Genomic DNA, 57,153 nt, shown 5'->3' with positions numbered 1-57,153 from the left:
GCCGCCCGGCGGCAACTACAAGTCGGGCAAGGGCAAGACGATCGGGTTGATCGTCGGCGGCGTCGTCGCCGTCGGCCTGCTCGGTGGCCTCGGCGCGGTGGTGTTCTCCGGCGGGGACGACGACAAGGTGCCCGAGGTGAAGCCGGGCGAGAACAACTCCGGCGTGCTCGACCCGAGCCCCGTCGGCAACACCACCGGTCCCGAGCCGACCGAGGAGCCCACCGACGAGCCGACCGACGGGCCGACCGACGGGCCGACCGAGCCGACCGAGGAGCCGACGCCCACCGAGGAGCCGACGCCGACCGACGCTCCGGACCCGGGTGGCAAGACCGTCACGATCGGCTCCGGGGTGCAGATCCCGGTGCCCGACGGCTGGGAGGTGCAGGGCGACCCGTCCGACACCGCGGTGCTGCTGCGCCACGACGGCGGCACCTACGTGTTCGCGCTCACCGGCCAGGAGGACCCCTCCACCGACGCCGGCACGCTGCTCTCGCAGAACATCGAGAGCCTGCTGCCCTCCGACAGCTACAGCCAGGTGCGGGTCAGCGACCCGGAGGACTTCCCGGCGTTCGGCTCGCTGGTCTCGATCGCGTTCGTCACCTACCAGGCGACCTGGGTCGACTCGCAGGGCTCGATGCCGGTGCTCGGCCAGATCTTCCTGGGCATCCGGCAGGACGGCACCGTGCTGGTCGTCAACCCCGAGCACTCGCCGCCGAAGGGCTACGAGGGGTCCGCCGACGCGTGGGGGCCGCTGCTGGACTCCGCGTTCGCGCTGTTCGCCGGCTGATCGATCCCCGCGCCCCGCGGCATGTAACGCGGTGTCCGGGTAGCTACCGCGGTGTCCGGACACCGCACCAGCTACCTGGACACCGCGTTACAGCTTCCAGGCCGGGCCGAGGCAGGAGGGTCAGCGGGGCACGACCAGCGCCGTCGCGATCGCCGCGACCCCCTCGCCGCGTCCGGTCAGGCCCAGCGAGTCGGTCGTCGTGGCCGACACCGACACCGGGGCACCGACCGCCGCGGACAGCGCGGCCTCGGCCTCCGCCCGGCGGGGGCCGAGCCGCGGCCGGTTGCCGACGACCTGCACCGCCACGTTGCCGACGCCGAAGCCGGCGGCGCGCACCCGGCGTACCGTCTCGGCGAGCAGGGCCGCCCCCGAGGCGCCGGCCCACGCCGGGTCGGACGTGCCGAAGTTCGACCCGAGGTCGCCCAGCCCGGCCGCCGACAACAACGCGTCGCACGCGGCGTGGGCGGCCACGTCGGCGTCGGAGTGCCCCGCCAACCCGACCGGCTCGTCGGGCCACGACAGGCCCGCCAGGTGCATCGGCACCCCCTCGACGAGGCGGTGCACGTCGGTGCCGACCCCGACCCGCGGGAGCGGCGGCGAGGCGCTCGCCTGGGCGGTCGGTGGGGAGTCCGGTTCGGGGGCTGGGTGCACACCGCGATGATGCCTTGCCAGAATCGGCGCGTGAGGACGACCCGCGGCACCTGGTCGCTGGCCGGCATCGTCGCCGGTGCGGCGGGTGTCGCGACCAGCTATGCGGTCGCGATGGCGATGACCATCCGCGAGTCGCCGGTCGTCGCCGTCGGCGAGCTCGTGGTCAAGGTGACGCCCGGAGCGGTCGTCGACCGGCTGGTGCGCTACCTCGGCGCGCTCGACAAGCCGCTGCTGGTGCTCGGCATTCTGCTGCTCCTGACCGCGCTCTTCGCCTGGACCGGACGCCTCGCGCGCCGCGCCTGGTGGGCGCCGATCCCGGTGTACGCCGCGCTGGCCGCGCTGGGCGCGGTCGCGGTGCTGCTGCCCCGCTCCACCGGCACCATCGACCTGGTGCCGGTGCTGGTCGGCCTGGCCACCTGGCTGGTCGGCATCCTCCTGCTCACCGACCCGCTGCGCCGCAGCGAACGGGCCGAGCAGCGCGCTGCGCTGCCCGCCGACGACCCCCGCCACATCGACGCCGACCAGGTCGAGCACCGCCAGCGGCGCAGCCGGCGGGCGTTCGTGGTGCTCACGGCACTCGTGGCCGGCGGCTCCGCGGTGGTGGCCCTGGTCGGCCGCACCATCGGATCCGGCCGCCGCCACGTCGAGGAGACCCGGCGGCTGCTCCGGCTGCCCGGGGTCACCGAACCGCAGGTGCCGGCCCGGGCCCGGCTGCCCGAGCCCGTGGAGGGGCTGACCCCGTGGGTCACCCCCGCCGAGGACTTCTACCGCGTCGACACCGCGCTGGTGGTGCCGACCATCGAGCCGGACGCCTGGCGGCTGCGCATCCACGGCATGGTCGAGCGCGAGCTGCTGCTCACCTACGACGACCTGCTCGCCCGCGACCTCACCGAGGCGTGGGTGACGCTGACCTGCGTGTCGAACCCGGTCGGCGGCGACCTCGCCGGCAACGCCTGGTGGAGCGGCGTACGCGTGGCCGAGCTGCTGGCCGAGGCCGGGGTGCACCCCGACGCCGACGCGGTGCTGCAGACCTCCGAGGACGGCTGGACCTGCGGCACCCCCCTGGTCGCGCTCACCGACAACCGCGACGCGCTGCTCGCCGTCGCCATGAACGGGCAGGCGCTGCCGATCGAGCACGGCTTCCCGGTGCGCACGGTCGTCCCCGGCCTCTACGGCTACGTCTCGGCAACCAAGTGGGTGGTGGACATGGAAGTGACCCGGTTCTCCGACATCGAGGCCTACTGGACCTCCCAGGGCTGGGCGGAGCAGGCGCCGATCAAGCTCGCCTCGCGCATCGACGTCCCGAGTCAGGGCGCCGAGGTGCCCGCCGCCGACCTGGTCCTCGCCGGCGTCGCCTGGGCCCAGCCCACCGGCATCCGCGCCGTCGAGATCGCCCTCGACGGCGGCCCCTGGCAGCCCGCCGAGGTCGCGGTCCCGCCGACCAACGACACCTGGGTGCAGTGGAGCGCCCGGGTCGACGTCGAGCCCGGCGACCACCTGGTCCGGGTGCGCGCCACCGACAAGTTCGGTCTCGTGCAGACCGGGGTGGAGCGCGACGTGCGGCCCGACGGCGCCACCGGCTGGCACACGGTCGAGTTCTCGGTGACCTCGTGAGGGGCGCCGAGCTCGCAGACGACTTCCGCGGCCGCACCGGTGCCGCGCTGGTAGTCGGCGGCAGCGGCGGGATCGGCCTGGCCGTCACCCGGATGCTCGCCAGCCGCGGCTGCGACGTCGCCGTCACCTACCGCTCCCACCCCGACGCCGGCGAGGCAGCCGCGGCCGCGGCCCGGGAGTGGGGCGTCCGCGCGGCGGCGTACCAGCTCGACCTGGCCTCGGCGGACGACGCCGCCCGGGTCGTCGAGGCGGTGGCCGCCGACCTCGGCGGCCTGCACACGCTCGTGCACGCCGCCGGCCCGCACGTGCCGATGGTGCACCTGTCCACCGTCGAGCCCGCCGCGATGGCCGCGCAGCTCGCGCAGGACACCGCCGGGTTCTTCGCGGTGGTGCGACCCGCGCTGCCGCACCTGCGGGAGAGTCAGGGCTCGGTGGTCGCGGTGACCACGGCCGCGACCGCCCGGTTCCCCACCCGCGACGGGCTGTCGTCGGCGCCGAAGGCCGCGGTCGAGGCGCTGGTGCGGGCGCTGGCGGCCGAGGAGGGCCGCTTCGGCGTGCGCGTCAACGCGGTCGGCCCCGGCATGCTCACCGATGGCATGGCCGCCCGGTTGATCGACTCCGGTGAGCTGTCGGAGGAGGCGCTCGCCGTCACCCGCCGCAACATCCCCCTGCGCCGGTTCGGCACCGCCCACGACGTCGCCGAGGCGGTCTGCTTCCTCGCCTCGGACCGTGCCGGGTTCGTCTCGGGCCAGAAGCTCGACGTCGACGGCGGCTACGGGGTGTAGTCGCAGGCGCGTCAGCGGATTCGCTGAGGGTGGTCGAGCCGTCGATCGTTCCCCGACACGCCGCAGAAACGCGGGAATCATTGACGGGTCGGCGACGAACGGGTCACCACGCGGCCGCGAGTGACGTGAACGGCATGATCAGGGGGCCGCAAGGGGTGCCGTTCACGTCACTCGGCGCGCGAGCTGTCGGCGGACGCGATGGACGTTCGTGCGTCAGTACGCCGCGGGGCGGGCGGCGTACCCCGCCTTGGCGACCGCCGCGACGAGCGCGTCCACGCCCACGACGGCCGGGTCGTGGACGACCTCGATGCGCGACGAGGCGAAGTGCACCCGCACCGACTCCACGCCGGCGAGCCGCCCGACCTGCTTCTCGATCTTCGCCACGCACGACGGGCAGGAGAACCCCTCGGCTCGCAGCGTCGTGGTGGTCGTCGTGGTGGACGTGGTCCCGGTGGTCATGGCTTGCTCTCCCTCTGCCGGCCCGGTGGCCGGCGATCCGTGGTCGTGTCCTCACCGTAGGAACCGGCGAGCCGGGGTTCCTTGACGTGGATCAAGCCGAGCTCGCCGGCTTGGGGGCGGGGTGCGAGGCTGAGGGCGTGGCCGACCAGGACTTGTGCGTGACCAGGGTCCCGATCTTCCGCGGCCTGCCTCACGAGCAGCAGGTCGAGATCGCGGGGTTCGCCCGACCCGTCGTGGTCGCGAAGGGCGAGGTGGTCTACGCCGCCGGCGAGCCGCAGTCGCGGCTGCTGGTGATGCACGCGGGAAGGCTCAAGATCAGCCATCTCACCCCCAGCGGGCAGGAGCAGGTCGTCCGCACCGCCACCGACGGCGACGTGGTGGGGGAGCGGGCCTTCCTCACCGGTGAGCGCCCCGACCACTTCGCGGTGGCGCTCGAGGACAGCCGGATGTGCGTGTTCGACCACGCCGACCTGGCCGACCTGCTCAGGAGCTACCCCGAGATCGGCCGCCAGATGCTGCGCACCCTCTCCGACCGGCTCGCCAGCGCCGAGCGGCTGCTCGCCGCGGTGACCTCCAGCGACGTGACAGCGCGCGTGGCGGCGTACCTGCTCGACCTGCCGTCCTCCGTGCGGGACGGCGTGCTGACGGTGCGGTTGCCGATGGCCAAGAAGGAGGTCGCCTCTCACCTCGGCACCACGCCGGAGACCCTGAGCCGCCGGTTGGCCGCCCTGGCCCGCGACGGCGTGATCGGTCTCGAGGGAGGGCGCGACCTGGCCATCCTCGACCCGGTGGCCCTGGAGCGAGCGGCCGTCCCTGGCTGACCTCAGCCCGCTGGCCGCGCGGTTGACCTGCGTCAAGGAACGGCGTCGCCGACGCGCCTAGCGTCCCGAGCGAGACCCCGCAGAGGGGCTGGGACGAGAGGAGCGGACGGACATGGACGAGGTACGGACCCGGTGGCAGTGGCGACAGTGGCGGTGGAGCGTGCCGCTGGTCAGCGGGCTGCTGATCGCGGCGTCGCTCGCGTCAGCGCGGGTGCCGGGCGCCGGCCTCGCGAGCGACCTGCTCATGGTCGCGGCCGCGGTGGTCGCGGGGGCGGGCATCGTCAGGCAGGCCGCCCGCGCACTCACCGCCCGGGTGGTCGGCATCGACCTGCTGGTGTCGGTGGCGGCGATCGGCGCGGTCATCATCGGTGAGCACTGGGAGGCCGCCGCGGTGACCTTCCTGTTCGCGGTCGGCCACGCGCTCGAGAGCGCCACGCTGACCCGCACCCGCTCGGCACTCGCCGAGCTCGTGGCCGTGGCGCCCGACGTCGCGGTCGTGCTCCGCGACGGCGAGCAGGTCGAGGTCCACGCCGCGGCGGTGGCGGCCGGTGAGACGGTCCTGGTCAAGAACGGCGCCCAGGTGCCGGTCGACGGGGTCGTGCTGTCCGGCAACGGCGCCCTCGACGAGGCGGCGATCACCGGAGAGTCGATGCCGGTCGAGAAGGCCGAGGGCGACCGGGTCTTCGCCGGGACCGTCTCGCACGGCGGCTTCCTGCAGGTGCGTGCCACCGGCGTGGGTGCCGACACCACACTGGCCCGGATCATCCACCGGGTGGAGGAGGCGCAGGACGCCAAGGCCCGCACCGCGGCGTTCATGGACCGGTTCTCCGCCTGGTACACCCCCGGCATCATCGCCTCGGCGTTGGTCCTCGGCCTCGCCACCGGCGACGTCGTGCTGGCGCTCACGCTGCTGGTCATCGGCTGCCCGGGCGCTCTGGTCATCTCGATCCCGGTCGCGGTGGTCGCCGGCATCGGCCGCGGCGCCCGCGACGGCATCCTGATCAAGGGCGGGGAGTTCCTCGAGACCTCCGCCCGGATCGACGCGGTCGCGCTCGACAAGACCGGCACGCTCACCGAGGGCCGCCCCCACCTCACCGATGTCGTCGTGCTCGACCCTGCCCGCGACCGGGACGACGTGCTCGGCTGGGCCGCCCGCGCCGAGGCCGGCTCCGAGCACCCGCTCGCCCGGCCGATCATCGAGGCGGCCCGCGCGGCCGGCCTCGACGTCACCGGCCTTCCCGACTCCACCGAACCCGTGCCAGGCCGCGGCATCGTCGCCACCGTCGACGGTCACCGGGTCGTCGTCGGCAACCTCGCGCTGCTGCGGGCCCAGGACGTGGCCGTTGCCGACGTCGAGACCACTCTGGACTCGCTGGCCGCCGCCGGCCGGACGCCGATGGCGGTCGCCGTCGACGGAGTCCTGGCCGGCGTGGTCGCCGTCGCCGACCGGGTGCGACCCGACGCCGAGCAGATGGTGCGCGACCTGCACGCCGTCGGAGTACGCCGGGTGGTCATGCTCACCGGCGACACCAGGCAGGTCGCCGAGGCGGTCGCCGCCCAGGTCGGCGTCGACGAGGTCCGCGCCGGGCTGCTGCCCGAGGACAAGCTCGCCGCGGTCCGCGACCTGCAGTCCCGCGGACACGTGGTCGCCATGGTCGGTGACGGCGTCAACGACGCACCCGCGCTCGCCACCGCCGACATCGGCGTCGCGATGGGGGTGGCCGGCACCGGCGTGGCCATCGAGACCGCCGACATCGCCCTGATGGCCGACGACCTCGCCAAGCTGCCGCAATCCGTGCGGTTGGCCCGCCGCACCGTCGCGGTCATGCGTCAGAACATCGCGATCGCCCTGGCCACGGTCGCCGCGCTCCTGGCCGGGGTGCTCTTCGGCGGCGTCACGATGGCGGTCGGCATGCTCGTGCACGAGGTGTCGGTGCTGGTCGTCATCGCGAACGCGATGCGGCTGCTGCGCCGGCCCGCCGCCACCCGGTCGACGGGCGCCGGCGGTGACGCTGCGGCGTACGAGATGGAGCGGACGGTCGGTGCGAGGGCGTGAGGCGACCGACGGGCGGGCCGAGTCGGCGCAAGTGCCGTGGCTCAGAGGGTCGAGTCGGCGTTAGTGCCGGTGGGCGGGGTCTGCAGTGGCGCCGACTCGGCGGGCCTGGGTCTGCATTCGCGCCGACTCGGCGGTCAGGTGTCTGCAGTAGCGCCGACTCGGCGGGCGACTGGGACGTGGAGACCGCGAGTGACGCGAACGGCATGCTCCGGGGGCCCCGGAAGGTGCCGATCGCGTCACTCGGCGTCAGCCGGACGCCGAGGGCGGCCGAGTCGTCGATCGTTCCCCGACACGCCGCAGAAACGCGGGAATCAGTGACGGGTCGGCGACGAACGGGTCACCACGCGCCGCGGCCGCCCTCGGGGAGGGGGTGGTCGGCGTCGGTGATCACGTAGGTCACGCCGCCGGAGGCGGGCAGCCAGACGTCCTCGAGCTGGCCGCGGTCATAGGTGCGCCGCACGCCGGCGTTGGTCGCCGCGGCCGGGTCGTTGACCACCACGTCGCCGTCGTCGGTGAACCCGACGACCACCATCAGGTGCCCGTTGGTCGACGAGATCGGCGCCCCCGACAGCTCGCCGCGGCCGAACGCCACCGAGATCACCAGCGGGATGCCCGCCGCGATGAACCGCTCGGCCTCCTTCATCGACCGCAGCCGGGTCACGAACGCCCGGCCGGTGCGGGTCGCCGCGAACGCGGTGTTGAACGGCCAGTTGCCGGTGCCGCGGTAGGCGTGGTCGTAGGTCGCGCGCGCGGCCGCGTCGACCCAGGGCTGCGGGTGCCCCTTCGGCACGAACGACCACGCCCGCTTCGGGGGCAGCGCGTCGTAGTAGCCGAGCACCATCGACGTCGACGTGGGCGAGCACCACGCCTCACCGCCGCCGCCGTACGCCGGGTAGTGGCCGTCGTGGACCATCTGCGAGTAGCGCGGCACGTCGAGCACCACGCCCCGGGCGACCCCCGGCCGTGAGGTGGGCACGGAGTCGACGTCGGGCAGCCGGGTGGCGACCGCGCCGATCGTGTCCACCCGCGGTGAGGGCGAGTCGGCACCGGCGCCGCGCATCAGGCCGACCCGCAGCTGCCACCGGGTGAGCCCTTCGGCGCTGTTCGCCCGCCAGGTGTCGACCGCGACGTCGGCCAGGTCGTCGCCCTGGCCGCTGACGCTGGTGCGCCGGAACGCCTTGTCGCCGGCGGCCCAGCGCCCGAGGACGTCCCAGCTGGAGGTGCGGCCCTGGCCGTCCTGGCCGCGCACCGAGATCTCGACCCAGCTGTCGCCGGGGGTGCGGGCGTCCCACGAGGCGATCAGCTCGGTGAGCGCGAACGCGGGTGCGGTCCACGGCGAGGTCCAGCTGCCGGCGTCGAACCGGCGACCGGCGTGCCGGCGCGACCGGGCCGGGTCGGCGGCGAGCACCAGGGCGCCGCGCTTCACCGCGACGCCGCGCCGGACGCCCGTGCGCAGCTCCGCGGGGGTGTCCCACTCGACGTACGAGACGTTCCGCGCCGGCGCCGCTGCGGCCGGCGCGGAGATGGCAGCGGCCGCCGCGCCCGCTCCCGCATCGAGTCCGGGGCCGACGGCCAGCAGGGAGGCGACCATCGGCAGGACGGCGGACAGCAGGGCGAGGGAGCGACGCACCCGGCCACGATAAGCGTCAACCGTCCCGTGCGTCACAGGAGAAACAGGATCGATACCTGGCGGTGCCCCTCTGCGCCCCGGTCGTGTGCCTGGGGACGCGCCATGTCGCGTCCCCAGGCACACGACCCACGCGGAAGCGGGGCCGAACCGCCCCGACAACTAGACTCGCCCGTGTGACCATCCGGCTCTACGACACCGCGACCCGCGAAGTCCGCGACTTCGTCCCCCTCGAGGAGGGGAAGGCCCGCGTCTACGTGTGTGGCCTGACGGTCCAGTCCGAGCCGCACGTCGGACACGTCCGCTCCGGGGTCAACTTCGACGTCCTCCAGCGCTGGCTGCGGCACCGCGGCTACGACGTGACGTTCATCCGCAACGTCACCGACATCGACGACAAGATCCTGGCCAAGTCCGCCGCGCAGGGCCGGGCCTGGTTCAACCTCGCCTACGCGATGCAGCGCGAGCTCACCGCCGCCTACGCCGCGCTCAACGTCGAGCCGCCGACCTACGAGCCGGCGGCCACCGGCCACGTGCCCGAGATGGTCGAGCTGATCGGCGACCTGATCGAGAAGGGCCACGCCTACGCCGCCGACGACGGCAGCGGCGACGTCTACTTCGACGTGCGCTCCTGGCCGGCGTACGGCGAGCTGACCCGTCAGGGCGTCGACGACATGGAGGCGGCCGAGGACGCCGACCCCCGGGGCAAGCGCGACCCGCGCGACTTCGCGCTCTGGAAGGGCTGGAAGGCCGACTCCGAGCCGGCCACCGCCGCGTGGCCCAGCCCGTGGGGCCGCGGCCGTCCGGGCTGGCACATCGAGTGCTCCGCGATGGCGCTGAAGTACCTCGGCTCCGCCTTCGACATCCACGGCGGCGGGGTCGACCTGCGCTTCCCCCACCACGAGAACGAGCAGGCCCAGTCGCGCGCCGCCGGCCACCCGTTCGCGTCGTACTGGATGCACAACGCCTGGATCACCACTGCCGGCGAGAAGATGAGCAAGTCGCTCGGCAACTCGCTGACGATCCCCGCGGTGCTCCAGCGCTTCCGCGGCATCGAGCTGCGGTTCTACCTCGTCTCCGCGCACTACCGCAGCCACGTCGAGTTCAGCTTCGAGGCGCTCGAGGAGGCCGCGGCCGGCTTCCGCCGCATCGAGAACTTCCTGCACCGCGCCCTCGAGGTCGCCGCCGACGGCCCGGTCGACGGCACCGAGCGCGAGGCCGACTTCCTGCCCGAGCTGGAGCGCCGCTTCGACGAGGCGATGGACGACGACCTCGGCACCCCGGCAGCGATCGCGGTGGTCTTCGACGCGATCCGCCACGGCAACAAGCTGCTCGGCGAGGGCGACTCGGTGGCGCTGCGCGACGTACGCCGCCAGGTCGAGGCCTGGCTCGACGTGCTGGGCCTGCACCCCGACGACCCCGCCTGGGGCACCCGCGGCGCCGGCGACACCGACGAGCGGCTCACCCACGTGGTCGACGCCCTGGTCGGCACGCTGCTCGAGCAGCGCGCCGAGGCCCGGGCCGGCAAGGACTTCGCCACCGCCGACGCGATCCGCGACCGGCTCAAGACCGCCGGTGTCGAGATCGAGGACACTCCCGCCGGGCCGAAGTGGAGCCTGGCCTGATGGCCGGCCGCCCCCCGGTCGACCCGGCCCATCCGTGGCTCGCGCCGCGGCTCTCCCACCCGAACGGACACTGACGTGGCAGGCAACTCACAGCGCAAGGGCGCGATCCGCAAGTCCAGCAAGGGCCCCACCGCGGGCTCCGGCGGTCGGGTCAAGCGCGGGCTCGAGGGCAAGGGGCCCACCCCCAAGGCCGACGAGCGGCCCTACCACAAGGCCTACAAGGCCAAGCAGCGCGGCGAGAAGGCCGGCGCGGCCCGGCCGCGGCGCCGCACCGGCGGCGACGTCGAGTGGATCGCCGGGCGCAACTCGGTGGTCGAGGCGCTCCGCGAGGGGGTGCCGGTCACCGGCGTCTACGTCGCCGAGGGCGCCGAGCGCGACGGCCGGCTGCGCGAGGCGTTCCGGCTGGCCGCCGAGCAGGGGGTCTCGCTGCTCGAGGTCGGCCGGGGTGAGCTCGACCGGCTCACGGGCGGTGCCGTGCACCAGGGCCTGGCCGCGAAGATCCCGGCCTACGAGTACGCCCACCCCGACGACCTGCTGGCCCGGGCCGAGGAGCTCGGCGAGCCGCCGCTGGTCGTCGTCCTGGACTCGGTCACCGACCCGCGCAACCTGGGGGCGGTGGTCCGCAGCGCGGCCGCGTTCGGCGCCCACGGCGTCGTCGTCCCCGAGCGGCGCGCGGCCGGCATGACCGCCTCGGCCTGGAAGACCAGCGCCGGCGCGGCGGCCCGGATCCCCGTCGCCCAGACGGTCAACCTGACCCGCACGCTCAAGGCCTACCAGGACGCCGGCTGCATGGTCGTCGGGCTGGCCGCCGACGGCGACGCGACGCTGCCCGACCTCGACCTCGCCGACGGCCCGCTGGTCGTGGTCGTCGGCTCCGAGGGCAAGGGGCTCTCGCGGCTGGTCGCCGAGACCTGCGACCAGCTGGTCTCGATCCCGATGGCCAACAACGTCGAGTCCCTCAACGCGGGGGTCGCCGCGTCGGTGACCCTGTACGCCATCGCGCGGGCCCGCGGCTGAGCCCGAGACCCCGCCTGGTGCGGCCGATGTCGGGACGAGTGCGATGAGCGAGCAGCAGCCGAGCCGACCGGCCGAACCGACCGAGCCGACCGCGGCAGACCGGCCGCGGCGGTCGCGGGGCGGGCTGCGGCGCGGGGCGCTCCGGCTCTCGGCCGGCACGGCGTACCTGCTCGCCTGGCTGGCCTGTGCGACGGTCGCCGCGGTCGGCCTGTTCCTCGGCAGCAGCCGCACTACCACCCTGGCCAGCCACGACGTCGTGCTGCGCCCCGAGCTCTCGGACTACGTCGTGGTCCACACCGGCCCGGTGCTGCCCGACGTCCGGCTCGACTCGGGTGTCCCGTTCGGTGTCGACATCCAGCTGGGCAAGACCGACGTGCCCTCCACCGAGGCGCTGGTGGACCGCTACGCGTTCCTGGCCAGCCAGCCGGAGGGCGTCGAGGCCAAGGTGCGCGACGCGCTGGTCGACATGGCCGTCGACGCGGCGCTGCGCGGTGCCGCCCTCGGCCTGCTGCCGATCCTGATCTGGACGCTCGTCGGGAGCGAGCGGCGCCGCCAGCTGCTGCGCCGGCTGCCGACCCCGGAGGGGGTGCTGGCGCTGCTGCTGGTCGCGCTGGTGCTGGTCGGGCTGTGGCGGCCGTGGGGCTCCGACGACGACACCGTCGACGCCGGTCGTGACTGGATGCCGCTGCAGGAGTTCCTCGGCGCCGGGATCCCGGTGCCCGAGGAGGCCCGCGGGCTCGAGGTCCGCGGCGATGCCACCACGAGCGGCACCCGGCGGCTGATCGAGAGCGCGGTGAGCACCTACGAGAAGAGCAAGGGCTTCTACGCCGACGCCGCCGAGCGGGCCGCCGAGCTGCCGCTGCGCACCCCCGAGGAGGGGGAGACCACCGTCGTGCTGGTCAGCGACCGGCACGACAACGTCGGCATGGACAAGGTGGCCCGCGCGATCGGCGACCGGGCCGGCGCCACGGGCGTCTTCGACGCCGGGGACGACACCTCGACCGGCAGCACCTGGGAGGCGTTCTCACTGGACTCGGTGACCGCGGCGTTCGACGACGTCGACCGCTGGGCGGTGACCGGCAACCACGACCAGGGCGACTTCGTCGGCGACTACCTCGCCGAGCTGGGGTGGAGCGTGCTCGATGGCGACGTGGTCGACGGCCCCGGCGGGTCGACGCTGCTGGGCGTCCCGGACCCGCGTTCGAGCGGACTGGGCAACTGGCGCGACGAGACCGGGCTGAGCTTCGACGAGGTCGAGACCAGGCTCGCCGACGAGGCCTGCGCCGCGCAGGAGGACGGCGAGCGGGTCTCCACCCTGCTCGTCCACGACGCGAACCTGGGCCGCGAGTCGCTGGCCCGCGGCTGCGTCGACCTCGTGGTCGGCGGGCACCTGCACGAGCAGGTCGGCCCGACCCGCGTGGTCGGACACGGCGGCCTGGTCGGCTACAGCTACACCAACGGCACCACCGGGGGAGCGGCCTACGCGATCGCGGTCGGCTCCAAGCCCCGCCGTCCGGCCATGGTCACCGTGCTGACCTACCGCGACGGCCGCCCGGCCGGGGTGCAGGCGGTCACGCTGCGCACCACGGGTGGGTACGTCGTACAGCCCTACCAGGCGCTCGACCTCGGCTCGGGTGTGCTCGAGGTGGACACCACCGACCCGGATCCGGAGCCCGGCCTCGGCGAGGACTCCGAGCAGCCCGACAGAGACTCCGGCACCGACCCCGACCCCGACACCGGCTCGGACGGCGACACCGGCACGGAGGCACGCCCGGCCCGGTAGCCCCCGGCCGGGCGGCGCGGGCGGGGCCCGGATCGGTCTCCGGAACCGGCCGAAAGCAGTCCTGTGTCTCGCGTCACCTTTGCCGGACCGCCTCGTTGAACTGGTACCTATTCTAGTTCGGGAGGTTCCGTGCTCCGTCCTCGTCGTGCCCTTCGGTTGCCTGCGGTGGCTGGGGGGTCCCCCCTCGCCCCGGCGGCCGCGGGCCTCCTGGCGCTCTGCCTGGTCCTCGCCGGCTGCGGGTCCCAGCTCGACCCCGCCACCGTCGCCCAGACCGGCGCCGGCGGGCTCTCCGGCGGCACCGTCACCGGGGCCGAGGGGGTCGCCGCCGACGGCTCGATCCCCGGCACCACCGGCGGCACCGGCTCCACCGGAACGACAGGGAGCACCGGGACGACCGGCGGCACCGGTGGCACCACCGGCGGCGCCGGCGGCGACACCCCCGGCGGCACTGAGGGCAGCGGCGGCAACGCCGCCGACGGCGGGGTCGACGCGGGCAGCTGCGACGGGTTCAAGAACAGCACCGGCATCACCGACAAGACGATCGTGATCGGCAACGCCGCCGACATCTCCGGACCGGTGCCGGGGCTCTTCGAGTCCAGCCAGGACGCCGTCAAGGCCTACGTCGCCTACTTCAACGCCAACAGCGACATCTGCGGCCGCAAGCTCGAGCTGCGCACCTACGACAGCCGGGCCGACGCCGCCGCCGACCAGCAGAACTACACCAAGGGCTGCGACGAGACCTTCGCGATGGTCGGCTCGATGTCGGCGTTCGACTCCGGCGGCGCCGGGGTCGCCGAGGGCTGCGGACTCCCCGACATCCGCTCCGCCGCGGTCACCGCCGACCGCTACGCCTGCGACACCTGCTTCGGCGCCCAGTCCACCAAGGCCACCGAGTTCCAGAACGCCGTCGCCGACTTCGTGAAGAAGAACCACCCCTCCGCGGCCGGCAAGGGCGCGATGACCTACGTCAAGGCGGGCGCGGCCAGCGAGAACGCGGCGTACCAGTCCGACGCGCTCACCAAGCGCGGGCTGAAGATCATCTACGACGGCGGCATCGACGTCACCGAGTTCAACTACTCGCCCTACGTGCAGCAGATGAAGGACAAGGGCGTCGAGTACGTCCAGATGATCGCCTCCACCGCGCAGTTCGTGCGGCTGGCGCAGGCGATGAAGCAGCAGGGCTTCGACCCCGAGGTCTTCATGCTCGACCCCACGGCCTACAACGCCGAGTTCCTCTCCTCCGGTGGCTCCGACGTCGAGGGCACCACGGTGTTCATCAACTTCACCCCGTTCGAGGAGGCCGCCTCCAACGAGGAGGTGCAGCTCTACCTGAACTGGCTGCAGCAGGTGAAGCCCGGCGCCACCCCGACGTTCTTCGGGCTGTTCTCCTGGTCGGCGGCCCGGCTGTTCGTCCAGCAGTCCATCGCGCTGGGCGGCAAGCTGACCCGCGCGTCGCTGGTCGACTCGCTGAAGAAGGTCGACGACTGGACCGCGAACGGCATGCACGCACCCCAGCACGTCGGCGCCAAGCGCACCGGCGACTGCTGGCGGTTCCTGGAGGTCAAGGGCGGCAAGTTCGTGCCGGTCGGCGGCACCAAGTACACCTGCAGCGGCACCACCACGGTGGGCTGAGTCATGGGCTCGCTGCTCTCGTTCACGATCCTGGGGCTGTTCACCGGGGCGGCCTACGCCATCGCCGCGAGCGGCCTGGTGCTCACCTACACCACGACCCGGGTGTTCAACATCGCCCACGGCGCGTTCGGCATGGTGCTGGCGTTCACCTTCTGGGACTTCTCCCAGCGGCAGGGCCTGCCGCTGTGGCTCTCGCTGGTGCTGGTCCTCGGCGTGGTCGCGCCGGCCATCGGCTGGTTCATCCAGCGGTTCGTCACCCGCGGCCTCGGCGAGGGCCCGGTGAGCGTGTCGCTGGTGGTGACCGTCGGCCTGTTCGTCGGCCTGATCGGTCTGGCGCAGTTCGTCTGGCCGCCCGAGCCGCGCGTGGTGCCGCCGTTCATGGCCGCCAGCGGCATCCAGCTCGGCAGCACCTACGTCACCGCCCACCAGATCATCACGATCGTGCTCTCCGGCGTGGTCGCGATCGCGCTCTACGCCCTGCTCAACCGCACCCGGGTGGGCACCGCGATGCGGGCCAGCGTCGACAACCCCGAGCTGCTCAAGCTCTTCGGCGGCCGCCCCGACACCGTGGCCGCGCTGTCGTGGGCGATCGGGATCTCGCTGGCCGCCCTGGCCGGCATCCTGCTCTCACCGGTGATCGGGCTTGCCTACTACGACCTGACGCTGCTGGTGATCAACGCCTACGCCGCCGCGATGCTGGGCCGGCTCAAGAGCCTGCCGCTGACCTTCGTCGGGGCGATGGGGCTGGGCATCCTGCAGTCGTTCGCCGTGGCCTACCTGCCCAGCGACGGGTTCATGTCGGGCATCCGCGCGGTGGTGCCGGCGCTGTTCCTGTTCGTCGTGATCGTGGCGATGCCCCAGGCCCAGCTGCGGATCGGGCAGGTCAAGGGCATCGTGTCCGCGCCGCTGCCCTCCACGCCGAAGGCCCTGGGCTGGGGCGCCGGGCTGCTGCTGCTCGTGGCGCTGCTCGCCGGCGCGATGGGCGACGCCGACCTGCTGCTGGTCGGCACCGCCGCCACGTACGCGATGGTGATGCTCTCGCTGGTGCTGCTCACCGGCTACGGCGGCCACGTGTCGCTGGCGCAGTTCACCTTCGCCGGCGTCGGCGCCCTGGCCTACGCCAAGCTCGACGAGCCGAACCTCTACGGCCTGCTGCTCTCGGCGCTGATCGCCGCCGGGGTCGGCGCCCTGGTGGCGCTGCCGGTGCTGCGGCTGACCGGCCTCTACCTCGCGCTCTCCACGCTCGCGTTCGGCGTGCTCATGGACAAGATGATCTTCCAGGCCGAGTTCGCCTTCGGCTTCAACGGCACGCTGCAGGCCGAGCGGATGTCGATCCTCGGGCTGCAGGTGGCCTCGACCGCCGGCTACGTGCTGCTGATGGCCGGGTTCCTGGTCGCGATGGCGCTGGCGCTGCTGTGGATGCGCCGCGGGGTGCTGGGCCGGGTGCTGATCGCGATGCGCGACAGCCCCGCCGCCTGCGGCACCCTCGGGCTCGACATGCGCTGGTTCCGGGTCGGCCTGTTCGGCCTCTCGGCCGGCATGGCCGGGCTCGCCGGTGGCCTCTTCGCCGGGCTGCGCGGCACCATCGGCGCGGCCGACTTCCAGTTCTTCAACAGCCTCCCGCTGTTGCTGCTCGCGGTGGTCTGCGGGGTCACCTCGGTCACCGGCGCCACGCTCGGCGGCATCGGGTTGATGCTGCTGCCGGTGCTGCAGAGCTCGCGGCCCGAGCTCGCCGGCCTGGTCTTCGCGGTGCTCGGCTTCGGCGCGGTGGCGCTGGGCCGCGACCCCAACGGCCTGGCCAACCTGCTGTTCAAGCTGGGCCGTTGGCTCGACGCCGAGATCGGGCCACGGGTGCGGTCCCGGTTGCCGGTCCTGCCCGGCCGGGCCCAGCCCGCCGAGCTCCCGGCCAGCGGCTCCGTCGACGAGCCGCTCGACCTCGATCGGGCCGCCGCCCACGAGCTCTACCCCCCGGCGCCCGCCGCGACGTCCCCCGTCTCGCCGCCGCACCAGGAGGTCCCCGCCCATGCTCGGTAGGTCCAGCTCCAGGCCCGAGGGCGGCGGACGCCGGGCCTCCCGGCACGCCGCCGTCGGCGGCCGGCCGCTGCTCGAGGTCGAGGACGTCGTGGTCCAGTTCGGCGGCGTCACCGCCGTCAACGAGGCGGCGTTCAGCGTCGACGCCGGCCGGATCACCGGGCTGATCGGGCCCAACGGCGCCGGCAAGACCACCTGCTTCAACGTGATCACCGGGCTGCAGAAGCCCACCCGCGGGCGGGTCTGGCTCGACGGCCGCAACGTCACCTCGATGCCGGTGCACCGCCGGGCACACCGCGGCATCGCCCGCACCTTCCAGCGCCTGGAGGCCTTCGGCTCGCTGACCGTGCGGGAGAACGTGCGGGTCGCCTTCGACATCCACCGCGGCATCACCGGGCTGGTCCGGCCGGTCGCCGCCGACATCGACGCGCTGCTCGAGCGGGTCGGCATCGCGGCGTACGCCGCCGAGCGGGCCGACTCGATCCCCACCGGCACCGCCCGGCTGCTCGAGCTGGCCCGGGCGCTGGCCGGCGACCCGAAGCTGCTGCTGCTCGACGAGCCCTCCTCGGGCCTCGACGAGACCGAGACCGACGCGTTCGGCGACCTGTTGATCGAGCTCGCCGGCGAGGGCCGCGCGATCCTGATGGTCGAGCACGACATGGACCTGGTGATGCGGGTCTGCGACGACATCCACGTGCTCGACTTCGGATCGGTGATCGCCTCCGGCAGCCCCGCCGACATCCGCAACGACCCCGCGGTCCAGCAGGCCTACCTCGGCTATGCCGACGAGGCAGACGAGGCCGACCAGGCCGGCGAGGCGGACCGGGGGGCTGGCGCCGGGGTGGCCTACGCCGAGTCGGCGGTCGAGACGACCCGCACCGACCTCCAGCCGGTCGGTGCCGCACTGGGGGCGGCACCGGTGGGCGCCGCCGACGAGACCACCGTGCTGCCCGCCGTACCCCCCGCCCCTCGAGAGGTCAACCAATGAACCACCCCACGGACTCGCTCGGCTCCTCCGCTGCGCTCCTCCGCCTCACGACTCCGCGGGGACCCCGATGAGCATCCCGATCCTCGAGATCTGCGACCTGCACGCCGCCTACGGCCGGATCGAGGTGCTGCGCGGCGTCGACCTCAAGGTCCCCAAGGGCGCGGTGATGGCGCTGCTGGGCCCCAACGGAGCCGGCAAGTCGACGCTGGTCAAGGTGGTCTCCGGGCAGAAGAAGGCCACCTCCGGAGACATCCACCTCGGCGGCGTGCACGTGCAGAACGCCGGCTCCGAGGAGCTGGCCCGGCTCGGCCTGTGCACCGTGCCCGAGGGGCGCTCGGTCTTCCCGAACCTCACCGTCGAGGAGAACCTCACGCTGATGTCCTACGCCGGGGTCCCCACCGACGCGGTGCTCGAGACCGCCTACTCCTACTTCCCCCGGCTCGCCGAGCGGCGCAACCAGCTGGCCGGCACGATGTCGGGCGGTGAGCAGCAGATGCTCGCGATGTCGCGGGCGCTCTCCTCCGACCCGGCGCTGCTGCTGCTCGACGAGCTCTCCATGGGCCTGGCGCCGCTGATCGTCGACGAGCTCTACGACACCGTCGCCCAGATCGCCGAGAGCGGCGTCTCGATCCTGTGCATCGAGCAGTTCGCCCGCACCGCGCTGCGGGTCGCCGACTACGCCGCGGTGATGACCGGCGGCCGCATCGTCGCCACCGGCGAACCCGCCGAAGTCCTCGAAACCATGTCCGACGTCATCCTCGGAGGTGCCGCATGAGCGGCCAGCATCCCCTCGCCCGCCGCGGCCCCCGCCGGGCCGCCGCCCGGGTCGCCCTGCCGCTGCTCGCCGCAGGCCTGGTGGCCGGTGGGCTCCCGACCACCGTGGCCGGCCCCGCCGGCGCCGCGGAGGACGGCAGCGACGCGCCCGCGTTCAGCGGCTACAGCACCAGCGCTTGGGCGGCACCGGTGCACCTGCAGATCTACGAGCCGACGATCCCGATCCCCGCGACCCCGCAGCTGGAGCTGATGCTCGGCTACTCCAAGGTCGAGGCCGACTCCGGCAGCTCCCTGGGCCGCGCCAGCTGGCTGTGGCCCGGCGACCCGGTCGGCGAAGGGCTCAAGACCTTCGTCGAGCAGCTCGGGCTGCCGCCCCAGCTGGGCGAGAACGGCTACCCGATCCAGGTGAACTCCAGCTCGCCCACCGGCGAGCCGTCCCAGGCCGACGAGCCGATCCCGGGCATGGTCATGCGCACCAGCGCCAGCCCCGAGCACACCATCGCCGAGACCGGGTTCTCCCTCGACGGGCAGCTCCAGGACCCCGCCCCCGGCGGCGCCGGTTCGGGTGACAGCGGCGACGAGGACGGCGGCGACGGCGTCCCCAGCATTCCCGGGCTCCCCGAGATCCCCGGCCTCGAGGGCCTCCCCGGGTTGCCCGGCCTCGGCGGCCTGGCGGCGCTCGGCGGCGGCCAGGAGGGCCGGGAGGGCGATGGCCAGGCGACCGACCTGCTGACCCAGTTCGGGCAGGCCATCACCGGCGGCAGCACCGCGGCCGCCGGCGAGGGCGAGGACGAGGGCGAGGAGCCCGAGGAGGCGCCCGGCGGCGGGTCCGTGCCCGGGCTGCCCCCGGAGCTTGCCGGCCTGATCGACTTCGCCGGCTACGTCTCGACCACCGAGTCGAAGCTCAGCCCCGGCGAGGTCCGCACCGTCTCCCGCTCGGCGCTCGGCGAGGTGAGCCTGCTCGGCGGGCTGGTCACGCTCCAGGGCATCGCCGCCAAGGCCGTCGCCAGCAGCGACGGCGCGAAGGGCAAGCCCGCGGGGCGGGCGGTCTACGGTTCGCTGTCGATCGCCGGGCAGGAGTTCGCGATCGGCTCCGACGGCCTGGTCGCGGCCGGCTCGCCGGCGCCCATCCCCGGCCTGCCCGACGACCCCGCCGCCGCGCTGGGCCAGCTCGGCATCTCCATCTCGACGCCCGCACCCACCCTCAAGCGCGACGGTGACAAGGCCGTGAGCCGGGTCGGCGGCATCGTCGTCGACCTCGACCTGGCCGTGCTCAAGGGGCACCTCAAGGCGCTGCCCCTGCAGCAGATCCTCGACCAGATCCCCGCCGAGGCCGGCGAGCTCAAGACCCTCCTGCAGACGGTCGTCGGGCTGGCGCCGCGCGTCGTGGTCACCCTCGGCGCCGCGACCAGCACCGTCGACACCGTCCAGGGGCTCGACATGCCCGACGATGTGCCCGACAACGACCCCAACGGTGAGCCCGTGGACGACGCCGACGGCTCCGCCGCCGGTGACGGTGGCGCCGTCGGCGGCACCGGCGGGGTCGCCTCGGGCGACGTCCCGCCCGCCGACGCCGGCGCCGGCGCGGCCGGTGACGGCGCCGACGGCGACCTCACCGACGCCGCCCCGATGGGCGCCGGTCTGCCGCCGCTGTTCTCGATCCCCGGCTTCCTGCTCTTCGCCGGCATCGCCGCCGCGACCGTCGCCGGAAGCTGGCTGCGCCGGATCGGGGCGCTCGCGCTCGGTGGCGGCGCCGCCTGCCCGCACGGCCTCGACTGTGGCCTGCCCGACCTCCGCAAAGCCTGACCCCCGCCCGCCCAGGAAGGCCTGATCCAGATGACCGCGATGACCACTCCCGCCGGCGGCCCCGCCGGCACCACCCGGGCCAGCGGCAGCCGGCTGGGCGCCGGCACCGCGCTGCCTCGCGCCGGCGCCGGCCGCACCTCCAGCGGTGCCGCGCCGCTGAAGAACAACCACTACGCGCTGCTGCAGGTCGTGCTGTTCTGGGCCGGGGCGGTCCTGCTGCCGCTCGGCCTGGTCGTGATCGTGCTGGGCTGGTACGGCGCCGCCAACACGCCGTACCAGTACGACCAGCTCTCCTACCTCGTCTCCGGCGGCCTGCTCGGGCTCGGCCTGACCTTCGTCGGCGGGTTCCTCTACTTCGGCGCCTGGCTGGCCCGGATCGCCGACGACGGCCGCGAGTCGTCGAAGCGGCTGGCCGACACCCTGCTGGTGCTCGCCGACGTGACCTCGCGCTCGGCGGCCATCAACGACCAGGGCGTCGACACCGCCGCGATCCCGGTCACCGCCGGTGAGGGCACCACGATCCACCGCCGCGACTGCGCGCTGATCGCCCACCGCGACGACCTGCACCCCGTCGGCGAGAACAACGCCCACCTCACCCCCTGCCGGGTCTGCCGGCCCTGAGCCGGGGCGTCGGCAACGCGTGGGGAGGCGGCGCTCACTGCGGCTCGGTGACCGCCTCGTCGGGCCGCTTCAGCAGCACCGTGTCGATGTAGCTGCGGACGGCGTCGAGGGTGCTGACCTCGCGGCCGGCGCTCTCGGAGAGGTACCACCGGTGCACCAGCATCTCGTGGAAGATCTGCGCGGGCTCCAGCTTGCCGCGCGCCTGGGGAGGCACCATCGCCATCACCGGCTCGAACACCTCGTTCAGCCACCGGGCGGCGACCAGCTGGCGGTCCTCGCGGCCCAGGTCGTACTTGGCGGTGAACCGGGCGATGTCGTTGAGCAGGCGCCGGGCCTGCGCCTCCTCGACGTGCAGGCCGGTGAGTCCCTGCAGCTCGCGGCGGTGGTGGCCCAGCTCGACCACCTTGGGCCGGATGCGGATGCGGTCGCCGTCGAAGTCGGTCACGATGTCGAGCTCGTCGACGTCGAAGCCGAGGTCGTTGAGCCGCTCGACGCGGCGGTCGATGCGCCAGACCTCGTGGCCGGCGAACTCCTCCTCGGCCGTGAGCTCGCGCCACAGCGCGTGGTAGCGCTCGGCGAGCATGTCGACGATGTCGTGTGCCCGCACCTCCGCGGTCAGCGACTCGCTCGCCTGCAGGTCGAGCAGCTCGGCGAAGACGTTCTCGGTGGCGATCGTCAGGTCGTACTCACGCATCGAGGCCGACAGGCTGGGCTTGAGCTCCCCGGTCTCGGCGTCGACGAGGTACGCCGCGAAGTCGCCGGCGCTGCGCCGGAACAGCACGTTCGACAGCGACACGTCGCCCCAGAAGAAGTCGGCCAGGTGCAGCCGCACCAGCAGCACCACGAGCGCGTCGACCAGCGAGGGCAGGTTGTCGGCGGTCAGCCCGTGGGTGAACAGGCTGCGGTAGGGCAGTGAGAACTGCAGGTGCTCGGTGAGCAGCGCGGCGGGCAGCTCCTCGCCGGTCCGGGCGTCGACCCGGCCGGTGACCACGCCCTGGGGGCTGACCGCGGGGAGCCCGAGCCGCTGCAGGTCGCGCAGCATGCGGTACTCGCGGAACGCGATCGGCTCGACGGTCTCCTTCACGGCGTAGGTCGACCCCCGCAGCCGCACGATCCGCACGATGTGCCGGGACAGGCCGCGGGGGAGAGGGACCACGTGCTCGCTGGTCCACTCCTCGAGCGGGACCCCCCAGGGCAGGGTGAGGATCGCCGGGTCTGGCCGGTTGGCGACGATGTGGAGTGCCACCCTGCGAGGCTAGCCCCCCGCTGTGCCGCGCGGCTCCAGGAACACCGCGCCGGGTCCCCGCGGCGCGACCCGGTCGCCGGGGTTGCTGAGCGCGCAGGTCTTCAGGCTGAGGCAGCCGCACCCGATGCAGCCGTCGAGGCTGTCGCGCAGCCGCTGGAGTCGTTCGATCTGTTCGTCGAGGCGGGGTCGCCAGGCGCGGCTGAGTCGGCTCCAGTCGGCCTTGGTGGGGGTGCGCTCGTCAGGCAGCGTGGACAGGGCGCTCGCGACCTCCTCGAGCGAGAGCCCGACGCGTTGGGCGGTGCGGATGAACGCCAGCCGCCGCAGGGTCGCCTGCTCGTAGCGCCGCTGGTTGCCGGCGGTGCGGGTGGCGCGCAGCAAGCCGCGCTCCTCGTAGAAGCGGATGGCGGACGGGGCGACGCCCGATCGCTCTGCCAGCTGCCCGATCGTCAGCAGGGTCACCGTGGCATCCTGGCGGGAACCTCAGGCGAGGTTCAAGTCTGGTCACGGGTCGCGGATGCCGGTCCCGACCAGTCGCAGCAACACTAGAACGCGTTCTAGTCTGCTGCTACCGTCCGCCCATGCAGAGCAGCCAGCCCGGGGCCGAGCCCCGCGTCGTCGTCGTCACCGGTGCCGCCTCCGGCATCGGCCACGCCACCGCCCGCCAGTTCGCCGACCAGGGCGACACCGTCCTCGGCCTCGACCTCGGTGACAGCGTCCCCGACGGCGTGGAGTTCGTGCACTGCGACGTCGCCTCCCGGGCCTCCGTCGAGGCCGCGATCGCGCGGGCCGCCGAGCATGGGCGGATCGACGTGCTGGCCAACGTGGCCGGCGTGGTGCAGTTCGGCCGGGTCGAGACGATCACCGAGGCCGAGTGGGACCGCGTGCTCGCGGTCGACCTCAAGGGCCCGTTCCTGATGATCCAGGCGGCGCTCGCCCACCTGCGCGCCAGCCGCGGCTGCATCGTCAACGTCGCCTCGGTGGCCGGCCGGATCCCGCAGCCGTACGCCGCGGCGTACGGCGCCGCGAAGGGCGGGCTGGTGCAGCTCACCCGCTCGCTGGCCCTCGAGCTGGCGCCCGACGGCGTCCGGGTCAACGCGATCTGCCCCGGGGGAGTGATGACCCCGATGATCGACCAGGTCGCCGCGCGCTATCCGACCGATCTGGACCCCAAGGTGCAGGACCGGCTGCACGGGCTGCTGCCGCACGGCTTCCTCGGACCCGACGAGGTCGCGGCCGCCATCGTGTTCCTCTCCTCGCCGCAGACCCGGTCGATCACCGGCGATGTGATGGCCGTCGACGCCGGCATGTTCTGACCTGACACGTTCCGGCCTGGCGGGTCGGGGTCGTGTGCCTGAGCACGCGCAGGAGCGCGTCGTGGGGCACACGACCCGGCTGTGCCGGCAGCCCACTACGATGAGCCGCGCGCCGGTGTAGCTCAGTTGGTAGAGCGCTTCTCTTGTAAAGAAGATGTCGCGGGTTCGATTCCTGTCACCGGCTCCACGCCGCATCGCGGCCCCCGCCCGCGCGGGTGGCGCGCGGCGGTCAGTCGGCGAGCAGCTGCTCCATCTGGTCGACCTCCGCCTGCTGGCCCTCCTCGATGGCCTCGGCCAGCTCCACCACGCCCGGGAACTCGCCGTCCTCCTGGGCCGCCTGGGCCATCTCGATCGCGCCCTCGTGGTGACCGATCATCAGCTCCAGCCAGCGCTCCTCGAACGCCTCGCCCTTCAGTGACTCGAGCTCGTCGAGGTCCTCGCTGCCGACCATGCCCGGCATGTCGCCGTGCATCTGGTCCATCTCGTCGCCCGCCTCGCCCTCGTCCTCGGAGCCGTGCGCGTGCACGTGGTCGCGTCCGGTGGCGGGGATCTCCTCGCCCCACTCCTGCAGCCAGTCGCTCATCTGCTCGATCTCGGGCGCCTGGGCACTGCGGATCTGCTCGGCGAGCCCGGTCAGCTCGGGCGAGAGTCGCCGCCCGACGGTGAGGTCGACCAGGGTGAGGGCCTGGGCGTGGTGCGGGATCATGTCGGTCGCGAACGCGACGTCGGCGTCATTCCACGCCCGGCCGTCGTCGGCCGGTGCGGCCTCGTCGTCGCCGCAGGCGGAGACCGACGCAGCCAGGGCCGCGGCGACCACCGTGGCCGCGAGTCGTTGGGAGAGTCGAGGGAGCATGTCGGCCACCGTAGCCAGTGGCCCGAGGTCGGCGAGGGGTCGATCGTTCCGCGACACGCCGCGAAACGGCGGGAATCTGTGACCCCTCGGCGTCAACGCAGGCGACGGGCGGTGAACCTCGTCGGCGGGTCGGCGATCGCGTCCTGGGCGGCGACCAGCCGGATCTCGCGGGTGCCGGCCGCCAGCGTCTGCTCCAGCACCGCGAACACCGTGCCGGTGGTGCGCTCCAGTGCCGCCGCCGGCGAGCCCGTGCTGCGCAGGTGGGCCAGGTAGAGCGCCGCCGTCACGTCGCCGCAGCCGTTCGGGGCGATCGGCAGCAACGGCGTGGTCACCGCCCACGCGCCCTCGTCGGAGACCGCCACCATCTCCAGGGTCTCGGCGGGGATGTCGTCGTGCAGCACGCTGGTCACCAGGACGTCGCGCGGCCCACGCTCGCGCACCACGTCGACCGCCTCCAGCACCTCGGCCATCGTCGAGGTCGTGCGGCCGGACAAGAAGTCGAGCTCGAACTGGTTCGGCGTGATGATGTCGGCCTGCGGCACCACCGTGTCGCGGAGGAACTCCGGGATGCCCGGCCGCACGAACATGCCGCGCCCCACGTCGCCCATCACCGGGTCGCAGCAGTAGACCGCGTCCGGGTTCTGCTCCTTGACCCGCGCCACCGCGTCCAGGATCACCCCGCCCACCGCCGGGTCGCCCTGGTAGCCCGACAGTACCGCGTCGGCCTCCCCGAGCACGCCCCGGTCACCGATGCCCGCGATCACCTCCGCCACGTCGGTCGGGTCGAGCAGCGGCCCGCGCCACGCGCCGTACCCGGTGTGGTTGGAGAAGTGCACCGTCAGCACCGGCCACACCTCGTGGCCCAGCCGCTGCAGCGGGAACACCGCCGCCGAGTTGCCGACATGGCCGTAGGCCACCGAGGACTGGATCGACAGGATCTTCACGGGCCGCAGACTACGGCCCCGCTCCGCGGCCCGGCTTCGCCGGGAACGGCTCGGAGCCCGCTTCGCTCGCCGCCATGGTGCGGGCCACAGGTTGGCGCCGAGGCGTCAGAGATTCCCGCCGTTCCGCGGCGTGTCGGGGAACGGGTGACGTCTCGAGAGGCCGCGGCCATCGTCGCCGGAACGGGCGAGTTCCGCTCCGTGGTGCCCCTTCCCGGCAGAACTAGAACGCGTTACAGTGTGCCGGCGGACACATTCCGAGGGTATGTGAAACCGCCTGTCCCACCTGTCGCCGCGGCGGCACCACACGAGCAGGAGCGGGCCCATGGCCAAGAAGCAGCCGTTGAACGAAGCCGAGTACGTCGTCGTCGGGTCCGGCAGCTCCGGCGCCGCCCTGGCCGGCCGGCTGGCGCTGGCCGGCAAGAGCGTGATCCTGCTCGAGGCGGGCAAGCACGACAACCGGTTCCTCACCAAGAAGCCCGGCATGATCGGCCCGATGCACGCCGAGCCCAAGATCAAGCGGATGGTCGACTGGGGCTACTACTCGGTGCCGCAGAAGCACATCCTCAACCGCCGGATGCCGGTGCCCCGCGGCAAGGTCCTCGGCGGCTCCAGCTCGATCAACGGCATGGTCTACGTGCGGGGCAACCGCGCCAACTACGACTCCTGGGCCGCCGAGGGCAACGTCGGCTGGGACGCCGACAGCGTCAACGCGGCGTACAAGCGGATGGAGGACTTCGAGGACGGCGCCAACGACTTCCGCGGCGCGGGCGGGCCGATCAAGATCACCCGCAACAAGACCCCGCAGGAGGGCACCCTCCACTTCATCCAGGCCACCGCCGACACCCTCGGCGTGAAGATCCTCGACGACTACAACGCGGAGTCGCAGGAGGGCATCGCCCGGATGCAGCAGAACGCCGCCGACGGGCTGCGCTACTCCGCCTCCCGCGGCTACATCCACCACCAGCACGTGCCCACGCTCGACGTGCAGACCCGGGTGCTCGCCCGGCGCGTCGTGATCGAGAACGGACGCGCCGTCGGCGTCGAGGTGCAGGACAAGGACGGCCGGGTCCGCGTGGTGCGCGCCTCGCAGGAGGTCGTCCTCTCGGCCGGGTTCGTCGGCTCCCCGCAGCTGCTGATGCTCTCCGGCGTCGGCCACGGCGACCACCTGCGTCAGCTGGGCCTGCCCGTGGTCGCCGACCTGCCGGTCGGCGACAACCTGCACGACCACCTCTTCCACGCGCTCACCTTCCACGCCACCTCCTCGACCATGAAGGGCAACGCGTCGTTCTTCGCCAAGGGGCTGGTCAAGGAGGTGTTGCGCGGTGACTCGTTCCTGGCCAACTCGGTCTTCGAGTCGGTCGGCTTCGTGCGCACCTCGCAGGCCACCGACGTGCCCGACCTGCAGCTGCACCTGCTGCCCTGGGCCTACGTCTCGCCCAACCAGGACGAGCCGATCCGGCACGACGTCGACCTGCGCCCCTCGATCACGCTGATGTCGACGCTGATCTACCCCAAGTCCCGCGGCACCCTGCGGCTGGCCTCCTCCGACCCCACCCAGGCCCCGCTGATCGACTTCAACTTCCTCGCCGAGCCCGCCGACCTCGAGGTGCTCGCGGAGGGCTCGGAGATGATCCGCGAGATCATGAACAGCGCCGCGATGGGCGGCCACGTCAAGGAGGAGATCCACCCCGGGGTGCACCTGCAGGGCAAGGAGCTGCGGCAGGCGATCCTCAACCGGGCCACCTCGGTCTACCACGGCGTCGGCACCTGCCGGATGGGCGTCGACGAGCGCGCGGTCGTCGACCCCGAGCTCAAGGTCCGCGGCGTCGAGGGCCTGCGCGTCGCGGACGCCTCGATCATGCCGTCGATCACCGGCGGCAACACCAACGCGCCGGCGATCATGATCGGCGAGAAGGCAGCGGAGCTGATCCTGCGATGACCACCACCGCCCCCGACGTCACCAACGCCCGAGCCGGCAGCAGCGGTACGCCGGCCCCGACGGCCGCGCGCCCGGTCCGGCCGGCGACGCTCACCGACGACTTCCTGCGCGGCCTGGTCGCCCGGGTGCCGGGCGGGCTCGGCCACACCTGGCCGCTGACCGAGGTCTACACCGGCGAGACCCTCGTCGAGCTGCCGCAGTCCAGCCCCGCCGACATCGAGCGGGCCTTCGCCACCGCCCGGGCCGCCCAGGCCGAGTGGGCCCAGTGGCCGCTGCGCAAGCGGCTGAAGGTCTTCCGCAAGGCCCACTCGCTGATCGTCGACAACCAGCCGGTGATCGCCGACCTGATCCAGGCCGAGTCCGGCAAGAACCGGCGGATGGCGGTCGAGGAGTCCTGCGACCCGCCGATGATCATCAGCCACTACCTGCGCCGGGCGCCGAAGCTGCTCGCTCCGGTCACCCGGGGCGGCCCGATCCCGGTGCTGTCCACCTCCACCGAGATCCGCCAGCCCAAGGGCGTGGTCGGCATCATCGCGCCCTGGAACTTCCCGTTCGCCACCGGCCTCTCCGACGCGATCCCCGCGCTGATGGCCGGCAACGCGGTGGTGGTCAAGCCCGACAACAAGACCGCGCTGTCCCCGCTCTACGGGATCTCGCTGCTCGAGCAGGCCGGACTGCCCAAGGGGTTGTTCCAGGTGGTCTGCGGCGAGGGCCCCGACGTGGGCCCCACCCTGATCGACAACGCCAACTACGTCATGTTCACCGGCTCCACGGCGACGGGCCGGGTGATCGGCGAGCGGGCCGGCCGCAACCTGATCGGCTGCTGCCTCGAGCTCGGCGGCAAGAACCCGCTCGTGGTGCTGCCCGACGCCGACCTCGACGAGGTGGTGCAGGGCGCCCTGTTCGGGGTGTTCGGCAATACCGGCCAGATCTGCATGCACATCGAGCGCATCTACGTGCCCGAGACGCGCTACGACGAGTTCAAGGCCAAGTTCGTCCGCGCGGCCGAGGCGCTGCGGCTCGGCGCGTCGTACGACTTCGGGCCCGAGCTGGGCTCGCTGGTCGCCGTCGACCACATGCGGCGGGTGCAGTCGCACGTCGAGGACGCCGTCGCCAAGGGCGCCACCGTGCTGACCGGCGGCCGGCCGCGCCCCGACATCGGGCCGGCGTTCTTCGAGCCGACCGTGCTGGAGGGGGTGACCCCCGACATGCTCGCCGGGTCGTGCGAGACCTTCGGGCCGGTGGTGGCGCTGCACCGCTACCGCACCGTCGACGAGGCGGTCGCGCTGGCCAACGACACCGACTACGGCCTCAACGCCTCGGTGTGGGGCACCGACCTCGACGAGGCGGTCAAGGTCGCCAAGCGGATCCACTCCGGCAACGTGAACGTCAACGACTCGCTCGCCACCGCCTACGCCTCGAAGGGCACCCCGTCCGGCGGGGTGAAGCAGTCCGGCGTCGGCGCCCGGCACGGCGACCAGGGGCTGCTGAAGTACACCGACGTGCAGAACCTCGCGGTGCTCAAGAAGCAGGTCATGGGTGCCCGTCCGGGCCAGGACTACGACGAGTACGTCAAGCAGATGCAGACGTCGCTGAAGCTGATGCGGCGGCTGCGCGTGCGGTAGGTCGCCGCTACGCGGGGCTTTCCGCTGCGCGGGGCGTCGTGGTGCTGGTGAGCCCTGGGGTGGTGGTGGGTGGGGCGGGTCGGCTGCGCCGGAGGGGCCCGCTCGGCCAAACCACCCGCTCCGCTCGTTCCTCACGGAGCGGGGGCCAGGCCCATCCACGGCCTCGGGGCCCCTCCGGCTCCGCCGCCCCACCCCGCGCCCGGCGCCGGGCTCACCGAACCCGGGTGGAGGGGTTTCGCGGCTGCGCCGCGATGTCTCGGGGGTGGCCTGTCTTCGGGGTTGGTGGCGCTTCGCTGACCTGCCAGTCGTGGTCGATGTTCACCCGCTGAACCGTCACTCGTGGTCGATGCTGCCCCGCTGACCTGTCACTCGTGGTCGGTGTGGCTGTCCGCTGCGCGGGGCTTCGGGGTGTTAGTGAGCCCTGCGGTGGTTGTGGGTGGGGTGGGTCGGCTGCGCCGGAGGGGCCCGCTCGGCCAAACCGCCCGCTCCGCTCGTTCCTCACGGGGCGGGGGCCAGGCCCATCCACGGCCTCGGGGCCCCTCCGGCTCCGCCGCCCCTCCCCGCGCCCGGCGCCGGGCTCACCGACCCCGGGTGTGAGGGGGTTTCGCGGCTGCGCCGCGATGTCTCGGGCTGCCTGTCTGCGGGGTTGGTGACCCTTCGCTGACCTGCCACTCGTGGTCGATGTCCACCCGCTGACCTGTCACTCGTGGTGGGTGAGGGGGTGTTGACCTGTCGCTCGTGGTGGGGTGGTCACCGCTCCGTGGCCAGGGTCTGGATCAGGTGCCGGGGGCGTGCTGTGACGTCAGGCGACCTGGAGGCTGCGCTTGGAGAGCCCCATCCAGAAGCCGTCGATGACCTGTCGCCCCGGGGTCCCGGGGTCGGTGGCGGCGCCGAGGGTGACGAACAGCGGCGTGTAGTGCTCGACGGTGGGGTGGGCGTAGGGCATGCCCGGCGCGGTGTCGCGGTAGCGGGCCAGCTCGTCGACGTCGCCACGGGCCAGGGCCTCGCCGGCCCAGGCGTCGAAGTCGCTGGACCAGCCGGGGGCGGCCGCCTCGATGCGGAACTCGCGCAGGAACGGCAGACCGTGGGTGAGGAAGCCCGAGCCGATGATCAGCACGCCCTCGGCGCGCAGCGGGCGCAGCCGCTCGCCGAGCCGCATCAGTCGCTCGGGGTCATGGGTCGGCAGAGACATCTGGAGGACCGGGACGTCGGCCTGGGGGTACATGATCTTCAGCGGCACCCAGGCGCCGTGGTCGAGGCCCCGGCTGGTGTGCTGGTGAACCGGCTCGGTGCTCGGCATCAGCGCGGCGACCTTGCGGGCGAGCTCGGTGGCGTCCGGAGTCTGGTAGGTCATCCGGTAGTACCTCTGGTCGAAGCCGCCGAAGTCGTAGACCAGCGGGGCGCCGCTCGCGGTGAGGCTGACCGGGGCCGACTCCCAGTGGGCGCTGACGATCAGGATCGCGGTGGGGCGCGGCAGCTCGGCCGCGAGGCCGGCCAGCTGGCCCGACCAGATGGGGTCGTCGAGCAGCGGGGGCGCGCCGTGGCCGAGATAGAGCGCGGGCATCCGACCGGGCTCCGGGCTGGACGCGGCCGGGACGGGGTGCACGAGGGGCGGGGTCATGCTCACTCCAACTAGTTGATGATTCAACTTTATTCCGGAGGGAGCGACCAGTCCAGTCCTGCGGCACCCTGCTCCTCGAGCAGCCGGTCGACCCGACTGAACGGGCGCGAGCCGAAGAACCCCCGGCTCGCCGACAACGGAGAGGGGTGCGGCGACTCCACCCACGGCACCTGCGGCGCCAGCAGCGGCTTGAGGCCCTGGGCGTCGCGGCCCCAGAGGATCGCCGCCAGCGGACCCCCTCGGCGTACCAGTGCCAGGATCGCGCACTCGGTGACCTCCTCCCACCCCCGGCCGCGGTGGGAGGCTGCCTCGCCGGGCCGGACGGTGAGCACCCGGTTGAGCAGCATCACGCCACGGTCGGCCCAGGCGGTGAGGTCGCCGTGGGCCGGCGGCTCGACGCCGAGATCCGCACGCAGCTCGGTGTAGATGTTGGCCAGGCTCCGCGGCACCGGCCGCACGTGCGCGTCGACGGCGAAGCTGAGCCCGATCGGGTGGCCCGGTGTGGGGTAGGGGTCCTGGCCGACCACGAGCACCCGCACGTCGGCGAGCGGCCGCTCGAAGGCGCGGAAGATCCGCTCCCCGTGTGGCAGGTAGCGGCGCCCCGCGGCCAGCTCGTCGCGCAGGAACCGGCCCATCGCCTCGATCCGGCCGTCGACCGGGGCCAGGGCCGCCGCCCAGTCGGGGGCCATCAGGCCCTGGTCGACGAGTCTCGCGAGTGCGCTCACGGAGGCTGAGCCTAGTGATGTCGGCGGGGCGGTCAGGGGAGCAGCCGGGCGACCAGCTGGTCGACGACCCTGTCGGTGGTGGTGTCGGGGTCGATGGGAGCGGTCAGTCGATCGAGCACCAGCCCGTCGAGGGCGTAGTGGAACAGCGCGATCTCCGCCGCCCCGCCCGGCAGGCCGGCCGACTCGTTGAACTCCACATCGGCCCGGAACCCCGCCCGCTGCTGCTCGGCGAGGATCGCGGCCACCTCCGGTCGGCGGGCCGCCTCGAGGCGCAGCTCGAAGAGGGCGAGCGTGACCTCGCGCTCGGTGGTGAGGCGCCGGACGATGTCGCGGACGTAGTCGGCGAAGAGGTCGCGGTCGGGGGCGCGACCCGCGAGCCGCTCCAGGTCGGCGGGGTCGGGCGCGAGTCGCTCGTAGATGCGTCGGGTGAGGCCTTCGAGGAGCGCGGCGCGGGAGCGGAAGTAGTTCGAGCAGGTGCCCGGCGGGACGCCGGCGGTGCTGTCGACGGCGCGGTGGGTCAGTCCGCGCGAGCCCTCGCGGGCGAGCACCGTCAGGCCGGCGTCGGCGAGCGCTCGTCGACGCTCCTCGTTGCGGGCCATGCGACCACCCTAGCGGAACCACTACGGATGTTGTACGTTCAGTTAGACCACTACGGATGTTGTGAATGAAGGAGGACTCATGCGCGAGCTGACCTACCTGGTGGCGGTCTCCCTGGACGGTCGGATCGCCGGTCCCGACGGAGACTTCTCCGCGTTCCCCGTGGAGGGCGACCACATGGAGTGGCTCTTCCGCGACTGGCGCGACACGCTGCCGGCCGTCGCACTCGAGGCGATGGGCCTGGAGGCCGATCATGCCCGCATCGACTGTGTGCTGATGGGCTGGAACACCTACGCAGCGGGGTTCTCCCAAGGCGTCCGCGACCCCTACCCCCAGCACGAGCAGGTGGTGTTCTCCCGGCGTCGCGGTCCAGCGGACGTGCCCGACGGGATCCGGGTGGTCGGCTCCGACCCGGTCGCCGAGGTGCGCCGGCTCAAGCAGACCGACGGCGTCGGCATCTGGCTGTGCGGCGGCGGTCAGCTCGCCGGGGTGCTCGCCGACGAGGTGGACCGGCTGGTGCTCAAGGTGAACCCGTTCGTGCTCGGCGACGGGCCGGCGCTGTTCGACACGGCGTACGCAGCGCGCTCGTTCGCGCTGACCGGCAGCACGGCGTACGGCTCAGGGGTGGTGGTCAACGAGTACCGGCGGGCCTGAACGGCGACCCCGGCGCCGGTGCTACCGCACCCACGCCGGCCGGGGAAGGTACGCCGCGCGGCCGCGCTCGCCGACCTCGACGGCCAGGATCGCCTGGTGGGAGGCGTCGCCGAGCACGGCCGACTGGTTCGCGACCAGCACCCGGGTGCCGTGGAAGGTGGCGCTGCAGGCGGTGTCGAACGGGATCGGCGAGCCGTTGTCGCCGGTGAGCGGTGTCTCGGGGAACCGCCCCAGCTCCTCGCCGTCGGCCGACAGCTCGACCAGCTGGGCCGACAGCCCGGCCATCGCCACGTAGATCCGGCCCGAGCGACCGATGCCGAAGCCGTCGGGCAGGTCGCCGGGCGCGGAGGTCCACAGCGTGCGCAGCTCCCCCGGGGAGCCGTCGGCGTTCACGGGCAGCGACGAGAGATGCCCCCGGGTCGGTGTCGCGGTCGTGGTCTGCTGGGTGATCAACAGGTCGCGGCTGCCGCGGCGGAAGCCGATGCCGGTGGTGCCGAGACCGAGCACCCCCTCCAGCGCCGGCGAGGTGAACCACCGCTCCGGTTCGCGGTCGCGCCCGACCCGCCAGATCACCCCGGCGGCGTAGTCGGTGACGTAGAGGGCGCCGCCCGGGCCCCAGGTGGCGTAGTTGGGCACCGCGCCGTCGGGGAAGCGGGCCAGCGTGCGGAAGCGTCCGGTGCGCACGTCCAGCGTCAGCACCCGAGGCTTGGAGGTCTCCAGCAGCACCAGCCGGCCGCTGCGCGTCTGGTGCGCCACCTGCACGCCGTGCTCGCCGTCGCGCACCTGCCCCGGCATCGGCCACGAGCGCAGCAGCGTGCCGTCGCCGGTCCACTCGAACACCCGCGACGGCACGCCGGTCGCCTGGCTGTTGACGTAGGTGCCGGCATAGACGCGGCCGTTGGTGTGCTTGTGCACGTACGCCGGGTAGCCCGGCGACGGCACCCGGGCGAAGACCTCGGTCGCCCACCGCTCCGGCTCCTCGGCTGCGGCCGAGGCAGCGGTCGGCACCGCGAGCAGGGGTGCCAGCAGGGGGAGGCCCGCGACCAGGACGGCCAGCAGCCGCCTCATCGCAGCCGCTCCAGCACCTCGACGGCGGCGCGCTGCCCGGCCCGGACCGCGCCGTCCATGTAGCCCGACCAGTAGGTCGCGGTCTCGGTGCCGGCCCAGTGCACCCGGCCGAACGGCTGCCGGATCGCCGAGCCCAGGCTCGCCAGCGTGCCCGGGGCGTGCATCGCGGTCGGTCCGCCGCGGGTCCAGCGCTCCTTGGTCCAGTCCTGCTCGGTGTACTCGATCGGGTGCAGCGCCTGCTCGCCGAAGAGCGCCGCGAAACCCTCGAGCACCGCACGCTTGCGCTCGGCCCGGGGCAGCACGCCGTACTCCCGCCAGGTCGAGCCGCCGACGAAGGCCAGCAGCACCCCCGGCTCGCCCTTCTTCGGGGAGTTGTCGAACACGACCCGGGCCGCGCCGGCGTCGTTGATGCCGAAGCCGTTGAGGCCGGCCTCGCGCCAGAACGGCGTCGGATAGACCGCGTCGCACTTCATCAGCTGGCCCATGTCGGAGCGCCGCAGCAGCTGCAGCCGCCGGGTCGGCAGCCGGGGGAACCAGTCGATGTCGAGCACCAGCGGCGGGGGAGCGGCCACGATCACCCGCTTCGCGCGCACCCGGCCGCGGCCGGTGTGCACCACGGCCCGGCCGTCGCGCTGCTCGATGCGGCGCACCGGCGCGGCCAGCGCCACGATGTCGCCGAGCCTGCGGGCCAGTCGGTGCGGGATCAGCTGGGAGCCGCCCACGAACCGCTGCTCCTGTGCGCCGTTCGCGGTGTCGGAGTTGCGGGCGAAGGTGCCGACGGTGGTCTCGTTGCCCGAGCACGCGACGTACCACAGCGTGAACAGCAGGGAGATCTCGTCGGGGTCGGCGCCGAAGCCCGGCTGGGTCCACGACTTGATCAGGTTCACCACGCCGGGGGCGTTGACGCTGTTGCGCCGGATGAACTCGCCGAGCGTCATCGCGTCCCACTCGGCAGCGCTCGGGTGCGCCCACGGGGCGGAGACGTCGATCTCGGCGGCGTAGCCGTCGATGCGCTCGATCAGGAGCGCGGCGTCGAGCAGGATCGTGGGGTCCGGCGGCACCGTGCCGGAGTACTCCTGGCGGCCGGTCAGCGAGGAGATGTAGACGCTGTTGCCGGTGTTGTACTCGGCGAAGGTCGGCACCTTCAGCTCGCGGGCCAGCGCCAGGATGTGGTCCTGGGTGGGCCCCACGAACGCGCCGCCGGCCTCGATGACACCGCCCGAGCGCAGCCGGTGGTTGAGCACCCGGCCGCCCACCCGGTCGCGGGCCTCGACCAGCAGCACGCTGCGGCCGCCGCGAGCCACGTCGCGGGCGGCGACCAGGCCGGAGATGCCGGCGCCGACCACGACGACGTCGACGCTCCTCGGCAGCGCGCTTTGCCGGCCGGCGAAGGCCGGCCCGGTGAGCTCCTCGAACCCGCCGACGCCGAGTGCCGTGCCGAGAGCGGCGCCGCCGAGCAGGGTGCGGCGGGAGAGCCGGCCGGCGATCGGGTGCACCGGCGTGACCGGTGTCGTGGCGAGGGGGAGGGAGCGGGGCGGCGAGGGGTCCATGGGAGCTCCAGGGCGCTGGGCGGAAACAGTTCGGAAACAAAACACGAACATGTGTCAGGTTCGGTTCCGGCACCCTACTATGGCGGGCATGCCGACGGAATCCCCTCGTCTCGCCCCGCCCCCGGCGGACGCCGGCCTCGCCGCGCGCCGGCGGGTGCCGACCCAGGAGCGCAGCCGGCGCCGGGTCGAGCGGATCCTCGACGCCGCGGCCGAGCTGGTCTGTGCCCGCGGAGTGGAGCAGGTCACCACCCGCGACATCGCGCTCGCCTCCGGGGTGCCGGTGGCCTCGCTCTACCAGTACTTCGCCGACAAGGACGAGGTCTTCCTCGCCCTGATCGAGCGCGACATGGCCGAGATGGACGCCCAGGTCCTCGCCGACGTCGCCGCCCTCGAGGCCGACCTGACGGCGGCCGGGGAGGCGGTCACGGTCGCGACGCTCGTGCGCACGATCATGAGCGCGTTCGTCGCCGTCTATCACCGCCGCCCCGCCTTCGTGCAGATCTACCTGCGCGGCCGCACCAACCCGGCCGTGCACGCCTACGGACGCCGGCACAACGAGCAGATCGCCGCCACCCTCACCGGCTACGCCCGCCAGACGGGCCTCGCCGGGCCCGAGCTCACCGACCGCAAGGCCCAGCTCGCCGTCGAGGTCGGCGACCGCGTCTTCCAGCTCGCCTTCGAGCACGACGACCACGGCGACCCCGAGCTCGTCGAGGAGGGGATCACCCTGGTGACCGCCTACCTCGAGCGGTACGCCGCCAGCCCTCACGCCCGCTGAACCCGCCGCCCGCCCCACCCACGAGGAGACCCCGTGACCACCCAGTCCCCGATGCGCGTCGCCGCCGTCGGCGTCCACGTGCTCGACACCCACGTGCTCGGCGTCGAGTCGATCCCGTCCGGCTCCGACGGGCAGGTCGTCGAGACGATCCGGCTCTCGGCGGCTGGCACCGCCGGCGGCACGGCCCTGGTGCTGGCCCGGCTCGGTGCCGACGTGCGCTGCCACGGCGCGCTGGGCCAGGACCCGATCGGCGACACCCTGCTGGCCCTGCTCGGCCGCGAGGGCCTCGACACCTCCGGACTGGTCCGCAAGGCGGAGCAGCAGAGCTCGGCGTCGGTGATCCCGGTGCGGCCCAACGGCGACCGCCCCGCGTGGCACTGCATCGGCGCCAACGGCGCGTTCACCCTCGACGACCTCGACCTGGCCGCGCTCGAGGGCATCACCCACCTGCACCTCGGCGGCCCCGAGTTCCTCGGCGGCGAGGCCGCCGGCCGGCTGCTCGCCCACGCCCGCTCCCTGGGCGCCACCACCTCGGTCGACATCCTCGCCCCCGGCGACCCCGACATGCTGGCCTGGATCGCCGACGCCCTCCCACACACCGACCACCTGCTGCCCAACGACGAGCAGGTGCGCGGCTTCACCGGCCACGACGACCTCGCCGACGGCGCCCGGGCGCTGCTCGACGCCGGCGCCGGGTGTGTCGCGCTCACCCAGGGTGCCCGCGGGGCACTGGTCGTCGACGCCTCGGGCGCGACCACCGTGCCGGCGTACGACGTCGAGGTCGTCGACACCACCGGCTGCGGCGATGCGTTCTCGGCCGGCTACCTGCGCGGGCTGGCGCTGGGCCGCGACCCGGTCGACGCCGCGCGGCTCGGCTGCGCCACCGCGGCCCAGGTCGCCGGCGGCGTCGGCACCGACCACGGCCGCTACGACCTCGACACCGTGCTCGCCTTCGAGGCCGCGGCGCCGACGCGTTAGCGCCGCACCGGGTGGTAGAGCCGCTCGACGTACCTGGCGGTCAGCACCTCGCGCAGCCGCGGCGGCGCGGCGTCGAGCAGCACGCTGATCGAGGCCATCCGCTGCGGCAGCGGCACGGCCTCCACCGCTCCACTGTCCGGCCCCGGGCCGGCCAGGCCGGCCGCGACCAGCAGCCCGTCGAAGTCGCGGTCGCTCATCGTGTCGGGGTCCAGCCGGTCCAGCAGGGCCAGGATGCCCTGGTCCACCCGGGCCGGTCCGGCGGCGCGGGCCGCCGCCACCGAGCTCCGCAGCGCCGCGAGGCAGTCGTCGACGTGCGGCAGCGTGGCCGCGCTGACCGTCAGGTGCAGCGTCGGCGGGTGGCCGTGCCAGGCCATCTGCGGCTGGACGTACCACCCCCGCTCGCCCATCTCGTCGGCCAGCGTGAACACGTCGCAGCTGCCGTCGGTGCGCAGCGCCAGCAGCGTCGCGTCCGGGGCCACGACCAGCTCCAGGCCCGGCACCTCCGCGATGCCCCGGGCCAGCCGGTCGACCGCGTCGAGACACTCGCGCGCCAGCTGCCGGTAGCCGTCGTCGCCCAGCGCCTGCACGGTCGCCCACGCGCCCGCGACCGGGCCGCCCGGCCGGGTCGAGGACATCGTGGTGTTCACCATCGTGTAGCCCGGCCACTGCGCGGTGGTGAAGTAGCTCGGCCGGCGGCCGGCCGCGTCGCGGAACAGCAGGAGCGAGGCGCCCTTGGGGGTGTAGCCGTACTTGTGCAGGTCCATCGAGATCGACGAGACCCCCGCCACCGCGAACGTCCAGGCCGGGCGGACCAGCCCTAGCTGGTCGGCGTACGCCAGGATCCAGCCGCCGATGCAGGCGTCGACGTGCAGCGGCACCCGCTTCGCCGACGCGGCCGCGGCGATCCAGGCCACCGGGTCGATCACGCCGTGGGCGTAGGACGGCGCCGAGGCGACCGCGAGCACGGTGTGGGCGTCCATCGCCGCCGCCATCGCCCCCACCTCGGCGCGGAACTGCCGATCGACGGGGGTGAACACCGGCTCCACGCCGAAGTAGCGCGCGGCCTTGAGGAACGACGGGTGCGCGGTCTCCGGCAGCACCATCCGCGGCCGGGCCACGTCGGGCCGGGCATCGCGGGCCGCCTGCACCGCGAGCATGATCGACTCGGTGCCGCCGGAGGTCACCGTGCCCACCACCGACCGCGGGGCGTCGAGCAGGTCGCAACCGAAGCCGACCAGCTCGTTCTCCATGCGCAGCAGGCTGGGGAACGCCGAGGGGTCCAGGCCGTTCGAGCCGGCGTACGCCGCGACGGCCTCGGCCGCCGCGACCTGGACGTCGGCGCGGCCCGAGTCATAGACGTAAGCGAGGCTGCGGCCGCCCCGTAGTGCCGTGTCCAGCTCCTGGAGCTCTCGCAGGTGCGACCGGGTGCCGAGCATCGGCCCTCCCCCGATCCGCAGCCTCGCTTGCGTCTCGCCCTCCCAAGCGAGGGCACCACGGTAGGTCGGCGGCCCCGGGCCGAGGGTCCCGCGAACGGTCAACAGATTTGGCCCGATCGGGGTCTTGACAAACGGTGTGGCCGCTCGCTCCTCACGTCTGCGTCGTCGTCGGGTCGCGGATACGACCCAGATGTGAGGAGCGAGAGAGTCAGCGGGGGGTGGGCCGGCTGAGCCGGTCCAGGAACGCCAACAGCAGCGCCTCCCGCAGCGCCGGCGAGGCGAGGTCCAGCAGCGCGTTCACCTCCGCCATCCGGGTCGGCAGCGCCAGCTCACCACTGCTGCCGCCGCTCCGGTCGGTGCCCGCGTCACCGAGCAGCCCGGCCGCGGCGAGCAGTCCGTCGAAGTCGTCGTCGCCGAGAGCGGCCGGGTCCAGCGCGGCCACGAACGCCGCCACCTCCGGGTCGACCCGCACCGGCCCGGCGCTCACCGCCGCCGACACCGACTCCGCCAGCGCCACCAGGAAGTCGTCGACGGCCTCGAGCGTGGCCGCGCTGACCGAGAGGTGGATCGTCGGCGGCTGCCCGCGGTAGGAGAGCTGCGGCTGGACGTACCAGTCGCGGGCGGCCATCTCGTCGCAGATCGTGAACGCGTCGCAGGCGCCGTCGGGGGACAGCGTGACCAGCGTCGAGTCGGGCTCGGCCACCAGCCGCAGGTGCGGCTGCGAGGCGATGCCGGCCACGATCCGGTCGACGGCCTCGAACGCGGCACCGGCCAGCCGCAGGTAGCCGTCGTCGCCCAGCGTGTTCACCACCGCCCACGCGCCGGCCAGCGGACCGCCCGACTTCGTCGACTGCATCGTCGAGTTCAGCATCGTGTAGCCCGGCCAGTCGGCGGAGGAGAACAGCTGCGGACGGCGCAGGGCGGGGGTGCGGTGCAGCAGCACCGAGGTGCCCTTCGGCGCGTAGCCGTACTTGTGCAGGTCGACCGAGATCGACGTGACCCCCGGCACCGCGAACGTCCAGGCGGGTACGCCGCGCCCCAGCCGCGCGGCGTACGGCAGGACCCAGCCGCCGATGCAGGCGTCGACGTGGCAGCGGAGGCCGTGGTCGGCGGCGAGCGCGGCCACCTCGGTCACCGGGTCGACGACCCCGTGGGCGTAGGACGGGGCGCTGGCGACCACCAGGACGGTGCGCTCCACGTCGGCCTCCACCGCCGCCCGCATCGCCGCCGGGTCGGCCCGGAAGTCCGGACCCACGGGGACCCGCACCGTCTCGACACCGAAGTAGTGCGCGGCCTTGTGGAACGCCGGGTGCGCGGTCTCGGGGATCACCATTCGCGGCCGGTCGACCCGCCGGGCGTCGCGGGCGGCCTGCACGGCCAGCAGCACCGACTCGGTGCCTCCGGAGGTGACCGTGCCGGCGACGGTGTCGGGGGCGTCGAGCAGCCGGGCCGCGAACGCGACCAGGTCGTTCTCCATGCGCAGCATGCTCGGGAACGCGGTCGGGTCCAGGCCGTTGGTGCCGGCGAACGCGGCGACCGCCTCGCGGGCGACGCGGTCCAGCTCGGGCATGCCCGCGTCGTAGACGTAGGCGAGGGTGCGCCCGCCGTGCACGGGCAGGTCGCCCGCCTGCAACTCCTTGAGTCGAGCCAGCACGTCGCTCACGGCACCTCCAGGTGGTCGGGGGTCTCGGGGTCGCGGGCGTCGACGTCGTCGGCGTCCAGGGAGTAGCGGGCCAGCCAGAACAGACTGGCCAGCACCAGCACGGCGGGCAGCACCGAGAAGCCCAGCACGATCGCGGTCAGCGCCGAGTCGGGCTGGGCCGCCTCGCCGTCGGTGCTGGAGACATAGCCACCCGCGGCCAGGATCAGCGCGTAGACGCCGGGGCCGAGCGCCAAGCCGAGGGTCTCGCCGGCGGTCCAGACGCCGGTGTAGACGCCGACCCGGTTGCTGCCGGTGCGCCGGGCGTCGACGGCCGCCGCGTCGGGCAGCATCGCCATCGGGAAGACCTGGCAGCCGGCGTAGCCCACCCCCACCAGCGCCACCGCGGCGAAGACCATCCCCTCCGGTGCGGACCGGGCCACGGCGGCGAGCAGCGCCCCGGTCGCGAGCACCAGCGACGCGGCCAGGTAGCCCCGCTTCTTGCCGACCCGGGCGCCCAGCCAGGCCCACGCGGGGGTGAGCACCAGCGCCGGGCCGACGAAGCAGACGAACAGCACGGTGGCCGCCGCGGTGCTGTCGAGCACCTCGCCGGCCAGGTAGTCGACGCCCGCGAGCATGCAGCCGGTGGCGAGCGCCTGCACCACGAACGTGGTGAGCAGCAGCCGGAAGTCACGCGCGCCGGCGACCACGCGCAGCTGGTCGCGCAGGGTGCCGGCGCCGGGCCCCACCGTGCCGACCCGTCCGTGGCGGGTGCCGAGGTAGGCGCCGACCACGCCGACGGCGATGATCACCGCCATCACCACGCCCATCACCCGGTAGCCGTCGCGGCCGCCGATCCCGTCGCGGATCAGCGGCGCGGTCGCGCCGGCCAGCATGATCGTGAACGCCAGGATCGCGACGCGCCACGTCATCAGCCGGGTGCGCTCGTCGTAGGAGTCGGTCAGCTCGGCCGGCATCGCGACGTAGGGCACCTGGAAGAACGCGTACGCCGTCGCGGCGGCCAGGAACAGCGCCAGCACCCACAGCGCCTCGAGGGCGCGCGAGTCGACGTCGGGTCCGGCGAAGATCAGCGCGAACGCCGCGGCGAGGGCCAACCCCGCGCGCAGCAGCCAGGGCCGGCGTGGCCCGCGGGGGTCGACGGTGCGGTCGCTGATCCGGCCGGCGACCGGGTTCAGCAGCACGTCCCACGCCTTGGGGGCGAACACGATGAACCCCGCCGCCACCGCCGCGATCCCGAGCGAGTCGGTCAGGTAGGGCAGCAGCATCAGCCCCGGCACTGTGCCGAACGCGCCGGTCGCGACCGAGCCGAGCCCGTAGCCGACGCGGACCTCGCGCGGCAGTCTGGTCGTCACAGCGGCAGAGGACATGCGGGGCACCCTAGTGCCCCCGGTGGCTCGCCGAAGCGTCAAGGATTCCCGCGAATCCGCGGCGCGTCGCGGAACGGTTGACGCGTCGATCGGATCAGCGAGCCAGGGAGCGGGACCCCGCGGAGCCGTATCGCCGAGACGGGTTGGTGCCGATCGCATCGGGGTCGGGCTTCGGTGCGCGGCCGGCCGCCTTCGTGGAGGCGGACCTCTTGGTCGTGGCGGCCCGTGGCGCCGCCTTCTTCGTGGCGGTCTTCCGCGACGCCGCCTTCTTCGTGGCCGCCGACTTCTTCGCTGAGGTCTTCTTCGCGGCCGGCTTCTTGGCGGTCGCCTTCGCGGCAGTCTTCCGGGCGCGCGTCCCGGCCCGCGGCGCGAGCCCGGCAGCCGACCACTGGTCGAACCACTCGTCGAGCACCCGCCAGGTGGTCTCGCGTGCCGCGCGGCCGGTGAGCATGCCGAGGTGGCCCCCCGGCACGATCTCGAAGCGGACCTCCGGCGAGCCCTCGAGCAGCGGGAGCACCGCCCGCACCGCACCCACCGGGGCGATGCCGTCGCTGGCTCCGGCGAACACCAGCACCGGCACCCGCACGTCGGCCAGCGCGATCGTGCGTCCGCCCAGCTCCATCTCGCCGGTGCGCAGCGCGTTGCCCTTGATGAAGCGGTGGTAGAGCTGGCCGAAGCTGCGACCCGGGTAGGCGATCATGTTGGCGGTGAACCGGTCGACCGCCTCGATCTGCGCGAGGAAGTCGGTGTCGTCGAGGTTGACCGCGACCGCCACCGGCTTGGTGACCAGCTTCTGGAACGACGACAGCTGGAAGGCCCACCGCACCACCGGCTGCGGGGCGCCGCCCATCGCCCGGTAGGCGCGGGTGATCAGGCCCCGCCCCTCGGTGAGGTTCAGCAGCGGGCGCAACGGGGCGACCAGCGGCACCTGCGAGACGTCGACGGGGGAGCCGACCACGCTCAGCGAGGCGATCGGCAGATCGGGCGAGTCGGCCGCGGTGAGCATCGAGAAGATGCCGCCCAGGCTCCAGCCCACCACGTGCACCGGCCGCCCACCGGCGTGCGCGGAGGCCCCACGCACCGCCTCCGGGAGCACCTCGTCGATCCAGTGCTCCATGCCCAGGGAGCGGTCGCGGAAGGACACCTGGCCGTACTCCACGACGTACGTCGGGCGGCCGCCGCGGACCAGGTGCTCGACGACCGAGCAGTCGCGGCGCAGGTCGTAGCAGAGCGCCGGCGCGGCCAACGGGGTGACCAGCAGCACCGGATCGCCCTGCTCGGTCACGCCGGCCGGCAGGTGGTAGCGGTACAGCTGTCGCAGCGTGCCTTCGTCGATCAGGCTGCGGGGCATCGGCCGCAGGTCGGCGATGCCGCCGTAGAGCAGCTTGTGCGCGACGTTTCCGGCGGCGGCGACCACCTGGTCGGGCTTCGGAACGAGGTCCATCGGGTGTCCCCTGGATGCTCTGCTCGGTCGGACCCGTGGGCACGGGCCACGTGGGCAACGTACCTCGCCCCAACGCCGCGCGGGCCGGGTTGGTCACGCCTGCCTGGGGTGATCGCCGCCACCGATCCGGGCCGCGCCGGGCATGTAACGCGGTGTCCGGGTAGCTGTCGCGGTGTTGTAGCACCGCACCAGTTGCCTGGACACCGCGTTACAGCGCTTGCGGCATCACGCTCTCGGTGTCACGCCTGGCGCTCGCCGTCGACGGGAGGCTGCTCGGGGTCGGGTCGGGGACCGGCCATCAGCTCGGAGACCTCGGCGCGCAGGGCTGGGCCGAGCTCGCCCCATCCGGGCTCGTAGGCATACAGCTCACGCAGCGGACGGCGGGTGCGGGTGCCGTCGAGCAGGTCGATGTCGTCGGGGGTGATCAGGCTCGGGTGCGCCACCCCCACCGACTCGCTGAGCTTGACCAGGTCGCGCCGCAGCGAGGTGAGGTAGTTCGCGGCCCGCACCGACTTCAGCTGTGGGTCCAGTCCGCGGACCAGCCACGGGTTCTGGGTGGCGACGCCGGTGGGGCAGGTGTCGGTGTGACACTTCTGCGCCTGGATGCAGCCGATCGCGAGCATCGCTTCGCGCCCCACGTTGACCATGTCGACACCCAGCGCGAACGCCACCGCGGCGTTCTCGGTGAGCCCCAGCTTGCCGGCACCGATGAACGTGACGTCGTCGGTGAGGCCGGCCTGCGCGAACCGGCGGTAGACCTCGCTGAACGCGACCCGGAACGGGTAGGCGACGGCGTCGGCGAAGATCATCGGCGCCGCGCCCGTGCCGCCCTCGCCGCCGTCGATCGTCACGAAGTCGACGCCCCGGCGCCGGTCGGCCATCTGTGCGACCAGCTCGTCCCAGAAGTCCAGGTGCCCCACCGCCGCCTTGACGCCCACCGGCAGCCCGGTCTCCTCGGCCAACAGCTCGACGAAGTCGAGCATCGAGTCGACGTCGTCGAAGGCGGTGTGTCGGCTGGGGGAGGCGCAGTCGACGCCCGGCTCGATGCCCCGGATGCGGGCGATCTCCTCGCTCACCTTCGCCCCCGGCAGCATCCCGCCCAGCCCCGGCTTGGCCCCTTGCGACAGCTTGATCTCCAGCGCCCGCACCGGCGCCGACGCGATGGTCTCCTTGAGCCGGTCGAGGTCGAAGCGGCCCTGAGCGTCGCGGCACCCGAAGTACGCCGTCCCGATCTGGAAGATCAGCTCGCCGCCGTGCCGGTGGTAGGGCGAGATCGCGCCCTCGCCGGTGTTGTGCAGGCAGCCGGCGAGCGCCGCCCCGCGGTTGAGCGCCTCCACCGCCGTGCGCGAGAGCGAGCCGAAGCTCATCGCGGAGATGTTCACCACCGAGCCCGGCCGGAACGCCAGCCGGCGTCCGCGCGGACCGCCGAGCACCTTCGCCGACGGCAGCGGCACCTCCTCGCCGGCGTGGGGCGCGGTGGGGGCGCCGGGGCCGCGGAACGTGCGGTGCTTGATGACGGGGTAGCCCAGGGCGTTCTCGACGTCGTTGTCGGTGCCGAACCCGAAGTAGGAGTTCTCCAGCTTCGAGGAGGCGTAGATCCAGCGGCGCTGGTCGCGGCTGAACGGCCGCTCCTCGTCGTTGGAGGTGACGATGTACTGCCGCAGCTCGGGGCCGAACCGCTCCAGCTGGAAGCGCAGGTGCCCCAGCAGGGGATAGGTGCGCAGGATCGCGTGCCGGCGCTGGGTGACGTCGTGGGCGGCGAGGGCGCCCAGCGCGGCCGCGCCCATCGCTGCGGCCCGCTTCCATGCACTCCCGGAGCTCATGGTCGAGCGTTACCCGATTCCGGCAGCGGCACGCAGCTCAGCACGCAGCTGAGCACGCAGCTCCGCCGGAGCCGAGCAGGTCCGGCCTCCCGTCGCCGACGGTCACAGCCGGCGGGCCGGCCGCACCACCTTGTCGTGGGTGAGGTCGCCGTCGTTCAGCTCGGTGAGGAAGTCGTCGGCCCAGGCGGCCACGTCGTGCTGGATGACGGTCTTGCGCATCGCCCGCATCCGCCGGGCCAGCTCCTTGTCGTCGGCTCGGGCAGCCCCGACCAGCGCGCTCTTCATGCCGTTGATGTCGTAGGGGTTGATCAGGTAGGCCTGGCGCAGCTCCTCGGCGGCGCCGGCGAACTCCGAGAGCACCAGCGCGCCGGTGTTGTCGTGGCGGCAGGCGACGTACTCCTTGGCCACCAGGTTCATGCCGTCGCGGTAGGGCGTGACGACCATGATGTCGGCCGCCCGGTAGAGCGCCGCCATCTCCTCGCGCGGATAGGAGGAGTGCAGGTAGGAGATCGCCGGCCGGCCGATCCGCCCGTAGTCGCCGTTGATGTGGCCGACGAGCCGGTCGATGTCGTCGCGCAGCAGGCGGTACTGCTCGACCTGCTCGCGCGACGGCACGGCGACCTGCACGAACACGGCGTCCTCGACGTCGAAGTGGCCGTCGCGCACCAGCTCGCCGAACGCGCGCAACCGTGCGTGGATGCCCTTGGTGTAGTCGAGCCGGTCGATGCCGAGGAACACCTTGCGGGGGTCGCCGAGCGCCTCGCGGATCTCGGCGGCACGCTCGACGACGGCCTCGGAGCGGGCGAGCTCCTCGTAGCCGGCGGTGTCGATCGAGATCGGGAACGCCCCGGCGCGCACCGTGCGGCCGTCGGGGAGGTAGATCAGGTCGCGGTGGGTCTTGTGGCCGACTCGCTGCCGGACCAGGCGGACGAAGTTGGCCGCGGCCCCCGGCAGTTGGAAGCCGACCAGGTCGGCGCCGAGGAGCCCCTCCAGGATCTGACGTCGCCAGGGCAGCTGCTGGAAGAGCTCCGCGGGCGGGAACGGGATGTGCAGGTAGAAGCCGATCCGCAGGTCGGGGCGGAGCTCGCGCAGCATCTGCGGCACCAGCTGCAGCTGGTAGTCGTGGACCCACACGGTGGCCGACTCCGCGGCGTGCTCGGCGGCCAGCTCGGCGAACCGGCGGTTCACCGAGACATAGGAGTCCCACCACTCCCGGTGGAACTCCGGCTTGGCCACCAGGTCGTGGTAGAGCGGCCACAGCGTGGCGTTCGAGAACCCCTCGTAGAACTCCTCGACCTCCTGCGCCGTCATCGTCACCGGCACCAGGTCGAGGTCGTCGGCCTCGAACGGCTCCATCCGGTCGTCGCGACCGCCGGTCCAGCCGATCCAGGTGCCGTCGTTCTCCCGCATCACCGGCTCCAGCGCGGAGACCAGCCCACCCGGCGAGGGGCGCCAGCTCGTGGTGCCGTCCGGCTCGCTCACCTGGTCGACGGGCAGCCGGTTGGCGACGATGACGAGGGCGGCGGGGCCAGGGGAGGTCACGCCCCCCACCCTAGTGAGGTCGGTCCAGCCCTCCGGAGGGTCGTGGGTCCCGCCGGTCGAGGGCGATCGCCGGATATCCGGCGATTCAGCCGGCCGGACTGTCGGGCTGGCCCCACCCCCGGCTGTCGGGCTGGCAGGATCGTGCCGAGCGCTCCGCAGGACGACGCTGGAGCCATGACGACGCTCCACTTCGCAGATCCCTCCTCACCCGAGGACCAGACCGTGGCCGACACCCCCTCCCTCGCCGACGGCCCTGCCCACGCCACACCGACCTGCCGCCCCGGCGACGCACGGCAGGCCGACCCGCCGAGCGGCGTACGCCGGGTGCTGCTGGAGAGCGCGTACGCCCTGACCGCGTTCCCGATCGCGCTGCCGGCGTTCGTGCTCGTGGTCGTCGACCTGGCCCTGGGGCTCGGCCTGTCGATCCTCATCGGCGGGGTGCTGCTGCTGACGCTCGGGGTGATGGTGGCCCGCGGCTTCGCCCGGCTCGAGCGCTACCGGCTGCGCACCTGGCTCGGCCGGCCGGCCCCGTCGCCGGCCTACCTGTGCCCGCCCTCGAGCACGCCGTTCTGGTCGCGGATGCTCGCGCGGCTGCGCGATCCGCAGTCGTGGCTCGACGTGGTGTGGGCAGTGGCCGGACTGGTCACCGCGATCGTGGCCTGGGCCGTGGCGCTGGTGTGGTGGGCGGCCGTGGGGGCAGGGTTGACCTACTGGTTCTGGCAGCGCTGGATCCCGTTCGAGGAGAACAACGACTCGCTGGCCGAGATCCTCGGCCTCGGCGACGGCCGCACCGCGGAGAGCCTGCTGAACCTGGCGATCGGCACGTTCGCTCTGCTCACCCTGCCGTGGGTGGTCCGGGCGGTGACCTCGCTGCACGCCGGGATGGCCTCCGCGCTGCTCTCCAGCCGCGCCGAGCTGCAGCACCAGGTCTCGCGGGAGCGTGGCGGCCGCGCGGCCGCCCACGTCGCCGAGGCCGACTCGCTGCGTCGGCTCGAGCGCGACATCCACGACGGCCCGCAGCAGCGGCTGGTCCGGCTCACCATGGACCTCGGGCGTGCCAAGCGGCAGCTGGCCGAGGACCCGCGGCAGGCGCAGGAGACCCTCGATGCCGCGCTGGCCCAGGCCCGCGAGACCGTCGACGAGCTGCGCTCCCTCTCCCGCGGGATCGCCCCGCCGCTGCTGGTCGACCGCGGACTCGCCGCCGCGTTGGAGGAGGTGGCGCTGCGCAGTCCGGTCCCGGTCGAGCCCCGGCTCGACGTGCCGGCCGAGCTGCCCGCGCACGTCGAGACCGCGGCGTACTTCGTGGTGGCGGAAACGCTCACCAACGTCGCCAAGCACAGCGGCGCCGACCGGGCCCGCGTCGTCGTCGGGTCCGCGGCGGGGCAGCTGGTCGTCACGGTCACCGACGACGGCGTCGGCGGCGCCCACCCGGCCAAGGGGTCGGGGCTGGCCGGGCTGCAGCAGCGGCTGGCCGGCGTCGACGGGACACTGGCGGTCGACTCGCCCACCGGCGGCCCCACCACGGTGACCGCCCGGATCCCTCTGCGAGGCTGACCGCGTGACCGAGCGCCTGCGGATCGTCGTCGCCGACGACTCGGTGCTGCTGCGCGAGGGGCTGCACCTGCTGCTCGCCGAGGCCGGCCACGAGGTGGTCGCCTCGGTGGGCGACGGCCCGGCGACGGTGGCGGCGGTGCTCGAGCACCGGCCCGACCTGGCGCTCGTCGACGTGCGGATGCCGCCGAGCCACACCGACGAGGGCCTGCGCGCCGCGGTCGAGATCCGGCGCAGCTGGCCGGGGGCGCGGGTGCTGGTGCTCTCGCAGTACGTCGAGCTGTCCTACGCCGACGACCTCTTCGCCGCCGGCGAGGGCGGGGTGGGCTACCTGCTCAAGGACCGGGTCTCCGACGTCGACGACTTCCTCGCCGCCCTCCAGACGGTCGCAGCGGGCGGCACCGCGCTCGACCCCCTGGTCGTGCGGCAGCTGATGGGGCAGGCAGGCGCCCGCCGCGACGACCCGCTCGCGGCGCTGACGCCGCGCGAGCGCGAGGTGCTGGCGCTGATGGCGGAGGGTCGCTCGAACGCAGCGGTCGCCGAGCAGATGACCGTGACCCTCGGTGCGGTGGAGAAGCACAGCCAGCGGATCTTCGCCAAGCTCGGGCTGCTGCCCGACGACGCTCAGCACCGGCGGGTGCTGGCGGTGCTGCGCTACCTGCGCGCGGGCGCCTGAGCCGGGTATCGAGCGGGCCGAGGCGTCGATCGTTCCCCGACACGCCGCCGAAAGGCGGGAATCAGTGACGGGTCGGCGTCAGTCGACGGAGTAGTGGACGCCGATCTGGTCGCGCAGGGCGTCCATCTGGCGCATCAGCGTGAGGGTCTGGTCGTGGGGGACCAGCGGGCTCTCGAGCAGGCCGGCGCGCAGGCAGCGCTGCACCTCCAGCGCCTCGTTGCCGTAGCCCTGGCCGATCACCGGCTCCTCGCCGGCGATGCGCACCGGCTCGCCGCGGCCGGTCTGGCCGTCCTTGCTGGTCCAGCCGCCGGCGAACGGGGTGAACTCGGCGTACGGCGGGTGGTGGAACTCTGGCATCTCGATCCGGCCCAGGTCGGTGGCGATCCAGGCGGTGCTCGAGGACCACGAGGTCATCGAGGCGGTCATCGTGGCCAGGGCGCCGCCGGGGTAGCGGCCGGTGATCGCGACGTCGAGGTCGATGCCGCGCTCGGAGAGCGCCGCGGTACCGTGCAGGTGCTCGGCCTCGCCCAGCAGCAGGTGGGAGACCGTCAGCGGGTAGATGCCCATGTCGAGCAGCGCCGAGGCGCCGAGGGCGGGGTCGAACATCCGGTCGTCGGGGCCGGCCTCGACCTTGAACCCGAGCTCGGCGTGCACGTGCCGGGCGGTGCCGAAGCGGCCGTCCGCCAGCGCGGCCCGCACCGCGCGGACCACCGGGTGGCAGGCCATCCACATCGCCTCCATCAAGAAGACCCCGCGCTCGCGGGCCAGCGCGACCATCCGCTCGGCCTCGGCGACGTTGAGCGTGAGCGGCTTCTCGCACAGGACGTGCTTGCCGGCCTCGATCGCCATCGTCGCGTCCTCGTGGTGCATGGCGTGCGGGGTGGCGATGTAGACGACCTCGACGGCGGGGTCGGCGACCAGCGCCTCGTAGGAGCCGTGGGCGGCGGCGGCGCCGTACTCGGCGGCGAACGCGTCGGCGGAGGCCTGCCGGCGCGAGCCGACCGCGGCCAGCCGGGCGCCGGGTACCTGCGCGAGGTCGCGGGCGAAGGCGTGGGCGATCTTGCCGGTGGCGAGGATGCCCCAGCCGACCGGAGCGTCGGACGAGGCGGCTGGCTCGGTGGTCATGATCGCGACCCTACGCGCCGTCCAGACCGGTGCGCAGGCGGCCGCGACTCGCCGCGGGCGAAATCTCCCGTCCGAATCACAACGGTGTGGTTCCGTTGACTACAGTGAGGCACCGACACCACCGCTAGCCCGGCCGCACCCGCCGCTAGCCCCAGACCAGCACCACCACCGGGAGACTGCGCATGGACGCCGCGAACGCCCTGTCCGGCCACGACGACGCTGCCGGAACCCCCCACCTCAGCGACCGCGACCGCGACATCCTCGAGTTCGAGCGCCAGTGGTGGAAGTACGCCGGCGCCAAGGAGACCGCGGTCCGGGAGAAGTTCGATATGTCCTCGACCCGCTACTACCAGGTGCTCAACGCGCTCATCGACCGTCCCGAGGCGCTCGAGGCCGACCCGCTGCTGGTGCGCCGGCTGCGCCGGCTGCGGGCGGAGCGGCAGCGTCAGCGCTCGGCGCGCCGGCTCGGCTTCGAGGTCTGAGGTGCTCCGCCTGCTGAGGCTGCGCGACGAGCGGGGAGTGGTGCTGCCCTCCCCGGTGGTGATGCTGAGCATCCTCGCGGTGGCGATGGCGGCGTTCGCCTTCGTGGCGACCCGCGGCGGCGAGTCGCCCGAGCGCGAGGTCGCCACGGTCTCCCAGCCGGGGGCCACCTCCACGCCGGCGGCGAAGCCGTCGAAGGAGCCGAAGAAGCCCAAGGTGCCCCCGGTGAAGCGGGGCAAGGTCTACGTCGAGGTCTACAACAACTCCGGCATCACCGGCCTCGCCGGACGCGTCGCCGGCACCGCCGGCAGCGCCGGCTGGCAGGTCGTCGGCACCGACAACTGGTACGGCGGCAACATCCCCGCCAACACCGTCTACTACCCCCGGCGGCTCGAGCGCGCCGGCAAGCTGCTCGCGCTCGATCTGGGCATCGACCGGGCTGTGCCCGCCGTCGACCCCATGCGGCTCGACCGGCTCACGGTCATCCTCACCGGCGAGCTGTAGGCGCACCGTTCGCCCGGAGGTCGGACGGCGCGCATCCCCGCGTGTCCTCGCATGGTTGGGTTGGGACCATGGACTTCACCTCCGCCGACGGTGAGCGCAAGTACGCCGAGCTGGTCGCGGCGGCGTCCCGCACCGTCGTCGGGCTCGACTTCGACGGCACGCTGTCGCCGATCGTCGACGACCCGGAGTCGGCACACATCCACCCCGACGCCCGCGACGTCCTGGTCGAGCTCGCCGAGCAGGTCGCCGCGATCGCGGTGATCACCGGCCGGCCGGCCCGCAAGGCGCTCGACCTCGGTGGGCTGGAGGAGGTCGGCAACGCCATCGGCGAGGCCGGCAAGGAGCTCTACCTGTTCGGCCAGTACGGCCACGAGCGCTGGAGCTCCACCCGGCGACGGATCGTCTCCCCGCGCCCGCCCACCGGGCTGGCCTCGTTCCTGCGCGAGCTGCCCCGCCTGCTGCGCCGCGCCGAGGCTGCCGAGGCCTACGTCGAGGACAAGGGCCTCGCGTACGCCGTCCACACCCGCCGGCTGCCCGACCCCGAGGCCGCGTTCGAGCGGCTGCTCCCGCCGCTGCGTGAGCTGGCCGAGCGCCACCATCTGGTGCTCGAGCCGGGCCGCAACGTGATCGAGGTGCGCTCGCCGGGCATGCACAAGGGGAGGGCCGTCGAGACGCTGGTGGCCGAGCTGGGCGCGGGCGGCTTCGTGTTCGCCGGCGACGACCTCGGCGACCTCGAGGCGTTCGAGGCGGTGACCGCGCTCGGCAAGGACGGCATGCCGACGCTGCTGGTCTGCTCCGCCTCGTCGGAGGAGAGCGCCCTGGTGCCGCTCTCCGACGTGGTCGTGAAGGGGCCCGAGGGTGTGCTGGCCTTCCTGCGCCAGCTCACCCGCGACGCCGCTGCCGTCTAGCCGCCACCCGGCCCTCGTGGCGTGCGGCCCGCGTCGTCTGCCTCGGACGGCCGGACGGCGGACCGGCCACACACGGCTCCCAACATGTGAGACAAGAGTCCAATATCCGGACCCCGGTTGGGTTGAACGTTCCATTCCGGCATACGCTGCTCCTGCTCATCGAGAGGGACTGAGGGAACGGCCCAGTGAAGTCCCGGCAACCGCCACGAGCCTCCGCCCACCGCCAGCCGGCGCGACGACGGACGTGGAAACGGTGCTAATTCCGGCCCGGTGCGAGGTCCGCACCCGGGGAAGATGAGGAGGAGGTCACTCATGAGCGCTGTTGTCACCGAGACCGAGGTCCGCGCACCGGGGTCCGCAGGCCTGCGCGAGGGCGCCTTCGGCAACGCCACCGGCCTCTCCTGCCGCGAGTGCGGCCACGCGACCGCGCTCGGGCCCTTCTACGCCTGTCCGGAGTGCTTCGGCCCGCTCGAGGTCGCCTACGACTTCCCGGCCGTGACCCGGGAGGAGATCGAGGCCGGCCCGCGCAACATCTGGCGCTACAAGGCGCTGCTGCCGGTGCCCGACGACATCGAGCTGAGCCCCAACACCGAGCCCGGCTTCACCCGGCTGCTCAACGCCCGCAACCTCGGTCGCGAGCTGGGGATCGAGAACCTGTGGGTCAAGGACGACTCGACCAACCCCACCAACTCGTTCAAGGACCGGGTCGTGGCCTGCGCGCTCAGCGCCGCCCGCGAGCTCGGCGCCAAGGTCTTCGCCTGCCCCTCCACCGGCAACCTCGCCAACGCCGTCGCCGCGGCCGGTGCCCGCGCCGGCATCAAGACCGTGGTGTTCATCCCCAGCGACCTGGAGAAGCCCAAGCAGGTCAACTCCGCGGTCTACACCGACTCGCTGGTCGCCGTCGACGGCAACTACGACGACGTCAACCGGCTCGCCTCCGAGATCGCCGGCGAGGAGGACGGCTGGGCGTTCGTGAACGTCAACGTGCGCCCGTTCTACGCCGAGGGGTCCAAGACCCTGGGCTACGAGATCGCCGAGCAGCTCGGCTGGCGGCTGCCCGACCAGGTGGTCATCCCGGTGGCGTCCGGCTCCCAGCTGACCAAGGTCGACAAGGCGTTCCAGGAGCTGATCGCCCTCGGTCTGGTCGAGGAGAAGCCCTACCGGATCTTCGGCGCGCAGGCCGCCGGCTGCTCGCCGGTCTCGGCGGCGTTCAAGGACGGCCACCAGGTGGTGCGCCCGGTCCGCCCCGACACGATCGCCAAGAGCCTGGCCATCGGCAACCCCGCCGACGGCGTCTACGTGCTCGACGTGTGCCGCCGCACCGGCGGCGCGGTCGAGGACATCACCGACGATCAGGTCCGCGAGGGCATCCTGCTGCTCGCCCGCACCGAGGGCATCTTCACCGAGACCGCCGGTGGTACCACCGTGGGCGTGCTGAAGAAGCTCGTCGAGACCGGCCAGCTCGACCCGACCCTCGAGACCGTCGTGATCAACACCGGCATGGGCCTGAAGACCCTCGACGCGATCGCCGACTCGGTCGGGCCCGCCGCCACCATCGCCCCGTCGTACGCCGCGTTCGCCGCCACCGGCATCGCCTGACGACCCGGCGTCCCTGCCCCCGTCACCCCCTGAGCCAGGAGCAAGCAACAGCCATGAGCGTCTCCGTCCGGATCCCCACGATCCTGCGCACCTACACCGCCGGCGAGTCCGAGGTGAGCGCCGACGGCGCCACGCTGGCCGAGGTGCTCGACGACCTCGAGAGCCGCTATGCCGGCATCCGCGCCCGCATCCTCGACGACGCGGGCGCGTTGCGCCGGTTCGTCAACGTCTATGTCGGCAACGACGACGTCCGGTTCCTCGACGACCTGGCCACGCCCACCCCGGCGGGCACCCAGGTGTCGGTGATCCCGGCCGTCGCGGGCGGCTGCTGAGCGCTCGTCCAGCCCGGCTGGTGTGGACCGGGCCCGCGGTCGCGCGCATTCCGGCGGCGCCAGCCGTGACCCGGGATATCCTGCGTGCAGGCGGTCTCGGCCCAGTCGGCCGCCGTTGTCGGGGGAAGTCGTGGAGAACGCCGAGCTGTTGCTGGCCACCTGCCGCCACTGGGCGGCGGGGGAGCCGGGCCACGCCGTGCTCGACGCGGCCCTGGAGCGTCGCGGCATCGTCAGCCGCTGGGCGGTGTGGGACGACCCGTTCGTCGACTGGAGCAGCGCCCGGATGGTCGCGGTGCGCTCCACCTGGGACTACGACGCCCGGCTGGCGGACTTCCTCGGTTGGGCCGGCAGCGTCGGGCCCGGCCTGCTGCACGGTGTCGAGGCGTTCCGGTGGAACACTGACAAGTCCTACCTCCTCGACCTGGCGCGCACCGGCCTGCCGGTGGTCCCGACGCTGATCGCCGACAACGCGGTCGACCTGCGGGGCGCGATCGCCCGGATGGCTCCCGCCGTGGTGAAGCCGCGCGTCGGCGCCGGTGGCCGCGGCATCGTGGTGGTCTACGACGCCGGAGGGTGGCTGCCGGTCGAGACCCATGGCGCCTGGGTGGTCCAGCCGCTGGTCACCTCGGTCATGGACGAGGGGGAGGCCTCGGTCTTCGTCATCGACGGCAAGCCCGTCAGCCAGCTGCGCAAGGTGGCCAGTCGCAAGGACATCCGGGTGCAGGAGCGCTACGGCGGCACCTCCTATCTCGTGCCGCTCGACCCCCGGGCGGCGGTGCTGGCCGTCGATGCGATCGCCGCGGCGACCGAGGTGCTCGGGGTCGAGCTCGTCTACGGCCGGGTCGACATGCTGCGCCACGAGGGCAAGCTGGTGGTGGGCGAGGTCGAGATCACCGAGCCCGGGCTCTACCTCGACCACCTGCCCGAGAACGCCGATCGCTTCGCCGAAGCGGTGCTGAGCCGCCTGCGCCGTTAGCGTGGGGTGGTGCCCACCGACGACGTCCTCCTGGTCACCTTCCAACTGCTGCCCGACGGGGAGCCCGACGGCGAGATGCTGATCGGCTCCCTGGCGGAGCGGGGCGTCTCGGCCCGCTGGGTGGTCTGGGACGACCCCCGGGTCGACTGGGGTGCGGCCCGGCTGGTCGCCGTCCGCTCCGTCTGGGACTACCACCGTCGCTGCGGCGAGTTCCTGGCCTGGGCGGAGCGGGTGGAGGCCGCGACCAGGCTCCTCAACGGCGCGACCGCCTTCACCTGGAACGCCGACAAGTCCTACCTGCTCGACCTGGCCTCCCGGGTCGCGGTGGTGCCGACCGAGCTGCTCGACGACAGCTCGCTGGCCGCCGGCCTGGCCGGGGCGCTGGAGCGGCACGGCACCGTGGTGGTCAAGCCGCGCACCGGCGCCGGCGGCGTCGGCCTGGTGGTCTGCTCCGCGACCAACGACCCGCGACTCGAGGGCCTCACGGCCGGGCCCTGGGTGGTGCAGCCGCTGGTCGACACGGTGCGCGAGCGGGGCGAGGTCTCCGTCTACGTCCTCGACGGCCGGGCGGTCTCGCAGGTCGACAAGCAGCCCGGTGCCGGCGAGGTGCGGGTGCACGAGCTGTACGGCGGCCGCTCGCAGGAGGTGCCGCTCGACCCCGCCCTGGCGGTGGTCGCCGAGGAGGCGGTGCGGGCTGCCGGCGCCCACCTGGACGCCGACCTGAGCGCCGATCTCTGCTACGCCCGGGTCGACCTGATGCACTGGCAGGGCCGCTGGTCGGTCAGCGAGCTGGAGCTGATCGAGCCCGGTCTCTACCTCGACGTCGTCCCCGGCAACGCCGACCGGTTCGCCGACGTCGTCGCCACGCGGCTCGGCTGACGCAGGCACCTCTCCAACCTTCGCGGCGCCTGCTGCGTTGGAGGGGCATGAGGAGCAGCAGGGATCCGGGAGGCGGGCGACGACGTGTCCGCGGCTGACCGCGAGGCCTTCACCCGCTGGGCGGACCAGCGGCAGCTCGCGCTGCTGCGGGTGGCCGTGCTCGTGTGCGGCGACCACCACCGGGCCGAGGACCTCGTCCAGGACGCGCTGACCCAGGTGGCGCTGCGCTGGCGCCGACTCGCCGACGGGCATCCAGACGCCTACGCCCGTCAGGTGATCGTGCGCGGCAACATCTCGTGGTGGCGCAAGCACCGGCGCGAGGTCGTCACCGGGGTGCTTCCCGAGCGCCCCGCGGCCCCGGAGGGCTCGGCCAGCGACCGGCGGATCGCGCTGGACCGGGCTCTGGGCCTGCTGACGCCGAAGCAGCGCGCGGTGATCGTGCTCCGCTTCTACGAGGACCTGCCCGAGCGGGAGGCCGCCGACGCGCTCGGGGTGAGCGTGGGCACCGTGAAGAGCCAGACCCACCTCGCCCTGCGCCGGCTGCGCGAGGGCTCGCCCGACCTGGTCGAGATGCTGGAGGACGTGCGATGACCGACCGAGAGCTGCACCAGCTGCTGCACGAGCGCGTCGCCGACGTCGACTGGGCGGGTGGTCGCGAGGTGACCGCGAGCGCCTGGGAGCGCGCCGGACGGATCCGCCGCCGGCGGGCCTCCGGCGTCGCGGCGGGTGCCGCCGCGGCGGTGGCCGCCGTGGCCGTCGCCCTCGCCGGCGTCCCCGGCCTCGACCGATCGGCGCCGCCCTCGGGTCCGGCGCCCGGTCCCTCGTCGCCGCAGACCCCCGGCGACGGCGCCGACTCCCCGGCACCGGACGCCGTCGCGCCCGGCCGGCTGCCGGGCGCCGACCGCACCGCGCCGAACGCCCGGTTCCGCGGTTGGCCGGTCTTCCACGGCCCGCTGCCCTCGGAGGAGGAGGCGCTGCCGCGGGTCGCCTCCCCGTTCCCCCAGGTCGTCGACCTCTCCGGCCCCGCCCCCGCCCTCGGCGAGCAGCCGATCCGCGCGGCCCTGGCGGCGTACGCGCTGGTCGACGGCGAGGGCGGACGCCGGCTGCTGCTGCTCGCCCCCGACGGTTCGTTGCGCAGTGTCGACGTCTCGCAGGTGCCGCCCTTCGACGACGGGTCGGGCTCCGATGTCTCGGTGGCCCACGAGGCCGTGCTGTCGCCGACGGGGCTGCACCTGGCCTTCCCGCAGCCGGAGAGCGTGCTCGTGCTGACACTGGCGACCGGCGAGTGGCGCACCGTCGACACCGGTGACGCTCCGACGGTCGGGCTGCGCTGGCTCGGCGAGCACGACCTGTGGCTGCCGCCGTCGAGCCAGGGCGGCGCGGGCCCGCTCTACGACGTCCGGACCGGGCGCCGGGTGGGCGCGCTGCGCCAGGAGGGTCCCGAGGGGCCCTTCGGCGCGGGTGCCTCCTACGGCCGGTGGCGGTCGAGTGCGGGCGGCACCGCGCAGAGCTGGACCGGGGTGCCCGACCTGCCGTTGCCGCCCGGCCAGAGCGGGCTCGCCGAGGTGCTGCTCGTCGAGGGCTGGGAACCGGACGACGGCGCGTTGCTCGTGCTGGGCTCGTCCGGGTCGGGGGAGGGCGCGCGACCGGGGCGGTGCTGCGGAGTGCGGTTCTGGCTCGACGAGCAGACGGTGGTCTACCAGTCCGACCAGGCGCCGCACCGGCTGGTGGCCTGGCGGGTCGGCAGCCGCGCCCTGGGACTGGTGGCCACGATCGAGGGGGTCGACACCGAGCGGGAGGAGCTGGTCTCCAGCTATGCCCTCCTCGCTCGCTGATATGTAGGTGCCCGCTGTCAAGGGCAGGGTGAGGCGCCCGTCGTGGATGCC

At 73.5% G+C, this 57,153-nt stretch carries 50 protein-coding genes, 1 tRNA gene and 1 riboswitch (1 of these 52 only partly in view); of the genes, 32 read left to right on the top strand and 19 right to left on the bottom strand.

Annotated features, from left to right (window positions below):
• A protein-coding gene (locus tag D6B71_RS18705) for a hypothetical protein (protein ID WP_121257910.1) crosses the window boundary here: on the top strand, positions 1 to 787 show its 3' portion. 347 nt of this gene lie to the left of the window's left edge; the window shows 787 of its 1,134 coding nt (coding positions 348–1,134); its start codon lies beyond the left edge, outside the window; it ends in the stop codon at positions 785 to 787.
• A gap of 120 nt (positions 788 to 907) precedes the next feature.
• Here D6B71_RS18705 and ispF read toward each other — a convergent pair whose 3' ends face one another.
• On the bottom strand, positions 908 to 1,438 hold the full coding sequence (gene ispF, locus D6B71_RS18700; protein WP_121257908.1) for a 2-C-methyl-D-erythritol 2,4-cyclodiphosphate synthase: 531 nt from the start codon (positions 1,436 to 1,438) through the stop codon (positions 908 to 910).
• A gap of 30 nt (positions 1,439 to 1,468) precedes the next feature.
• On the opposite strand from ispF, the gene D6B71_RS18695 reads away from it, so the two are divergent.
• Both D6B71_RS18695 and D6B71_RS18690 read left to right on the top strand, forming a co-directional pair.
• Positions 1,469 to 3,052: a molybdopterin-dependent oxidoreductase gene (locus D6B71_RS18695; RefSeq protein WP_240641552.1), complete on the top strand. Its 1,584-nt coding sequence runs from the start codon at positions 1,469 to 1,471 to the stop codon at positions 3,050 to 3,052.
• A complete protein-coding gene (locus D6B71_RS18690) occupies positions 3,049 to 3,837 on the top strand; it encodes an SDR family NAD(P)-dependent oxidoreductase (RefSeq protein WP_121257906.1) in 789 nt (262 codons plus the stop codon). Before D6B71_RS18695 ends, D6B71_RS18690 begins: the two co-directional genes overlap by 4 nt.
• A gap of 213 nt (positions 3,838 to 4,050) precedes the next feature.
• On the opposite strand, the gene D6B71_RS18685 is transcribed toward D6B71_RS18690, so the two are convergent.
• Complete coding sequence (locus D6B71_RS18685) at positions 4,051 to 4,296, bottom strand: heavy-metal-associated domain-containing protein (protein WP_121257904.1); 246 nt, start codon at positions 4,294 to 4,296, stop codon at positions 4,051 to 4,053.
• Between the two features lie 158 nt (positions 4,297 to 4,454).
• On the opposite strand from D6B71_RS18685, the gene D6B71_RS18680 reads away from it, so the two are divergent.
• On the top strand, positions 4,455 to 5,117 hold the full coding sequence (locus D6B71_RS18680) for a Crp/Fnr family transcriptional regulator (RefSeq protein WP_240641551.1): 663 nt from the start codon (positions 4,455 to 4,457) through the stop codon (positions 5,115 to 5,117).
• A gap of 112 nt (positions 5,118 to 5,229) precedes the next feature.
• The gene (locus D6B71_RS18675; protein WP_121257900.1) at positions 5,230 to 7,173 is read left to right on the top strand and encodes a heavy metal translocating P-type ATPase; all 1,944 of its coding nucleotides are present in this window, start codon (positions 5,230 to 5,232) and stop codon (positions 7,171 to 7,173) included.
• 337 nt (positions 7,174 to 7,510) lie between these two features.
• Here the strand turns inward: D6B71_RS18675 and D6B71_RS18670 are convergent, their stop codons facing one another.
• Complete coding sequence (locus D6B71_RS18670) at positions 7,511 to 8,803, bottom strand: C39 family peptidase (RefSeq protein ID WP_121257898.1); 1,293 nt, start codon at positions 8,801 to 8,803, stop codon at positions 7,511 to 7,513.
• A 173-nt stretch (positions 8,804 to 8,976) separates the two neighbouring features.
• Between D6B71_RS18670 and cysS the strand changes: the two genes are divergently transcribed.
• From cysS to D6B71_RS18625, 9 genes are all read left to right on the top strand, one after another.
• The gene (cysS, locus tag D6B71_RS18665) at positions 8,977 to 10,422 is read left to right on the top strand and encodes a cysteine--tRNA ligase (protein ID WP_121257896.1); all 1,446 of its coding nucleotides are present in this window, start codon (positions 8,977 to 8,979) and stop codon (positions 10,420 to 10,422) included.
• Positions 10,423 to 10,497: 75 nt separating this feature from the next.
• Positions 10,498 to 11,439, top strand: a complete 942-nt coding sequence (gene rlmB / locus D6B71_RS18660; protein WP_121257894.1) for a 23S rRNA (guanosine(2251)-2'-O)-methyltransferase RlmB — start codon at positions 10,498 to 10,500, stop codon at positions 11,437 to 11,439.
• A 43-nt stretch (positions 11,440 to 11,482) separates the two neighbouring features.
• Positions 11,483 to 13,222 carry a metallophosphoesterase family protein gene (locus D6B71_RS18655; protein WP_206051849.1) on the top strand — a complete coding sequence of 580 codons (1,740 nt, stop codon included), beginning with the start codon at positions 11,483 to 11,485 and terminating at the stop codon, positions 13,220 to 13,222.
• A gap of 165 nt (positions 13,223 to 13,387) precedes the next feature.
• Complete coding sequence (locus tag D6B71_RS18650; RefSeq protein WP_121257892.1) at positions 13,388 to 14,854, top strand: ABC transporter substrate-binding protein; 1,467 nt, start codon at positions 13,388 to 13,390, stop codon at positions 14,852 to 14,854.
• A 3-nt stretch (positions 14,855 to 14,857) separates the two neighbouring features.
• Positions 14,858 to 16,888, top strand: coding sequence for an ABC transporter permease (locus D6B71_RS18645; protein WP_121257890.1), 2,031 nt, complete (start codon positions 14,858 to 14,860; stop codon positions 16,886 to 16,888).
• Complete coding sequence (locus tag D6B71_RS18640; protein ID WP_121257888.1) at positions 16,878 to 17,873, top strand: ABC transporter ATP-binding protein; 996 nt, start codon at positions 16,878 to 16,880, stop codon at positions 17,871 to 17,873. Before D6B71_RS18645 ends, D6B71_RS18640 begins: the two co-directional genes overlap by 11 nt.
• Before the next feature lie 67 nt (positions 17,874 to 17,940).
• Entirely contained in the window at positions 17,941 to 18,648 is a 708-nt protein-coding gene (locus D6B71_RS18635) for an ABC transporter ATP-binding protein (protein ID WP_121257886.1), read from the top strand.
• Positions 18,645 to 20,453 (top strand): choice-of-anchor P family protein, encoded by a 1,809-nt coding sequence (locus tag D6B71_RS18630; protein ID WP_121257884.1) that lies wholly within the window; start codon positions 18,645 to 18,647, stop codon positions 20,451 to 20,453. The genes D6B71_RS18635 and D6B71_RS18630 overlap by 4 nt, the downstream gene beginning before the upstream one ends.
• Positions 20,454 to 20,492: 39 nt before the next feature.
• Positions 20,493 to 21,074 (top strand): hypothetical protein, encoded by a 582-nt coding sequence (locus D6B71_RS18625; protein ID WP_126688320.1) that lies wholly within the window; start codon positions 20,493 to 20,495, stop codon positions 21,072 to 21,074.
• Between the two features lie 34 nt (positions 21,075 to 21,108).
• Here the strand turns inward: D6B71_RS18625 and D6B71_RS18620 are convergent, their stop codons facing one another.
• Both D6B71_RS18620 and soxR read right to left on the bottom strand, forming a co-directional pair.
• A complete protein-coding gene (locus D6B71_RS18620; RefSeq protein WP_121257881.1) occupies positions 21,109 to 22,320 on the bottom strand; it encodes a DUF4032 domain-containing protein in 1,212 nt (403 codons plus the stop codon).
• Positions 22,321 to 22,329: 9 nt separating this feature from the next.
• On the bottom strand, positions 22,330 to 22,779 hold the full coding sequence (soxR, locus tag D6B71_RS18615) for a redox-sensitive transcriptional activator SoxR (RefSeq protein ID WP_121257879.1): 450 nt from the start codon (positions 22,777 to 22,779) through the stop codon (positions 22,330 to 22,332).
• A 119-nt stretch (positions 22,780 to 22,898) separates the two neighbouring features.
• Between soxR and D6B71_RS18610 the strand changes: the two genes are divergently transcribed.
• Positions 22,899 to 23,633 (top strand): SDR family NAD(P)-dependent oxidoreductase, encoded by a 735-nt coding sequence (locus D6B71_RS18610; RefSeq protein WP_121257877.1) that lies wholly within the window; start codon positions 22,899 to 22,901, stop codon positions 23,631 to 23,633.
• 111 nt (positions 23,634 to 23,744) lie between these two features.
• Positions 23,745 to 23,820 (top strand) — tRNA-Thr (locus tag D6B71_RS18605).
• Between the two features lie 42 nt (positions 23,821 to 23,862).
• Here D6B71_RS18605 and D6B71_RS18600 read toward each other — a convergent pair.
• Positions 23,863 to 24,486, bottom strand: a complete 624-nt coding sequence (locus D6B71_RS18600; RefSeq protein WP_126688319.1) for a DUF305 domain-containing protein — start codon at positions 24,484 to 24,486, stop codon at positions 23,863 to 23,865.
• 92 nt (positions 24,487 to 24,578) lie between these two features.
• A complete protein-coding gene (pdxY, locus tag D6B71_RS18595) occupies positions 24,579 to 25,430 on the bottom strand; it encodes a pyridoxal kinase PdxY (protein ID WP_121257873.1) in 852 nt (283 codons plus the stop codon).
• Between the two features lie 322 nt (positions 25,431 to 25,752).
• Between pdxY and D6B71_RS18590 the strand changes: the two genes are divergently transcribed.
• Entirely contained in the window at positions 25,753 to 27,369 is a 1,617-nt protein-coding gene (locus tag D6B71_RS18590; RefSeq protein WP_121257871.1) for a GMC family oxidoreductase, read from the top strand.
• A complete protein-coding gene (locus tag D6B71_RS18585; protein ID WP_121257869.1) occupies positions 27,366 to 28,994 on the top strand; it encodes a succinic semialdehyde dehydrogenase in 1,629 nt (542 codons plus the stop codon). The genes D6B71_RS18590 and D6B71_RS18585 overlap by 4 nt, the downstream gene beginning before the upstream one ends.
• Positions 28,995 to 29,796: 802 nt before the next feature.
• On the opposite strand, the gene D6B71_RS18580 is transcribed toward D6B71_RS18585, so the two are convergent.
• The 3 genes from D6B71_RS18580 to D6B71_RS18570 all read right to left on the bottom strand — a co-directional run bounded on the left by D6B71_RS18580 (position 29,797) and on the right by D6B71_RS18570 (position 31,939).
• Complete coding sequence (locus D6B71_RS18580; protein WP_240641550.1) at positions 29,797 to 30,615, bottom strand: dioxygenase family protein; 819 nt, start codon at positions 30,613 to 30,615, stop codon at positions 29,797 to 29,799.
• A gap of 29 nt (positions 30,616 to 30,644) precedes the next feature.
• Entirely contained in the window at positions 30,645 to 31,304 is a 660-nt protein-coding gene (locus tag D6B71_RS18575; protein WP_121257867.1) for a uracil-DNA glycosylase, read from the bottom strand.
• Between the two features lie 68 nt (positions 31,305 to 31,372).
• On the bottom strand, positions 31,373 to 31,939 hold the full coding sequence (locus D6B71_RS18570) for a TetR/AcrR family transcriptional regulator (protein ID WP_121257865.1): 567 nt from the start codon (positions 31,937 to 31,939) through the stop codon (positions 31,373 to 31,375).
• Between the two features lie 79 nt (positions 31,940 to 32,018).
• On the opposite strand from D6B71_RS18570, the gene D6B71_RS18565 reads away from it, so the two are divergent.
• Positions 32,019 to 32,591 carry a dihydrofolate reductase family protein gene (locus D6B71_RS18565; protein ID WP_121257863.1) on the top strand — a complete coding sequence of 191 codons (573 nt, stop codon included), beginning with the start codon at positions 32,019 to 32,021 and terminating at the stop codon, positions 32,589 to 32,591.
• Between the two features lie 21 nt (positions 32,592 to 32,612).
• On the opposite strand, the gene D6B71_RS18560 is transcribed toward D6B71_RS18565, so the two are convergent.
• Positions 32,613 to 33,659, bottom strand: coding sequence for an SMP-30/gluconolactonase/LRE family protein (locus D6B71_RS18560; protein WP_121257861.1), 1,047 nt, complete (start codon positions 33,657 to 33,659; stop codon positions 32,613 to 32,615).
• Positions 33,656 to 35,209, bottom strand: a complete 1,554-nt coding sequence (locus tag D6B71_RS18555; RefSeq protein WP_121257859.1) for a flavin monoamine oxidase family protein — start codon at positions 35,207 to 35,209, stop codon at positions 33,656 to 33,658. The genes D6B71_RS18560 and D6B71_RS18555 overlap by 4 nt, the downstream gene beginning before the upstream one ends.
• 88 nt (positions 35,210 to 35,297) lie before the next feature.
• Between D6B71_RS18555 and D6B71_RS18550 the strand changes: the two genes are divergently transcribed.
• Both D6B71_RS18550 and D6B71_RS18545 read left to right on the top strand, forming a co-directional pair.
• Entirely contained in the window at positions 35,298 to 35,987 is a 690-nt protein-coding gene (locus tag D6B71_RS18550) for a TetR/AcrR family transcriptional regulator (protein WP_164519737.1), read from the top strand.
• A 33-nt stretch (positions 35,988 to 36,020) separates the two neighbouring features.
• Positions 36,021 to 36,965, top strand: a complete 945-nt coding sequence (locus D6B71_RS18545) for a carbohydrate kinase family protein (RefSeq protein WP_240641549.1) — start codon at positions 36,021 to 36,023, stop codon at positions 36,963 to 36,965.
• Here the strand turns inward: D6B71_RS18545 and D6B71_RS18540 are convergent.
• From D6B71_RS18540 to D6B71_RS18515, 6 genes are all read right to left on the bottom strand, one after another.
• Complete coding sequence (locus D6B71_RS18540; RefSeq protein ID WP_121257855.1) at positions 36,962 to 38,401, bottom strand: pyridoxal phosphate-dependent decarboxylase family protein; 1,440 nt, start codon at positions 38,399 to 38,401, stop codon at positions 36,962 to 36,964. The genes D6B71_RS18545 and D6B71_RS18540 overlap by 4 nt on opposite strands.
• A 208-nt stretch (positions 38,402 to 38,609) precedes the next feature.
• Positions 38,610 to 40,064: a pyridoxal phosphate-dependent decarboxylase family protein gene (locus D6B71_RS18535; protein ID WP_121257853.1), complete on the bottom strand. Its 1,455-nt coding sequence runs from the start codon at positions 40,062 to 40,064 to the stop codon at positions 38,610 to 38,612.
• Positions 40,061 to 41,428: an MFS transporter gene (locus D6B71_RS18530; protein ID WP_121257851.1), complete on the bottom strand. Its 1,368-nt coding sequence runs from the start codon at positions 41,426 to 41,428 to the stop codon at positions 40,061 to 40,063. The genes D6B71_RS18535 and D6B71_RS18530 overlap by 4 nt, the downstream gene beginning before the upstream one ends.
• Before the next feature lie 94 nt (positions 41,429 to 41,522).
• Positions 41,523 to 42,872, bottom strand: a complete 1,350-nt coding sequence (locus D6B71_RS18525) for an alpha/beta fold hydrolase (RefSeq protein WP_121257849.1) — start codon at positions 42,870 to 42,872, stop codon at positions 41,523 to 41,525.
• A gap of 239 nt (positions 42,873 to 43,111) precedes the next feature.
• Positions 43,112 to 44,695, bottom strand: a complete 1,584-nt coding sequence (locus tag D6B71_RS18520; RefSeq protein WP_121257847.1) for an FMN-binding glutamate synthase family protein — start codon at positions 44,693 to 44,695, stop codon at positions 43,112 to 43,114.
• A gap of 102 nt (positions 44,696 to 44,797) precedes the next feature.
• Positions 44,798 to 46,237, bottom strand: a complete 1,440-nt coding sequence (locus D6B71_RS18515) for an alpha,alpha-trehalose-phosphate synthase (UDP-forming) (RefSeq protein ID WP_240641548.1) — start codon at positions 46,235 to 46,237, stop codon at positions 44,798 to 44,800.
• 174 nt (positions 46,238 to 46,411) lie between these two features.
• Between D6B71_RS18515 and D6B71_RS18510 the strand changes: the two genes are divergently transcribed.
• A complete protein-coding gene (locus D6B71_RS18510; protein ID WP_121257843.1) occupies positions 46,412 to 47,791 on the top strand; it encodes a sensor histidine kinase in 1,380 nt (459 codons plus the stop codon).
• A gap of 16 nt (positions 47,792 to 47,807) precedes the next feature.
• Entirely contained in the window at positions 47,808 to 48,464 is a 657-nt protein-coding gene (locus D6B71_RS18505; RefSeq protein WP_121257983.1) for a response regulator, read from the top strand.
• 78 nt (positions 48,465 to 48,542) lie between these two features.
• Here D6B71_RS18505 and D6B71_RS18500 read toward each other — a convergent pair whose 3' ends face one another.
• Entirely contained in the window at positions 48,543 to 49,589 is a 1,047-nt protein-coding gene (locus tag D6B71_RS18500) for a Gfo/Idh/MocA family oxidoreductase (RefSeq protein WP_121257841.1), read from the bottom strand.
• 182 nt (positions 49,590 to 49,771) lie between these two features.
• On the opposite strand from D6B71_RS18500, the gene D6B71_RS18495 reads away from it, so the two are divergent.
• The 9 genes from D6B71_RS18495 (at position 49,772) to D6B71_RS18455 (ending at position 57,102) form a co-directional block, all read left to right on the top strand.
• Positions 49,772 to 50,071 carry a DUF3263 domain-containing protein gene (locus tag D6B71_RS18495; protein ID WP_121257839.1) on the top strand — a complete coding sequence of 100 codons (300 nt, stop codon included), beginning with the start codon at positions 49,772 to 49,774 and terminating at the stop codon, positions 50,069 to 50,071.
• 1 nt (position 50,072) lies between these two features.
• Complete coding sequence (locus tag D6B71_RS18490; protein WP_240641547.1) at positions 50,073 to 50,573, top strand: LytR C-terminal domain-containing protein; 501 nt, start codon at positions 50,073 to 50,075, stop codon at positions 50,571 to 50,573.
• A 68-nt stretch (positions 50,574 to 50,641) separates the two neighbouring features.
• The gene (gene otsB / locus D6B71_RS18485; protein ID WP_121257838.1) at positions 50,642 to 51,481 is read left to right on the top strand and encodes a trehalose-phosphatase; all 840 of its coding nucleotides are present in this window, start codon (positions 50,642 to 50,644) and stop codon (positions 51,479 to 51,481) included.
• Between the two features lie 153 nt (positions 51,482 to 51,634).
• Positions 51,635 to 51,782, top strand: a riboswitch (SAM riboswitch).
• 11 nt (positions 51,783 to 51,793) lie between these two features.
• Positions 51,794 to 53,080: a threonine synthase gene (thrC, locus tag D6B71_RS18480; protein ID WP_121257835.1), complete on the top strand. Its 1,287-nt coding sequence runs from the start codon at positions 51,794 to 51,796 to the stop codon at positions 53,078 to 53,080.
• A 53-nt stretch (positions 53,081 to 53,133) separates the two neighbouring features.
• The gene (locus tag D6B71_RS18475) at positions 53,134 to 53,412 is read left to right on the top strand and encodes a MoaD/ThiS family protein (RefSeq protein ID WP_121257833.1); all 279 of its coding nucleotides are present in this window, start codon (positions 53,134 to 53,136) and stop codon (positions 53,410 to 53,412) included.
• Between the two features lie 130 nt (positions 53,413 to 53,542).
• Positions 53,543 to 54,388 carry an ATP-grasp domain-containing protein gene (locus tag D6B71_RS18470; RefSeq protein WP_121257832.1) on the top strand — a complete coding sequence of 282 codons (846 nt, stop codon included), beginning with the start codon at positions 53,543 to 53,545 and terminating at the stop codon, positions 54,386 to 54,388.
• Between the two features lie 9 nt (positions 54,389 to 54,397).
• Positions 54,398 to 55,267, top strand: a complete 870-nt coding sequence (locus tag D6B71_RS18465) for an ATP-grasp domain-containing protein (RefSeq protein ID WP_126688318.1) — start codon at positions 54,398 to 54,400, stop codon at positions 55,265 to 55,267.
• Between the two features lie 84 nt (positions 55,268 to 55,351).
• Positions 55,352 to 55,858 carry a SigE family RNA polymerase sigma factor gene (locus tag D6B71_RS18460; RefSeq protein WP_121257828.1) on the top strand — a complete coding sequence of 169 codons (507 nt, stop codon included), beginning with the start codon at positions 55,352 to 55,354 and terminating at the stop codon, positions 55,856 to 55,858.
• Positions 55,855 to 57,102, top strand: a complete 1,248-nt coding sequence (locus tag D6B71_RS18455; protein ID WP_121257826.1) for a hypothetical protein — start codon at positions 55,855 to 55,857, stop codon at positions 57,100 to 57,102. The genes D6B71_RS18460 and D6B71_RS18455 overlap by 4 nt, the downstream gene beginning before the upstream one ends.
• The last annotated feature ends 51 nt before the right edge of the window (positions 57,103 to 57,153 follow it).

Origin of the sequence: Nocardioides ferulae, assembly GCF_003660455.1 — a bacterium.
Classification (GTDB): Bacteria; Actinomycetota; Actinomycetes; order Propionibacteriales; family Nocardioidaceae; genus Nocardioides; species Nocardioides ferulae.
Note: the sequence above shows the minus strand (reverse complement) of the source record. Positions and strands in the feature narration are given on the sequence as shown.

Coding starts and splice junctions, on each gene's coding strand:
- D6B71_RS18685 (WP_121257904.1), bottom strand. CDS start 4,296: ATGACCACCGGGACCACGTCCACCACGACGACCACCACGACGCTGCGA.
- D6B71_RS18675 (WP_121257900.1), top strand. CDS start 5,230: ATGGACGAGGTACGGACCCGGTGGCAGTGGCGACAGTGGCGGTGGAGC.
- D6B71_RS18655 (WP_206051849.1), top strand. CDS start 11,483: ATGAGCGAGCAGCAGCCGAGCCGACCGGCCGAACCGACCGAGCCGACC.
- D6B71_RS18645 (WP_121257890.1), top strand. CDS start 14,858: ATGGGCTCGCTGCTCTCGTTCACGATCCTGGGGCTGTTCACCGGGGCG.
- D6B71_RS18640 (WP_121257888.1), top strand. CDS start 16,878: ATGCTCGGTAGGTCCAGCTCCAGGCCCGAGGGCGGCGGACGCCGGGCC.
- D6B71_RS18635 (WP_121257886.1), top strand. CDS start 17,941: ATGAGCATCCCGATCCTCGAGATCTGCGACCTGCACGCCGCCTACGGC.
- D6B71_RS18630 (WP_121257884.1), top strand. CDS start 18,645: ATGAGCGGCCAGCATCCCCTCGCCCGCCGCGGCCCCCGCCGGGCCGCC.
- D6B71_RS18625 (WP_126688320.1), top strand. CDS start 20,493: ATGACCACTCCCGCCGGCGGCCCCGCCGGCACCACCCGGGCCAGCGGC.
- D6B71_RS18610 (WP_121257877.1), top strand. CDS start 22,899: ATGCAGAGCAGCCAGCCCGGGGCCGAGCCCCGCGTCGTCGTCGTCACC.
- D6B71_RS18600 (WP_126688319.1), bottom strand. CDS start 24,486: ATGCTCCCTCGACTCTCCCAACGACTCGCGGCCACGGTGGTCGCCGCG.
- D6B71_RS18590 (WP_121257871.1), top strand. CDS start 25,753: ATGGCCAAGAAGCAGCCGTTGAACGAAGCCGAGTACGTCGTCGTCGGG.
- D6B71_RS18585 (WP_121257869.1), top strand. CDS start 27,366: ATGACCACCACCGCCCCCGACGTCACCAACGCCCGAGCCGGCAGCAGC.
- D6B71_RS18580 (WP_240641550.1), bottom strand. CDS start 30,615: ATGACCCCGCCCCTCGTGCACCCCGTCCCGGCCGCGTCCAGCCCGGAG.
- D6B71_RS18575 (WP_121257867.1), bottom strand. CDS start 31,304: ATGGCCCCCGACTGGGCGGCGGCCCTGGCCCCGGTCGACGGCCGGATC.
- D6B71_RS18570 (WP_121257865.1), bottom strand. CDS start 31,939: ATGGCCCGCAACGAGGAGCGTCGACGAGCGCTCGCCGACGCCGGCCTG.
- D6B71_RS18565 (WP_121257863.1), top strand. CDS start 32,019: ATGCGCGAGCTGACCTACCTGGTGGCGGTCTCCCTGGACGGTCGGATC.
- D6B71_RS18560 (WP_121257861.1), bottom strand. CDS start 33,659: ATGAGGCGGCTGCTGGCCGTCCTGGTCGCGGGCCTCCCCCTGCTGGCA.
- D6B71_RS18555 (WP_121257859.1), bottom strand. CDS start 35,209: ATGGACCCCTCGCCGCCCCGCTCCCTCCCCCTCGCCACGACACCGGTC.
- D6B71_RS18550 (WP_164519737.1), top strand. CDS start 35,298: ATGCCGACGGAATCCCCTCGTCTCGCCCCGCCCCCGGCGGACGCCGGC.
- D6B71_RS18540 (WP_121257855.1), bottom strand. CDS start 38,401: ATGCTCGGCACCCGGTCGCACCTGCGAGAGCTCCAGGAGCTGGACACG.
- D6B71_RS18530 (WP_121257851.1), bottom strand. CDS start 41,428: ATGTCCTCTGCCGCTGTGACGACCAGACTGCCGCGCGAGGTCCGCGTC.
- D6B71_RS18525 (WP_121257849.1), bottom strand. CDS start 42,872: ATGGACCTCGTTCCGAAGCCCGACCAGGTGGTCGCCGCCGCCGGAAAC.
- D6B71_RS18520 (WP_121257847.1), bottom strand. CDS start 44,695: ATGAGCTCCGGGAGTGCATGGAAGCGGGCCGCAGCGATGGGCGCGGCC.
- D6B71_RS18510 (WP_121257843.1), top strand. CDS start 46,412: ATGACGACGCTCCACTTCGCAGATCCCTCCTCACCCGAGGACCAGACC.
- D6B71_RS18500 (WP_121257841.1), bottom strand. CDS start 49,589: ATGACCACCGAGCCAGCCGCCTCGTCCGACGCTCCGGTCGGCTGGGGC.
- D6B71_RS18495 (WP_121257839.1), top strand. CDS start 49,772: ATGGACGCCGCGAACGCCCTGTCCGGCCACGACGACGCTGCCGGAACC.
- otsB (WP_121257838.1), top strand. CDS start 50,642: ATGGACTTCACCTCCGCCGACGGTGAGCGCAAGTACGCCGAGCTGGTC.
- thrC (WP_121257835.1), top strand. CDS start 51,794: ATGAGCGCTGTTGTCACCGAGACCGAGGTCCGCGCACCGGGGTCCGCA.
- D6B71_RS18475 (WP_121257833.1), top strand. CDS start 53,134: ATGAGCGTCTCCGTCCGGATCCCCACGATCCTGCGCACCTACACCGCC.
- D6B71_RS18455 (WP_121257826.1), top strand. CDS start 55,855: ATGACCGACCGAGAGCTGCACCAGCTGCTGCACGAGCGCGTCGCCGAC.